59 protein-coding genes (1 of these 59 cut by a window edge) are annotated in these 56014 nt (G+C 67.9%); 38 read left to right on the forward strand and 21 right to left on the reverse strand.

The features are described from left to right. Window positions 1-73: 73 nt before the first annotated feature. The 3 genes from A5650_RS06315 to A5650_RS06325 are packed head-to-tail and all read right to left on the reverse strand — an operon-like array spanning window position 74 to window position 2825. On the reverse strand, window positions 74-823 hold the full coding sequence (locus A5650_RS06315) for an SIMPL domain-containing protein (RefSeq protein WP_067287709.1): 750 nt from the start codon (window positions 821-823) through the stop codon (window positions 74-76). A 16-nt stretch (window positions 824-839) separates the two neighbouring features. Beyond that, a complete protein-coding gene (locus A5650_RS06320) occupies window positions 840-1859 on the reverse strand; it encodes a zinc-binding dehydrogenase (RefSeq protein ID WP_067287712.1) in 1020 nt (339 codons plus the stop codon). After that, on the reverse strand, window positions 1860-2825 hold the full coding sequence (locus A5650_RS06325; protein ID WP_156744029.1) for an alpha/beta fold hydrolase: 966 nt from the start codon (window positions 2823-2825) through the stop codon (window positions 1860-1862). A 216-nt stretch (window positions 2826-3041) separates the two neighbouring features. Here A5650_RS06325 and ftsH point away from each other — a divergent pair, with 216 nt between their 5' ends. From ftsH to A5650_RS06410, 17 genes are all read left to right on the forward strand, one after another. Beyond that, complete coding sequence (ftsH, locus tag A5650_RS06330) at window positions 3042-5348, forward strand: ATP-dependent zinc metalloprotease FtsH (RefSeq protein WP_067287715.1); 2307 nt, start codon at window positions 3042-3044, stop codon at window positions 5346-5348. Between the two features lie 28 nt (window positions 5349-5376). Next, a complete protein-coding gene (gene folE, locus A5650_RS06335) occupies window positions 5377-5985 on the forward strand; it encodes a GTP cyclohydrolase I FolE (protein ID WP_067091723.1) in 609 nt (202 codons plus the stop codon). A 20-nt stretch (window positions 5986-6005) separates the two neighbouring features. After that, window positions 6006-6803: a dihydropteroate synthase gene (gene folP / locus A5650_RS06340; protein ID WP_067288437.1), complete on the forward strand. Its 798-nt coding sequence runs from the start codon at window positions 6006-6008 to the stop codon at window positions 6801-6803. Then, entirely contained in the window at window positions 6796-7173 is a 378-nt protein-coding gene (gene folB, locus A5650_RS06345; protein WP_067287717.1) for a dihydroneopterin aldolase, read from the forward strand. Before folP ends, folB begins: the two co-directional genes overlap by 8 nt. Then, window positions 7170-7682 carry a 2-amino-4-hydroxy-6-hydroxymethyldihydropteridine diphosphokinase gene (folK, locus tag A5650_RS06350; RefSeq protein ID WP_067287720.1) on the forward strand — a complete coding sequence of 171 codons (513 nt, stop codon included), beginning with the start codon at window positions 7170-7172 and terminating at the stop codon, window positions 7680-7682. The genes folB and folK overlap by 4 nt, the downstream gene beginning before the upstream one ends. After that, window positions 7682-8158: a DUF3180 domain-containing protein gene (locus tag A5650_RS06355; RefSeq protein WP_067287722.1), complete on the forward strand. Its 477-nt coding sequence runs from the start codon at window positions 7682-7684 to the stop codon at window positions 8156-8158. The genes folK and A5650_RS06355 overlap by 1 nt, the downstream gene beginning before the upstream one ends. 77 nt (window positions 8159-8235) lie before the next feature. Next, window positions 8236-9513 (forward strand): DUF6779 domain-containing protein, encoded by a 1278-nt coding sequence (locus A5650_RS06360; protein WP_067287725.1) that lies wholly within the window; start codon window positions 8236-8238, stop codon window positions 9511-9513. Between the two features lie 77 nt (window positions 9514-9590). Continuing rightward, the gene (locus A5650_RS06365; protein WP_067287727.1) at window positions 9591-10556 is read left to right on the forward strand and encodes a Rossmann-like and DUF2520 domain-containing protein; all 966 of its coding nucleotides are present in this window, start codon (window positions 9591-9593) and stop codon (window positions 10554-10556) included. Beyond that, window positions 10553-11485 (forward strand): pantoate--beta-alanine ligase, encoded by a 933-nt coding sequence (gene panC, locus A5650_RS06370; protein WP_067287730.1) that lies wholly within the window; start codon window positions 10553-10555, stop codon window positions 11483-11485. The genes A5650_RS06365 and panC overlap by 4 nt, the downstream gene beginning before the upstream one ends. Further along, the gene (gene panD / locus A5650_RS06375) at window positions 11485-11892 is read left to right on the forward strand and encodes an aspartate 1-decarboxylase (protein ID WP_067287732.1); all 408 of its coding nucleotides are present in this window, start codon (window positions 11485-11487) and stop codon (window positions 11890-11892) included. The genes panC and panD overlap by 1 nt, the downstream gene beginning before the upstream one ends. A gap of 4 nt (window positions 11893-11896) precedes the next feature. Next, window positions 11897-12718, forward strand: coding sequence for a type III pantothenate kinase (locus A5650_RS06380; protein ID WP_067287735.1), 822 nt, complete (start codon window positions 11897-11899; stop codon window positions 12716-12718). Window positions 12719-12776: 58 nt separating this feature from the next. Continuing rightward, window positions 12777-14315 carry a lysine--tRNA ligase gene (gene lysS, locus A5650_RS06385; protein WP_067287737.1) on the forward strand — a complete coding sequence of 513 codons (1539 nt, stop codon included), beginning with the start codon at window positions 12777-12779 and terminating at the stop codon, window positions 14313-14315. Window positions 14316-14432: 117 nt separating this feature from the next. Next, window positions 14433-14774: a histone-like nucleoid-structuring protein Lsr2 gene (lsr2, locus tag A5650_RS06390; RefSeq protein WP_067287739.1), complete on the forward strand. Its 342-nt coding sequence runs from the start codon at window positions 14433-14435 to the stop codon at window positions 14772-14774. Window positions 14775-15048: 274 nt separating this feature from the next. After that, window positions 15049-17592 (forward strand): ATP-dependent protease ATP-binding subunit ClpC, encoded by a 2544-nt coding sequence (gene clpC1 / locus A5650_RS06395; protein WP_067287742.1) that lies wholly within the window; start codon window positions 15049-15051, stop codon window positions 17590-17592. Between the two features lie 223 nt (window positions 17593-17815). Further along, a complete protein-coding gene (locus A5650_RS06400; protein WP_067085127.1) occupies window positions 17816-18031 on the forward strand; it encodes a CbtB domain-containing protein in 216 nt (71 codons plus the stop codon). A 22-nt stretch (window positions 18032-18053) separates the two neighbouring features. Beyond that, a complete protein-coding gene (locus A5650_RS06405) occupies window positions 18054-18851 on the forward strand; it encodes a CbtA family protein (protein ID WP_067287744.1) in 798 nt (265 codons plus the stop codon). Beyond that, entirely contained in the window at window positions 18848-19399 is a 552-nt protein-coding gene (locus A5650_RS06410; protein ID WP_067287746.1) for a histidine phosphatase family protein, read from the forward strand. The genes A5650_RS06405 and A5650_RS06410 overlap by 4 nt, the downstream gene beginning before the upstream one ends. On the opposite strand, the gene A5650_RS06415 is transcribed toward A5650_RS06410, so the two are convergent. Continuing rightward, window positions 19400-20761 (reverse strand): serine hydrolase, encoded by a 1362-nt coding sequence (locus A5650_RS06415; RefSeq protein ID WP_231992553.1) that lies wholly within the window; start codon window positions 20759-20761, stop codon window positions 19400-19402. Continuing rightward, window positions 20748-21071, reverse strand: coding sequence for a mycobilin-forming heme oxygenase MhuD (mhuD, locus tag A5650_RS06420; protein ID WP_067288442.1), 324 nt, complete (start codon window positions 21069-21071; stop codon window positions 20748-20750). Before mhuD ends, A5650_RS06415 begins: the two co-directional genes overlap by 14 nt. Before the next feature lie 54 nt (window positions 21072-21125). On the opposite strand from mhuD, the gene A5650_RS06425 reads away from it, so the two are divergent. Then, window positions 21126-21911 carry an alpha/beta fold hydrolase gene (locus tag A5650_RS06425; protein WP_067287749.1) on the forward strand — a complete coding sequence of 262 codons (786 nt, stop codon included), beginning with the start codon at window positions 21126-21128 and terminating at the stop codon, window positions 21909-21911. Here A5650_RS06425 and A5650_RS06430 read toward each other — a convergent pair. Next, window positions 21885-22139 (reverse strand): hypothetical protein, encoded by a 255-nt coding sequence (locus tag A5650_RS06430; RefSeq protein ID WP_067287751.1) that lies wholly within the window; start codon window positions 22137-22139, stop codon window positions 21885-21887. The genes A5650_RS06425 and A5650_RS06430 overlap by 27 nt on opposite strands. 71 nt (window positions 22140-22210) lie before the next feature. On the opposite strand from A5650_RS06430, the gene A5650_RS06435 reads away from it, so the two are divergent. Then, a complete protein-coding gene (locus A5650_RS06435; protein ID WP_067287753.1) occupies window positions 22211-23200 on the forward strand; it encodes a GlxA family transcriptional regulator in 990 nt (329 codons plus the stop codon). Between the two features lie 11 nt (window positions 23201-23211). Here A5650_RS06435 and A5650_RS06440 read toward each other — a convergent pair whose 3' ends face one another. Continuing rightward, on the reverse strand, window positions 23212-24087 hold the full coding sequence (locus A5650_RS06440) for an iron-sulfur binding domain-containing protein (RefSeq protein ID WP_067287755.1): 876 nt from the start codon (window positions 24085-24087) through the stop codon (window positions 23212-23214). Between A5650_RS06440 and A5650_RS06445 the strand changes: the two genes are divergently transcribed. Both A5650_RS06445 and A5650_RS06450 read left to right on the forward strand, forming a co-directional pair. After that, window positions 24086-24706 (forward strand): carbonic anhydrase, encoded by a 621-nt coding sequence (locus tag A5650_RS06445; RefSeq protein ID WP_067287758.1) that lies wholly within the window; start codon window positions 24086-24088, stop codon window positions 24704-24706. The two genes, A5650_RS06440 and A5650_RS06445, sit on opposite strands and share 2 nt — an antisense overlap. Window positions 24707-24765: 59 nt before the next feature. Then, entirely contained in the window at window positions 24766-25527 is a 762-nt protein-coding gene (locus A5650_RS06450) for a hypothetical protein (protein WP_067287760.1), read from the forward strand. Between the two features lie 14 nt (window positions 25528-25541). Here A5650_RS06450 and disA read toward each other — a convergent pair whose 3' ends face one another. From disA to A5650_RS06465, 3 genes are all read right to left on the reverse strand, one after another. Then, window positions 25542-26660, reverse strand: a complete 1119-nt coding sequence (disA, locus tag A5650_RS06455) for a DNA integrity scanning diadenylate cyclase DisA (RefSeq protein WP_067287762.1) — start codon at window positions 26658-26660, stop codon at window positions 25542-25544. Window positions 26661-26691: 31 nt separating this feature from the next. After that, a complete protein-coding gene (gene radA, locus A5650_RS06460) occupies window positions 26692-28083 on the reverse strand; it encodes a DNA repair protein RadA (RefSeq protein WP_067287765.1) in 1392 nt (463 codons plus the stop codon). A gap of 66 nt (window positions 28084-28149) precedes the next feature. Further along, the gene (locus A5650_RS06465; protein ID WP_067287768.1) at window positions 28150-28719 is read right to left on the reverse strand and encodes a copper chaperone PCu(A)C domain-containing protein; all 570 of its coding nucleotides are present in this window, start codon (window positions 28717-28719) and stop codon (window positions 28150-28152) included. Between the two features lie 328 nt (window positions 28720-29047). Here A5650_RS06465 and carD point away from each other — a divergent pair, with 328 nt between their 5' ends. Genes carD through rlmB form a run of 4 tightly spaced genes read left to right on the forward strand, consistent with a single transcriptional unit; the run spans window position 29048 to window position 32418 of the window. Further along, window positions 29048-29536 (forward strand): RNA polymerase-binding transcription factor CarD, encoded by a 489-nt coding sequence (gene carD / locus A5650_RS06470; protein ID WP_003888533.1) that lies wholly within the window; start codon window positions 29048-29050, stop codon window positions 29534-29536. A 5-nt stretch (window positions 29537-29541) separates the two neighbouring features. Next, window positions 29542-30021, forward strand: coding sequence for a 2-C-methyl-D-erythritol 2,4-cyclodiphosphate synthase (ispF, locus tag A5650_RS06475; protein WP_067287770.1), 480 nt, complete (start codon window positions 29542-29544; stop codon window positions 30019-30021). 51 nt (window positions 30022-30072) lie between these two features. Then, window positions 30073-31473, forward strand: a complete 1401-nt coding sequence (gene cysS, locus A5650_RS06480) for a cysteine--tRNA ligase (RefSeq protein ID WP_067287772.1) — start codon at window positions 30073-30075, stop codon at window positions 31471-31473. Continuing rightward, window positions 31474-32418 carry a 23S rRNA (guanosine(2251)-2'-O)-methyltransferase RlmB gene (rlmB, locus tag A5650_RS06485; protein WP_067287773.1) on the forward strand — a complete coding sequence of 315 codons (945 nt, stop codon included), beginning with the start codon at window positions 31474-31476 and terminating at the stop codon, window positions 32416-32418. Here the strand turns inward: rlmB and A5650_RS06490 are convergent. Both A5650_RS06490 and A5650_RS06495 read right to left on the reverse strand, forming a co-directional pair. Further along, window positions 32415-33653: an SLC13 family permease gene (locus A5650_RS06490; protein WP_067287774.1), complete on the reverse strand. Its 1239-nt coding sequence runs from the start codon at window positions 33651-33653 to the stop codon at window positions 32415-32417. The genes rlmB and A5650_RS06490 overlap by 4 nt on opposite strands. Then, window positions 33644-34564 carry an MBL fold metallo-hydrolase gene (locus A5650_RS06495; RefSeq protein WP_067287776.1) on the reverse strand — a complete coding sequence of 307 codons (921 nt, stop codon included), beginning with the start codon at window positions 34562-34564 and terminating at the stop codon, window positions 33644-33646. The genes A5650_RS06490 and A5650_RS06495 overlap by 10 nt, the downstream gene beginning before the upstream one ends. 59 nt (window positions 34565-34623) lie before the next feature. Between A5650_RS06495 and A5650_RS06500 the strand changes: the two genes are divergently transcribed. After that, window positions 34624-35277 (forward strand): (2Fe-2S)-binding protein, encoded by a 654-nt coding sequence (locus tag A5650_RS06500; protein WP_067287784.1) that lies wholly within the window; start codon window positions 34624-34626, stop codon window positions 35275-35277. Here A5650_RS06500 and A5650_RS06505 read toward each other — a convergent pair. Together A5650_RS06505 and bluB are read right to left on the reverse strand one after the other, a co-directional pair. Further along, complete coding sequence (locus A5650_RS06505; protein ID WP_067287792.1) at window positions 35270-36028, reverse strand: LamB/YcsF family protein; 759 nt, start codon at window positions 36026-36028, stop codon at window positions 35270-35272. The two genes, A5650_RS06500 and A5650_RS06505, sit on opposite strands and share 8 nt — an antisense overlap. Continuing rightward, complete coding sequence (bluB, locus tag A5650_RS06510; protein WP_067287794.1) at window positions 36025-36696, reverse strand: 5,6-dimethylbenzimidazole synthase; 672 nt, start codon at window positions 36694-36696, stop codon at window positions 36025-36027. The genes A5650_RS06505 and bluB overlap by 4 nt, the downstream gene beginning before the upstream one ends. Before the next feature lie 66 nt (window positions 36697-36762). Here bluB and A5650_RS06515 point away from each other — a divergent pair, with 66 nt between their 5' ends. From A5650_RS06515 to A5650_RS06530, 4 genes are read left to right on the forward strand one after another with little or no spacing between them, the layout of a single operon-like run. Then, the gene (locus tag A5650_RS06515) at window positions 36763-37716 is read left to right on the forward strand and encodes a metal ABC transporter solute-binding protein, Zn/Mn family (protein ID WP_067287796.1); all 954 of its coding nucleotides are present in this window, start codon (window positions 36763-36765) and stop codon (window positions 37714-37716) included. Further along, complete coding sequence (locus A5650_RS06520; protein WP_231992554.1) at window positions 37703-38494, forward strand: metal ABC transporter ATP-binding protein; 792 nt, start codon at window positions 37703-37705, stop codon at window positions 38492-38494. Before A5650_RS06515 ends, A5650_RS06520 begins: the two co-directional genes overlap by 14 nt. Further along, on the forward strand, window positions 38494-39360 hold the full coding sequence (locus A5650_RS06525; protein ID WP_067287801.1) for a metal ABC transporter permease: 867 nt from the start codon (window positions 38494-38496) through the stop codon (window positions 39358-39360). Before A5650_RS06520 ends, A5650_RS06525 begins: the two co-directional genes overlap by 1 nt. A gap of 32 nt (window positions 39361-39392) precedes the next feature. Next, a complete protein-coding gene (locus tag A5650_RS06530; protein ID WP_067287803.1) occupies window positions 39393-40493 on the forward strand; it encodes an Rv3575c family transcriptional regulator in 1101 nt (366 codons plus the stop codon). A 4-nt stretch (window positions 40494-40497) separates the two neighbouring features. On the opposite strand, the gene otsB is transcribed toward A5650_RS06530, so the two are convergent. Both otsB and kstR read right to left on the reverse strand, forming a co-directional pair. Further along, entirely contained in the window at window positions 40498-41250 is a 753-nt protein-coding gene (gene otsB, locus A5650_RS06535) for a trehalose-phosphatase (protein ID WP_067287806.1), read from the reverse strand. 2 nt (window positions 41251-41252) lie between these two features. Beyond that, window positions 41253-41858, reverse strand: coding sequence for a cholesterol catabolism transcriptional regulator KstR (kstR, locus tag A5650_RS06540; protein ID WP_197415570.1), 606 nt, complete (start codon window positions 41856-41858; stop codon window positions 41253-41255). Between the two features lie 273 nt (window positions 41859-42131). On the opposite strand from kstR, the gene A5650_RS06545 reads away from it, so the two are divergent. After that, window positions 42132-44276 (forward strand): acyl-CoA dehydrogenase family protein, encoded by a 2145-nt coding sequence (locus tag A5650_RS06545; RefSeq protein ID WP_067287810.1) that lies wholly within the window; start codon window positions 42132-42134, stop codon window positions 44274-44276. On the opposite strand, the gene A5650_RS06550 is transcribed toward A5650_RS06545, so the two are convergent. Both A5650_RS06550 and A5650_RS06555 read right to left on the reverse strand, forming a co-directional pair. Beyond that, on the reverse strand, window positions 44273-44818 hold the full coding sequence (locus A5650_RS06550; protein WP_231992555.1) for a hypothetical protein: 546 nt from the start codon (window positions 44816-44818) through the stop codon (window positions 44273-44275). The genes A5650_RS06545 and A5650_RS06550 overlap by 4 nt on opposite strands. A gap of 39 nt (window positions 44819-44857) precedes the next feature. After that, window positions 44858-45916 carry a ferredoxin--NADP reductase gene (locus A5650_RS06555; RefSeq protein ID WP_067288447.1) on the reverse strand — a complete coding sequence of 353 codons (1059 nt, stop codon included), beginning with the start codon at window positions 45914-45916 and terminating at the stop codon, window positions 44858-44860. Between the two features lie 237 nt (window positions 45917-46153). On the opposite strand from A5650_RS06555, the gene hsaA reads away from it, so the two are divergent. From hsaA to hsaB, 4 genes are read left to right on the forward strand one after another with little or no spacing between them, the layout of a single operon-like run. Then, complete coding sequence (gene hsaA, locus A5650_RS06560) at window positions 46154-47338, forward strand: 3-hydroxy-9,10-secoandrosta-1,3,5(10)-triene-9,17-dione monooxygenase oxygenase subunit (protein ID WP_067287813.1); 1185 nt, start codon at window positions 46154-46156, stop codon at window positions 47336-47338. A gap of 13 nt (window positions 47339-47351) precedes the next feature. Next, window positions 47352-48266: a 4,5:9,10-diseco-3-hydroxy-5,9,17-trioxoandrosta-1(10),2-diene-4-oate hydrolase gene (gene hsaD, locus A5650_RS06565; protein WP_067287815.1), complete on the forward strand. Its 915-nt coding sequence runs from the start codon at window positions 47352-47354 to the stop codon at window positions 48264-48266. Next, window positions 48263-49162, forward strand: coding sequence for an iron-dependent extradiol dioxygenase HsaC (hsaC, locus tag A5650_RS06570; RefSeq protein ID WP_067084467.1), 900 nt, complete (start codon window positions 48263-48265; stop codon window positions 49160-49162). The genes hsaD and hsaC overlap by 4 nt, the downstream gene beginning before the upstream one ends. Window positions 49163-49181: 19 nt before the next feature. Continuing rightward, window positions 49182-49748, forward strand: a complete 567-nt coding sequence (hsaB, locus tag A5650_RS06575) for a 3-hydroxy-9,10-secoandrosta-1,3,5(10)-triene-9,17-dione monooxygenase reductase subunit (RefSeq protein WP_067287818.1) — start codon at window positions 49182-49184, stop codon at window positions 49746-49748. A gap of 24 nt (window positions 49749-49772) precedes the next feature. On the opposite strand, the gene A5650_RS06580 is transcribed toward hsaB, so the two are convergent. Then, window positions 49773-50552 (reverse strand): alpha/beta fold hydrolase, encoded by a 780-nt coding sequence (locus tag A5650_RS06580; protein WP_067287820.1) that lies wholly within the window; start codon window positions 50550-50552, stop codon window positions 49773-49775. Between the two features lie 10 nt (window positions 50553-50562). Further along, window positions 50563-51531: a LysR family transcriptional regulator gene (locus A5650_RS06585; protein ID WP_067287822.1), complete on the reverse strand. Its 969-nt coding sequence runs from the start codon at window positions 51529-51531 to the stop codon at window positions 50563-50565. Window positions 51532-51601: 70 nt separating this feature from the next. Here A5650_RS06585 and A5650_RS06590 point away from each other — a divergent pair, with 70 nt between their 5' ends. The 3 genes from A5650_RS06590 to A5650_RS06600 are packed head-to-tail and all read left to right on the forward strand — an operon-like array spanning window position 51602 to window position 55604. Further along, window positions 51602-52966, forward strand: a complete 1365-nt coding sequence (locus A5650_RS06590; RefSeq protein WP_067287824.1) for an MFS transporter — start codon at window positions 51602-51604, stop codon at window positions 52964-52966. Then, window positions 52963-53709 (forward strand): 3-hydroxybutyrate dehydrogenase, encoded by a 747-nt coding sequence (locus tag A5650_RS06595; protein ID WP_067287826.1) that lies wholly within the window; start codon window positions 52963-52965, stop codon window positions 53707-53709. Before A5650_RS06590 ends, A5650_RS06595 begins: the two co-directional genes overlap by 4 nt. After that, window positions 53706-55604: an acetoacetate--CoA ligase gene (locus tag A5650_RS06600; RefSeq protein ID WP_067288453.1), complete on the forward strand. Its 1899-nt coding sequence runs from the start codon at window positions 53706-53708 to the stop codon at window positions 55602-55604. The genes A5650_RS06595 and A5650_RS06600 overlap by 4 nt, the downstream gene beginning before the upstream one ends. Here A5650_RS06600 and A5650_RS06605 read toward each other — a convergent pair. Continuing rightward, window positions 55585-56014: the final stretch of an HNH endonuclease gene (locus A5650_RS06605; RefSeq protein WP_067288450.1), read on the reverse strand. Its footprint extends 851 nt past the window's final position; only the last 430 of its 1281 coding nucleotides appear in the window; its start codon lies beyond the right edge, outside the window; the stop codon is at window positions 55585-55587. The genes A5650_RS06600 and A5650_RS06605 overlap by 20 nt on opposite strands.

Consider the following 56014-nt stretch of genomic DNA (forward strand, 5'->3'; position numbering starts at 1 on the left):
ACCAATCCAGCACCCCACCCACGGGTGTCGAACCACTACGGCCGCCCACCCTCTTGACTCGACCTACAGCCAGCTAGCTCAACTCGTAGACCACGGTCACGTTGAAGCCGACGGCCTGCTGGCCCGGCTCGATGGGCACCGCCGCCATCTCCGCGGCGGGGCCGCGCGGGCTGGGGTAGGGCGTCGGCGGGTTGGACGCCGGCACCTCGGATATCGAGATCACCTTGCCGAGGTCGAGTTCGGCCAACAGTGCGTACTGTTCGGCGCGGCTCTTGGCATCGTTGAAGGCGCGGGCGCGCGCCTCGCGCACCAGCTGCGAGTCGTCCTCGATGGCGAGCGTGACGTTGTTGATCCGGGTGGCGTTGCCGCCTCGGCTGGCGATGATCCCGAACACCTGCGGCGCCGTATTCAGCTCGCGCACCTTGATGTCGATCGTGTTCGTCGCCCGGTAGCCGTTGACGGTCGAGCTGTCGCTGCCTGCGTACTGCGGCTGCACGCTCACCTGGGAGGTATTGATGTCCTTGCGGTCGACGCCCGAATCGACGAGTGCATCGATGACGCCGCGCTGCAACTGGCTCGTCTGGTTGAGCGCGCCTGCGGCATCGGCGGAAACGACCTCCATCGCCGCTTCGATGGTCAGCGTGTCGGGGGTCCCGAGCACCTCACCGGAGCCGACGACCGTGACCTGACGCGCTGCGCCGTCGTCGTTGTTGGTCAGGGCGGGGGCGGCCTTCGCGTCACAACCCGACAGGAGCGCGATGAGACCCACCGCCGCGGCCGCGAGGATTCGGGAGGGCGTCGTCGCCCGGGCAGCGATTGGCATGGCTGGCACCCTACCGTCAGGGCGTCACCACGATCTTGCAGTGCGCGTCGGGGTAGGCGAGCTCGTCGAACGCGGCGGCGACGCCGTCGAGTCCCACCTCGCCGGTGATCAGCGGCGAGACGTCGATGAGCCCGTCGGCGATGGCGCGCAACGACTCCGTGAATTCGTTGTGGTCATACGAGTTGACGAACTGCACGCTGATCTCCTTGGCGATACCGAACAGCGGCATGACGGTGTCGGGCTGCATGCAGACCCCGGCCACCACCAGGCGGCTGCCCAGCGGCGCCCGACGCATCGCGTCGTTGATGATGCCGGGCACGCCGACGGCCTCGAAGACCACCGCGGGCGTCGTGCTGTCGAACGGTGAGCCCTGTGCAGGGTCCAGCGTCACGTGTGCGCCCATGGTCGCGGCGAGTTCACGGCGCCGCACCGAAAAGTCGGCCGCCGCAACGTCTTCGATGCCCTTCAGTCGCAGCGCGGCGATGATCGCGATACCGATCGGGCCGCAGCCGATCACCAGGGCGGGCTCGCCGGGCGCGATGCCGGATTTGTTGACCGCGTGCAGCCCGACGGCCATCGGTTCGGTGAGCGCGGCGTGACGGGGGTCGACGCCCTCGGGCACCCTCAGCAGCAACGGCACCGACAGCAGCATCCGCTCGGCGTAGCCGCCCAGCACCGTGTTGCTGGACATGATCGGCTCGAAACCCTTGGGCGACAGCAAGACCGGCAACGACGTCACGAGCGTTCCCGGCGGCGGCGCATCGGTGCCGGGGCCGGCCTCGAGTACCTCCGCGCTGAACTCGTGGCCCATGAACACGTCGTCGCCGACGTCGACGGGCAACCCGCCCTGCACCGGCATCCCGGTGATCTCACGGGTGAGCCGAACCATCTCGGCGCCGTGCTTGGCGAAATGCAGGTCCGAGCCGCAGATTCCGCAGGCGTTGACCGAGACCAGCACCTGCCCCTCCTGCGGGACAGGTTCGGAGACGTCGTCGCGGACCACCATCCGTCCGTCGCGCAGTACGGCGGCGCGCATTCACCACTCCAATCGGGTCAGGAACTCCAGCAGCGCGGCGTTGACCTCGGCGGGCCGCTCCTGCGGCAGCCAGTGCCCGCCGCCGTCGATCATCACCTCGCGGTAATCGCCGGACACCACCTCACCCGCGCGATGCCGCGGCGTGTACGCCATCGTCGGGTCCTCTGTGCCGCCGACGAACAGCGCCGGCACGTCGATCGTCGGGGCCGGCGTGCTCGCGGTGAGCTCCCAGTTGCGGTCGAAGCAGCGGTACCAGTTCAGCGCGGGGGTGAAGCCGGTGCGGGTGAACTCGTCTACGTAGTGGTCGAACTCGGCCTGGCTGATCCAGTCGGGCAACCTGCCGGGGTCCGGGATGCGGTCGAGGAGCCCGGCCGGGCCGGGCGCGGTCATCCGGGCGCTGACCAGCCCGCCGCCCGACGAAGCGGTCGACGCGAAGAGCTTGCCCATGGTGGTGGCGGGGTCGCGGTTGAGTTCTTCGTCGGCCGGTCCGGGCTCCTGGTAGTAGAGGATGTAGAAGAACTTCTCGCCGAAGATCCGCCGGAATGCCTGCGTCGTGGTCACCCGCGAGCGGGGCACCGGCGGCGCGCAGACGCCCACCACTCCGGCGAACCGGTCCGGATGCAGCAGCGGCGCACCCCAGGCCACCACACCGCCGAAGTCGTGCCCGACGATCACCGCGCGCTCCGCACCCGCGTCGTCGATCAGCCCGACGATGTCGGTGGTCAACTCGGCGACGGTGTAGGCGTCAACATCCACCGGAGCCGAGGAGCGGCCGTATCCGCGCTGATCAGGAGCCAGCACGTGGTAACCGGCCTCGGCGAGCGCCGGCATCTGATGACGCCAGGAGAACCCGAGTTCGGGGAAGCCGTGGGCCAGTACCACCAGAGGCGCACCGGGTTCGCCGGCCTCCAGGACCCGCAGACGGACCCCGTTGGTGACGACGAACCGCTCAGAGGAGGTCAGCACGCCCTCATCCTCGATGCCGACAGTGCCATTGTGAACACGAATCGCCGGATCACCGTGCGCTCGGCGGAGAACCGTCGGGAACCTTGGTTCGTTGGTCTAGCGGTAGCCTGAACTATTCCAACTGTGAGCATGTTGGATGCGGCGCCAATGGCAGATGTGGTCGCGGACGGCCGGGAACAACGGCCGGCCACGCGGCCGAACGACGACGGATAGTTGATGAATCGGAAAAACGTCATCCGCACGCTGACCGTGATCGCGGTCGTGCTGTTGCTGGGCTGGTCCTTCTACTACTTCAGCGATGACACCCGCGGCTACAAACCGGTCGACACTTCGGTGGCGATCGCGCAGATCAAGGACGACAACGTCAAGAGCGCGCAGATCGACGACCGCGAACAGCAGCTGCGCCTCGAGCTCAAGAGCGGCAACAGCGACACCGAGAACAGCGACAAGATCATCACCAAGTACCCGACCGGGTACGGCGCGACGCTCTTCGACTCCCTGCAGGCCAAGGGCGCGACCACGAACACCGTGGTCAACCAGGGCAGCATGCTCGGGTCGCTGCTGATCTACCTGCTTCCGCTCTTGCTGCTGGTCGGCCTGTTCGTGATGTTCTCGCGCATGCAGACCGGCGGCCGGATGGGCTTCGGTTTCGGCAAGTCGCGGGCCAAGCAGCTGACCAAGGACATGCCGAAGACCACCTTCGCCGATGTCGCCGGTGTCGACGAGGCCGTCGAAGAGCTCTACGAGATCAAGGACTTCCTGCAGAACCCGTCGCGGTACCAGGCGCTCGGCGCCAAGATCCCCAAGGGCGTGCTGCTGTTCGGCCCGCCTGGCACCGGTAAGACGCTGCTGGCCCGCGCCGTCGCCGGCGAGGCCGGGGTGCCGTTCTTCACGATCTCGGGCTCCGACTTCGTCGAGATGTTCGTCGGCGTCGGCGCTTCCCGCGTGCGCGACCTGTTCGAGCAGGCCAAGCAGAACAGCCCGTGCATCATCTTCGTCGACGAGATCGACGCCGTCGGCCGCCAGCGCGGCGCCGGCCTCGGCGGCGGCCACGACGAACGCGAGCAGACGCTCAACCAGCTGCTCGTCGAGATGGACGGCTTCGGCGACCGCCAGGGCGTCATCCTGATCGCCGCGACCAACCGGCCCGACATCCTCGACCCGGCGCTGCTGCGTCCCGGCCGCTTCGACCGCCAGATCCCGGTCTCCAACCCCGATCTGGCCGGCCGCCGCGCCGTGCTCAAGGTGCACTCGGCGGGCAAGCCGATCGCTCCCGATGCCGACCTCGACGGCCTGGCCAAGCGCACGGTCGGCATGTCCGGCGCCGATCTGGCCAACGTCATCAACGAGGCCGCGCTGCTGACCGCCCGCGAGAACGGCACCGTGATCACCGGCCCCGCCCTCGAAGAGGCCGTCGACCGCGTCGTCGGCGGGCCGCGCCGCAAGAGCCGCATCATCAGCGAGCAGGAGAAGAAGATCACCGCCTACCACGAGGGCGGTCACACGCTCGCGGCGTGGGCGATGCCGGACATCGACCCGATCTACAAGGTGACGATCCTGGCACGCGGCCGTACCGGTGGCCATGCGATGGCCGTCCCCGAGGACGACAAGGGCCTGATGACCCGCTCGGAGATGATCGCGCGGCTGGTGTTCGCGATGGGCGGACGGGCGGCCGAGGAGCTGGTGTTCCGCGAGCCGACCACCGGCGCCGTCTCCGACATCGAACAGGCCACCAAGATCGCCAGAGCGATGGTCACCGAGTACGGCATGAGCTCGAAACTCGGGGCGGTGCGCTATGGCACCGAGCACGGCGACCCGTTCCTGGGCCGCACGATGGGCACCCAGGCCGACTACAGCCACGAGGTCGCCCGCGACATCGACGACGAAATCCGCAAGCTCATCGAGGCCGCTCACACCGAGGCGTGGGAGATCCTGACCGAGTACCGCGACGTGCTCGACACCCTCGCCGGCGAGCTGCTGGAGAAGGAGACGCTGCACCGCCGCGAGCTCGAGGAGATCTTCGGCGACGTGAAGAAGCGCCCGCGGCTGACCATGTTCGACGACTTCGGCGGCCGCGTCCCGTCCGACAAACCGCCGATCAAGACGCCCGGCGAGCTGGCGATGGAGCGCGGCGAGGAATGGCCGAAGCCGGTGCCCGAGCCCGCATTCAAGGCCGCGATCGCGGCGGCCACCAAGGCCGCCGAGGCCAAGCTGGCCGAGAGCGGCGCCAACGGCACGAATGGCAGCGGCAACGGATCGTCCGGTGCCGCACCGACGCAACCGGACTACGGCGCCCCCGCCGGATGGCACGCTCCGGGCTGGCCACCGCCCCCGCAGCATCAGCAGCAGCAGCCGGTCCAGCAGCCGCAGGGTTACTGGTATCCGCCGCCGCACCAGGGTTGGCAACAGCCCGCGCCGTATCCGCCGTATCAGCCGTACCCGCAGCAGGGGCCGCCGCAGCAGGGCGGGCCGCCCCCACCGAACGAGGACCAGGGTCAGGACAACAGCCGGCCCAACGGCTGACAGGCCGGCCGGCTCACAGGAGGCTCCATTGGCGCAGTCGCAGCACAACTCTGTCACCTTCACCCCTGCGACCTTCGACCAGCAACGCGCTGAGGCGGCGGTCCGCGAACTCCTGCTCGCGGTGGGCGAGGACCCCGACCGGCACGGCCTGGAGTCCACCCCGGCGCGGGTGGCGCGCGCCTACAAGGAGTTGTTCGCGGGGCTTTACATCGACCCGGATTCGGTGCTGGACACCACCTTTGACGAGCAGCACGACGAACTGGTGCTCGTCAAGCAGATCCCGATGTACTCGACCTGCGAGCACCACCTCGTCTCGTTCCACGGCGTCGCGCACGTCGGTTACATCCCCGGCCAGGACGGTCGCGTCACCGGGCTGTCCAAGATCGCGAGGCTGGTCGACCTCTACGCCAAGCGACCACAGGTGCAGGAGCGGCTCACCGGTCAGATCGCCGACGCGATGATGCGCAAACTCGATCCCCGGGGGGTGATCGTCGTGGTCGAGGCCGAGCACCTGTGCATGGCGATGCGCGGGGTGCGAAAGCCCGGCGCGGTGACGACCACATCGGCCGTGCGTGGGCAGTTCAAGGTCGACGCGGCATCGAGGGCCGAGGCGCTGGACCTGATCCTGCGCAAGTGAACTCGACACGGGTGCGCGTCATGGGGGTCGTGAACGTCACCGACGACTCCTTCTCAGACGGAGGGCTCTTCCTCGAGCGTGACCGCGCCGTCGAGCACGGACTTGGCCTGGCTGCCGAGGGTGCCGCAATCGTCGACGTCGGCGGCGAGTCCACCCGCCCCGGCGCGACGCGCATCGACCCGCAGATCGAGAAATCGCGGGTGTGTCCCGTCATCAGAGAGCTTGCCGCCCATGGCATCACGGTCAGCATCGACACCATGCACGCCGAGGTCGCGCGGGCGGCGCTGGAGAGCGGCGCCCAGATCGTCAACGACGTCTCCGGCGGGCGCGCCGACCCGGACATGGCGCCGTTGCTCGCCGACGCGAAAGTGCCCTGGGTGCTGATGCATTGGCGGTCGGTCGGCGCGGACAAGCCCCACGCGGTACCTGCGTACCGCAACGTCGTCGAGGAGGTCCGCACCGAACTGCTCGCCAGTGTGGACGCGGCGGTGGCCGCCGGTGTCGACGCCAGCATGCTCGTCATCGATCCCGGGTTGGGCTTCGCCAAGACGGGCGAGCACAATTGGGCTCTGCTGCGTGCGCTTCCCGAGTTCGTCGCCACGGGCATTCCGGTGCTGGTCGGCGCGTCGCGCAAACGCTTTCTCGGAACGCTGCTCGCCGACGCCGACGGACAACCGCGGCCGCCGGACGGCAGAGAGACCGCGACGGCGGTGATCTCGGTGTTGGCCGGCCTGCACGGCGCGTGGGGTGTGCGGGTACACGACGTGCGCGCCTCGGTCGACGCGCTCAAGGTGCTGGAGGCCTGGACACATGACTGATCGAATCGAGCTGCGCGGCTTGAAGATTCGAGGGCATCACGGTGTCTACGAACACGAGCGTCGCGACGGCCAGGACTTCATTGTCGACATCACGGTATGGATCGATCTCGCGGCCGCCGCGGCGAGTGACGACCTCGCCGACACGCTGGACTACGGTGCGCTGGCGCAACGGGCGGCCGATATCGTCGCGGGCCCGCCACGGAACCTGATCGAGGCGGTGGCCGGTGAGATCGCCGACGATGTGATGGCCGACGAGCGCGTGCACGCCGTCGAGGTCGTCGTGCACAAACCGTCGGCGCCGATCCCGCTGGCCTTCTCCGACGTCGCGGTGGTGGCGCGCCGTTCACGACGCGGGCGGGGCAGCCCTTGACCACCGCGGTCCTGTCCATCGGGTCGAACCTCGGCGACCGACTGGCCATGCTGCGCGCGGTCGTCGACGGCCTCGGTGCGACGCTGTATGCGGCATCGCCGGTCTACGAGACCGCGCCGTGGGGCGGCGTCGAGCAGGGGCCCTTCCTGAACGCCGTGCTCGTCGCGGACGATCCCGGCCTCGACGCGCACGGATGGCTGCGGCGGGCCCACGACTTCGAGCGATCCGCCGAGCGGGTGCGTGCGCAGCGGTGGGGCCCGCGCACGCTGGACGTCGACATCGTCACCTGCCGCGACGACGGCGGCGACCTGGTCTCGCAGGACCCAGACCTGACCCTGCCGCATCCGCGGGCGCATCAGCGCGCGTTCGTGCTGGTGCCCTGGCTGGCCGTCGAGCCGGACGCGGTGCTGCCGGTCGGCGGGGACACCCGGCGGGTCGACGAGCTGCTCGCGGATCTCGAGCCTGCCGAACGCGACGGCGTCCACCGCACCGAGCTGGTGTTGCGCTGATGGGACCGACCAGAACGCGCGACCTCGTGGCCGCGGCGGTGCTCACCGCGTTGGTGGGCTATTTGCTCGTTCTCGTGCTGTACAGATGGTTCCCGCCGATCACGACGTGGACGGGCGTCTCGCTACTGGGTGTCGCGATCGCCGAAGCGGGGTGGGCGTTCCACGTCCGCGCCAAGATCAACGACGGTGAGATCGGCGTGGGATCCGGGCGGCTCAACCCCATCGCGGTGGCCAGGTCCGTGGTGATCGCCAAGGCTTCGGCATGGGTGGGCGCGCTGGTGTTCGGTTGGTGGGCGGCGGTGCTCGTCTACATTCTGCCGCGCCGCTCGACACTGCGGGTCGCCGCCGAGGACACCGCGGGCGCCGCCGTCGCCGCGGGCTGCGCACTGGCTCTGCTCGTTGCTGCGCTGTGGTTGCAGCATTGCTGCAAGTCTCCGGGCGAGCCGCCGGAGAACCCCGATGGGGCAACGGATTAACGAAGTTGCGGCGACGCGCGGCCGAATCGCCGACGAGGCGACACGCGGAGTGACCTGTGACGGGTACAGTCGCCCCCATGACCGATCCGACCCGCAGCGCACGCTATCGGCGTGCCGGCCGCAGGCCGGGTTGGATGCTGCTGACTGCGTTGCTGGTGTTGGCGATCGCGGCAAGCTCCGCACTGGTGTTCACCAATCGGGTGGAGCTCCTGAAGCTGGCGGTCATCCTGGCGTTGTGGGCGGCTGTGGTCGCGGCGTTCGTCTCGGTCATCTACCGACGGCAGAGCGACGTCGACCAGGCCAAGGTGCGTGACCTCAAGCTCGTCTACGACCTCCAGCTGGACCGTGAGATCTCGGCCCGGCGCGAATACGAGCTGTCGTTGGAGACGCAACTGCGCCGCGAGCTGGAGTCCGAGGTGCGGGCCCAGACCGCCGACGAGATGGCAACCCTGCGTGCCGAGTTGGCCGCCCTACGCGCCAATCTCGAGATCCTCTTCGACGCGGACCTGTCGCACCGGCCGGCGATCGAGCCCGAGCGCACGACGGTGCGCGCCTACAGCGACTGGGCGCGGGACTCGGAGACGACGGGGCGCGTCAGCAGCAGCCGCATCGACGACTACCGGCCGGACATCGACGAGCGGACCGAAGAGAGCCCGATCATCGACGTGCCCGCCGAACCTCAACCGCCGGAGTTCGATTGGCAGCAACGACCGGTGCCGGACACGGGTGGCGCACACCGCCGCGCATCCGACACCGATTGGGCACGCCGACCGGCCGAGGAACCGGCCGGGTGGTCGCCGCCACCACCTCCTGCCGCACCGCCTACAACTCCTGCCGCACCCCCGCCGCCCCCGCGCCCCGAGCCCGTCGCGCAGCCGCCCGCCGAACCGGTGGCGCCACCACCACCGACGCCCGCCCCCGAGCCGGCGCGGGCGAGCGACTGGCAACCCGCGCCCGCCGACGGTCAGTGGCTGCCGCCCGGCGCCCCGGGAAGCAACTGGGTCTCGAACATCAACGCGGTGACCACCGAGGACGTCGGCAGGCGCCGGGCCCCAGACCCCGCAGACGAGGTGGCCCCGCCGCCGGTCCCCGAGCCCACCGGTGCTCCCCAGCCAGCCGAACCGCGGGGGGGCAGGCATTCGGCAGCTTCCGAGGGCGGAGATCCGAGCCGCCCCGCCCCGCACCCCCCGCCCGCCGAACCGGAACCCTCGCCCGAACCGTCGCCCGCTCCCGACCGACGCAGGCACCGCAGCGCCGACGACACCGACACCGCCGGGCAGTCCGTCGCCGAACTGCTGGCCCGGCTGCAGGCGAGCCCCACACCGGGCGGGCGTCGCCGACGCCGCGAGGAGTGAGTTAACCTCGTAGGGACCGTCCGGTACCCGCATCGCAGGACCGGAACGACAACGCATCAACTCTCAGCGAGGTTCTCATGGGGACCCCACCCGGCGGATTCCGGCCGGCGCGGCTCACTGTCGGCATCATTTCCGCAGGTCGCGTCGGTTCTGCGCTGGGCGTCGCCCTCGAGCGTGCCGAACATGTCGTGGTGGGCTGCAGCGCCATCTCCCGCGCGTCACGCGACCGCGCCCAGCGCCGGCTGCCCGACACCGCGGTGCTTCCGGTCGACGAGGTGGCCGGCCGAGCCGAACTGCTCCTCCTCGCAGTCCCGGACGCCGAACTGGCGGGCCTGGTGTCCGGTCTGGCCGCGACCGGCTCGGTGCGGCCGGGCACGATCGTCGCGCACACCTCAGGCGCCAACGGCATCGGTGTGCTGGCACCGTTGTCCGAGCAAGGCTGCATACCGCTGGCTATCCACCCCGCGATGACCTTCACCGGCACAGACGAGGACATCGAGCGGCTGCCCGACACCTGCTTCGGCGTGACCGCCGCCGACGAAGTGGGCTACGCGATCGCCCAGTCGCTGGTACTCGAGATCGGCGGGGAGCCGTTCCGGGTCCGAGAGGACGCGCGCCCGCTGTATCACGCGGCGCTGGCGCACGCGAGCAACCACGTGGTGACCGTTCTGCTCGACGCGGTGGAGGCGCTGCGCTCGGCGTTGTGGGGACAGGAGCTCCTCGGCCAGGAGCTGGTCGGCGACGCGCCGGGTGGCCTCGCCGAGCGGGTCATCGGCCCGCTGGCGCGCGCGTCGCTGGAAAACGCGCTGCAACGCGGCCAGGCGGCGCTGACCGGACCGGTGGCACGCGGGGACGCCGCGGCCGTCGCACGTCATCTGGAGGCCCTGACGGAGGTGAATCCCGAATTGGCACAGGCATATCGGGCGAACTCGCTGCGCACGGCACTGCGTGCGCACGCCCCGGGCGAGGTGGTCGCCGTGCTCGCACCGGATTCGCGCACCGACGGCGGCGGGCCGACGCGCCAGCTGGGGAGCGGGCGATGACCGCGCGCAAGCCGCAGTTCACGGCGGGCGAGCTGAACGTCTACGCGAAGCCCGCCGACGTCTCCGCGGTCACCCGGGCGCTGCGCGCCACCGGCCGCCGGGTGGTGCTGGTCCCGACGATGGGCGCGCTACACGAGGGTCACCTCACGCTCATCCGCTCCGCCAAGCGGGTTCAGGGAGCCGTCGTGGTGGTGTCGATCTTCGTCAATCCGCTGCAGTTCGGCGCGGGGGAGGACCTCGACGCGTATCCGCGCACGCTCGACGACGATCTTGCCGCCCTGCGCGCCCGGGGCGTCGAGATCGCGTTCACCCCGACCGCCGACGACATGTATCCAGACGGCACTCGCACGTCGGTGCACCCCGGACCGCTCGGCGCGGAGCTCGAGGGTGCCTCTCGCCCAACACATTTCGAGGGTGTTCTGACTGTCGTGCTGAAGCTGCTCAACATCGTGCACCCTGACAGCGCGTTCTTCGGGGAGAAGGACTACCAGCAGCTGGCGCTGATCCGTCAGATGGTCACCGACCTCAACATCGACACCAAGATCGTCGGCGTGCCGATCATGCGGGAGGCCGACGGGCTGGCGATGTCGTCGCGCAACCGCTACCTGGACGCGGAGCAGCGCGAACATGCGGGTGCGCTGTCGGCGGCGCTGCTGGCGGGCATGTACGCCGCGGGCGAAGGGGCCGCGGCGGCGCTGGACGCCGCGCGTGCGGTGCTCGACGAAGTGCCCACAATCGAGGTCGACTACCTGCAGGTGCGGGACCCGATGCTGGGCCCCGCACCCGAATTGGGGCCGGCGCGCATGTTGGTGGCAGGCCGGCTGGGCCGCACCAGGCTGCTGGACAACATCGCCATAGATATCGGAGTACCGTCCGGGCCCGGCCCGGACGTCGCGTTCGACGAGCACGAACTTCCTTGGAGGAACTGATGTTACGGACAATGCTGAAGTCGAAGATCCACCGCGCCACGGTCACCAAGGCCGATCTGCACTACGTGGGTTCGGTGACCATCGACGCCGACCTGATGGAGGCGGCCGACCTACTCGAGGGTGAGCAGGTCACAATCGTCGACATCGACAACGGCGCACGGTTGGTGACGTACGCGATCACCGGTGAACGCGGCAGCGGCGTCATCGGGATCAACGGCGCGGCAGCGCATCTCGTGCACCCCGGCGACCTGGTGATCCTGATCGCCTACGGCACCATGGAGGATGCCGAAGCCCGTACCTACCAGCCGCGGATCGTGTTCGTCGACGCCGACAACAAGCAGATCGACCTCGGGCACGATCCGGCCTTCGTACCGGCCGACGCGGCCGAGTTGATGTCTCCACGGTGAGCACGTGTTACTAGCCATCGACGTCCGTAACACCCACACCGTCGTGGGTCTGGTCTCGGGGACCGGAGATCACGCGAAAGTCGTTCAGCACTGGCGCATCCGAACCGAGTCGGAGGTGACGGCCGACGAACTCGCGTTGACCATCGACGGCCTGATAGGCGACGACGCCGAGCGTCTGACCGGCGCCGCGGGCCTGTCAACCGTCCCGTCGGTCCTGCACGAGGTCCGCGTGATGCTCGAACAGTACTGGCCGTCGGTTCCGCACGTTCTCATCGAACCCGGTGTGCGGACCGGCATCCCGCTGCTCGTCGACAACCCGAAGGAGGTCGGCGCCGACCGGATCGTCAACTGCCTGGCCGCGTTCCACAAGTACGGAACGGCCGCCATCGTCGTGGACTTCGGATCGTCGATCTGCGTTGACGTCGTCTCGGCGAAGGGTGAGTTCCTCGGCGGGGCCATCGCGCCCGGTGTGCAGGTGTCGTCGGACGCGGCTGCCGCACGGTCGGCGGCGCTGCGCCGGGTCGAGCTGACCCGGCCGCGGTCGGTCGTCGGCAAGAACACGGTCGAGTGCATGCAGGCCGGCGCGGTCTTCGGGTTCGCGGCGCTGGTGGACGGGTTGGTGACCCGCATCCGCGACGACGTCGACGGCTTCGACGGCGACGACGTCACCGTGGTCGCCACCGGGCACGGCGCCCCGTTGGTCCTCCCGGATCTGCACACGGTGCAGCACTACGACCGGCATCTCACCCTTGACGGGCTGCGGCTGGTGTTCGAGCGCAACCGCGACAGCAACCGCGGCCGGCTCAAGAAGGGCATCTCGGTCTAGCTGGCTGCGTTCGGCGCACCGACGGCGCCCGAATCCGCGTCATTTAGGCTGGCACGACGTGACCGAACCCCACCCGCCCCGCACCACACCGGCCGCGGACGCGACATCCGAAGCCGACATTCCGGAGCAGTACCGGATTCGTCAGGCCAAGCGTGAGCGCCTGCTCGCCGAGGGGCGTGAACCCTATCCGGTGGAGATCGCACGCACACATTCACTCGCCGAGATTCGTGCGGCCTATCCGGACCTGCCCGCCGACACCGAGACGGGTCAGATCGTGGGGGTGGCCGGGCGGGTGATGTTCGCCAGGAACTCCGGGAAGCTCTGCTTTGCCACCTTGCAGGAGGGTGACGGCACCCAGCTGCAGGCGATGATCAGCCTGAACAAGGTCGGGCAGGAATCTCTGGACGAGTGGAAGGCCGATGTCGACCTCGGCGACATCGTCTTCGTGCGCGGTGAGGTGATCAGTTCCCGTCGCGGAGAGCTCTCCGTGCTCGCCGACTCCTGGCAAATGGCTTCCAAAGCCCTACGACCGCTGCCGGTCGCCCACAAGGAGATGAGCGAAGAGGCGCGGGTGAGGCAGCGCTATGTCGATCTCATCGTGCGCCCCGAGGCCAGGACCATTGCCCGTCAGCGGGTGGCGGTGGTCCGCGCGGTGCGGTCGGCACTGGAAAGGCGCGGATTTCTCGAAGTGGAAACGCCGATGCTGCAGACGCTGGCCGGCGGCGCGGCGGCGCGACCGTTCGTGACGCACTCCAATGCCCTAGATGCGGATCTATATCTGCGTATCGCCCCGGAACTGTTTCTCAAGCGCGCGCTGGTCGGCGGATTCGAGCGGGTCTTCGAGTTGAATCGCGTGTTCAGAAACGAAGGTGCGGATTCAACACATTCTCCGGAATTCGCGATGCTCGAGACTTATCAGGCTTACGGTACGTACGACGATTCCGCCGTCGTCACCAGAGAACTTATTCAAGAAGTCGCCGACGAAGCTATCGGAACACGGGTGGTGCCATTGCCCGATGGCACCGAGTACGACCTCGACGGCGAATGGCAGTCCGTGGAAATGTATCCGTCACTGTCGGAGGCTCTGGGGGAGGAGATCACACCTCAAACGCCCGCCGAGAAGTTGTGGGCCATCGCAGATCGCCTCGGCGTCGAGATCCCGCGCGATCGGGGCTACGGCCACGGAAAACTGGTCGAGGAACTCTGGGAGCACACGGTCGGGAACACGTTGTGGGCGCCCACGTTCGTCCGCGACTTTCCGGTAGAGACGACGCCGCTGACGCGCCCGCACCGCAGCATTGAGGGCGTAACCGAGAAATGGGATCTGTACATCAGACGATTTGAACTCGCCACCGGATATTCCGAGCTGATAGACCCGGTAATCCAGCGCGAGAGGTTCGAAGCCCAGGCGAAGGCCGCGGCCGCCGGCGACGACGAGGCGATGGTTCTCGACGAAGATTTCCTGGCGGCCCTCGAGTATGCGATGCCGCCGTCCACAGGCACCGGAATGGGTATCGACAGATTGCTGATGGCCCTGACGGGCTTGTCGATTAGGGAGACTGTTTTGTTCCCGATTGTTCGTCGCCACGGCAACTGAACCGCGCCTATACTCGGTGCTGATAGATCTTGTTGTATAGCCCACACAAATATGGCACATTGGTGCCGAGTTGGATACTTTACTGCGGTCCTGTGATCGCTTAGAAGGGCGTGCTAAATGGCGAAGAAAGTAACCGTTACCTTGGTCGACGATTTCGACGGCGAAGGTGCGGCCGACGAGACTGTTGAATTCGGCCTCGACGGTGTGTCCTACGAGATCGACCTTTCTTCGAAAAACGCGGCAAAGCTGCGCAATGACCTGAAGCAGTGGGTCGAGGCCGGTCGCAGGGTCGGCGGTCGCCGGCGCGGGCGCGCCGCAGGCTCCGGCCGTGGGCGAGCAGCGATCGACCGCGAGCAAAGCGCCGCGATCCGCGAATGGGCGCGCCGCAACGGCCACAATGTATCCACTCGCGGGCGCATTCCCGCCGATGTGATCGACGCCTTCCACGCCGCCACATAGCGGCGGTCGACACTGGCCGACCGCCGCGCGTTCGCTAGCCGCGAAGCCGCTGCGGCCGGATCAGGAAACGAATCAGCCCATCGATGCGTTGCTCTCCCATAGCGGCGGGTATTCGACCCCGTGCGCGTCGATGCCTCGGGTGTCCGCTTAGAGCGGACCGGCGGGCGGGACGTGGCGCGTAGATGCCCACTAGAGTGGATGGCGGTGCGGTGCGTTACTCGAGACCGTTGGGCACGCATGGCACCGACCTATTGAGGAGAGCAGGTAACCACCGATGTTTGAGAGATTCACCGACCGTGCCCGCAGGGTCGTCGTCCTGGCTCAGGAAGAGGCCCGGATGCTCAACCACAACTACATCGGCACCGAGCACATCCTGTTGGGACTCATTCACGAGGGTGAAGGCGTAGCGGCCAAGTCGCTGGAGTCGCTGGGCATCTCGCTCGAGGGCGTACGCAGCCAGGTCGAGGAGATCATCGGCCAGGGCCAGCAGGCGCCGTCGGGCCACATCCCGTTCACCCCGCGCGCCAAGAAGGTGCTGGAGCTCAGCCTCCGCGAGGCGCTGCAACTCGGTCACAACTACATCGGCACCGAGCACATCCTGCTCGGCCTCATCCGTGAGGGCGAGGGCGTCGCCGCCCAGGTGCTGGTCAAGCTGGGCGCCGAGCTGACCCGCGTGCGCCAGCAGGTCATCCAGCTGCTGTCGGGCTATCAGGGCAAGGAGACCGCGGAGGCCGGCACCGGCGGCCGCGGTGGTGAGGCCGGCAATCCGTCGACCTCGCTGGTGCTCGACCAGTTCGGCCGCAACCTGACCGCGGCCGCGATGGAGGGCAAGCTCGACCCGGTCATCGGCCGCGAAAAGGAAATCGAGCGGGTGATGCAGGTGCTGAGCCGGCGCACCAAGAACAACCCGGTGCTGATCGGCGAGCCCGGTGTCGGCAAGACCGCCGTCGTCGAGGGCCTCGCGCAGGCCATCGTGCACGGCGAGGTCCCGGAGACGCTCAAGGACAAGCAGCTCTACACCCTCGACCTCGGCTCGCTGGTGGCGGGCAGCCGGTATCGCGGTGACTTCGAAGAGCGGCTGAAGAAGGTGCTCAAGGAGATCAACACCCGCGGCGACATCATCCTGTTCATCGACGAGCTGCACACGCTCGTGGGTGCGGGTGCCGCCGAGGGCGCGATCGACGCCGCGTCGATCTTGAAGCCGAAGCTGGCTCGCGGCGAGTTGCAGACCATCGGCGCGACCACACTCGACGAGTACCGCAAGTACATCGAGAAGGACGCCGCCCTCGAGCGCCGGTTCCAGCCGGTCCAGGTCGGCGAGCCCACCGTCGAGCACACCATCGAGATCCTGAAGGGGCTGCGCGACCGGTACGAGGCGCACCACCGCGTCTCGATCACCGATTCGGCGATGGTCGCGGCGGCCACCCTGGCCGACCGCTACATCAACGACCGGTTCCTGCCGGACAAGGCGATCGACCTGATCGACGAGGCCGGCGCCCGGATGCGGATCCGGCGCATGACCGCACCGCCAGACCTGCGCGAGTTCGACGAGAAGATCGCCGACGCCCGCCGGGAGAAGGAGTCCGCGATCGACGCGCAGGACTTCGAGAAGGCGGCAAGCCTGCGCGATAAGGAGAAGCAACTCGTCGCACAGCGCGCCGAACGCGAGAAGCAGTGGCGCTCAGGTGATCTCGACGTCGTGGCCGAGGTCGACGACGAACAGATCGCCGAGGTGCTCGGCAACTGGACCGGCATCCCCGTGTTCAAGCTGACCGAGGAGGAGACGACTCGGCTGCTGCGCATGGAGGAGGAGCTGCACAAGCGGATCATCGGCCAGGAGGACGCCGTCAAGGCCGTCTCGAAGGCGATCCGGCGTACCCGCGCCGGCCTGAAGGATCCGAAGCGACCGTCCGGTTCGTTCATCTTCGCCGGCCCGTCCGGTGTCGGTAAGACGGAGCTGTCCAAGGCGCTGGCCAACTTCCTGTTCGGCGACGACGACGCGCTCATCCAGATCGACATGGGCGAGTTCCACGACCGCTTTACCGCCTCGCGGCTGTTCGGTGCCCCTCCGGGCTACGTCGGCTACGAGGAGGGCGGCCAGCTCACCGAGAAGGTGCGGCGCAAGCCGTTCTCGGTCGTGCTGTTCGACGAGATCGAGAAGGCGCACCAGGAGATCTACAACAGCCTGTTGCAGGTTCTCGAGGACGGCCGCCTGACCGACGGTCAGGGACGCACGGTCGACTTCAAGAACACCGTGCTGATCTTCACGTCGAACCTGGGCACGTCCGACATCTCCAAGGCGGTCGGGCTGGGCTTCTCCCCGGGTGGCGGTGAGAACAACTACGAGCGGATGAAGCAGAAGGTTAACGACGAGCTGAAGAAGCACTTCAGGCCGGAGTTCCTCAACCGCATCGACGACATCATCGTCTTCCACCAGCTGACCCGCGACGAGATCATCCGGATGGTCGATTTGATGATCGGCCGGGTGTCCAACCAGCTGAAGGCCAAGGATATGACGTTGGAGCTGACGGACAAGGCGAAGGCGCTGCTGGCCAAGCGCGGTTTCGACCCCGTGCTCGGCGCGCGGCCGCTGCGGCGCACCATCCAGCGTGAGATCGAGGACCAGCTGTCGGAGAAGATCCTGTTCGAGGAGATCGGTCCCGGACAGCTCGTCACGGTCGACGTCGACAATTGGGACGGCGAAAGCGCCGGGGAGGACGCGGTGTTCACGTTCAAGGGCACCAAGAAACCGGCACCGGTGGCCGAACCGGATCTGGCTCAGGCCGGTGCGGCGGGCGCGGCAGGCGCGGCCGAATAGCGCCGGCATCACGTTCACGAGAACGGGCGGTACCCAATCGGGTACCGCCCGTTTTCCGTCTCGCCCAGCCACCGCTGGACCGAGTGGATAGGATGTGCGATGTTATCGGCGGGCGGAGGAATCTGGTGAGAATCCAGAACGGTCGCGCCACTGTGTCAAGTCAGACCCGACGCTCGCCGTCGCCTGTTGAATCGGGACGCGAAATCCCGGAAAGGACACCGACATGACCTCACCCGAGGCCCGTAAGAGCCTTGCGCCCGCGCTGGACTTTTCCGCAGCCAAGGCGGTGATGTGGTTGGCGTTGACCGCGTTCTTCGCCCTCCTCGCCCTCTACTTCGTCGGGCTGGATCAGGGTGCGACATCGGTGTTCGGCAACAGCACGGTCGTGCACGAGTTCGTTCACGACGCACGCCATCTGCTCGGCTTCCCCTGCCACTGATCCGCGGGGGACCGGCAACACAATGGAAAAGCAGATCATCGGGCGCGGCCTTGTGGCCGGCGCCCTGGCTGGAGTATTCGCGTTCGTCTTTGCCCGCATCTTCGTCGAACCGGTCATCGAGCGGGCGATCGGTTACGAGGAGAGCGTCGGAGCCGCGCACGAGGCGATGGAGGGCGCCGCACACGCCGGTCACCACCATGACGGTGTCGAGGGCTTCACCCGCGGCGTCCAGATGAACGTCGGCATGGGGTTCGGCGTGCTGGCATTCAGCATCGCGATCGCGGCGCTGTTCAGCGTGGTGTTCGCGGTGACCTACGGGCGCATCGGCAACGTCTCGGCGCGCCTGCTGTCGGTCTACGTGGCGGCGGGAATGTTGTTGAGCCTCTACGTCGTTCCCGCGCTGAAGTACCCGGCGAGCCCACCCGCGGTGAGCTTGGACGAGACGATCCGCCAGCGCACGCTGCTGTATCTGCTGCTGGTCGCGCTGTCGGCGGCCCTGCTGGTGGGGGCGGTGTATCTCGGCCGGCGGTTGGTCGAGCGCCTGGGAGCGTGGAACGCGACCTTGGTGGCCGCCGGGTCTTACATCACTGCGATCGCGGCCGTGATCCTGATCCTGCCGACCATCGATGAGACACCGGGCCCGCTGACCGACAGTGCGGGGAACATCGTCTACGAAGGCTTCCCGGCCGACGATCTTTACGAGTTCCGGCTGTTCTCGCTGGGAACGCAGCTCGTCATGTACGCAACGATCGCGCTGGTGTTCGGTGCGATGGTCTCGCGCCTGCTCGACGAGAAGCGGCGGGAGAGCATCGCTGCGTGAGTGAGGTCGTCCGGCTGACGTTCGTGTCGCACGCGCTGACCGATGCGATGTCGGCCGGACGATTCCCCACCGACGAGCCGTTGAACTCCGTCGGCCACGGGCAGGTCGACACGTCCATCGACCTCGGGGCCGTCGACGCGGCGGTGTGCGGTCCCGAGAAGCGCACCAGGCAGACCGCCGAACTCCTCGGCCTACAGGCCGATGTGGACGCACGGCTGGCCGATCTGGACTACGGCAGGTGGCGCGGTGACGTGCTGGGCGGGGTCCAGCCCGCCGACCTGGCGATCTGGTTGACCGATCCCGCGCAGGCGCCGCACGGCGGCGAGTCGGTGGTCGACCTGGTCGACCGGGTCCGCGACTGGATGGACTCGGTGGCCAATCGCCGCAGTCGACTCGTCGCGGTGACGCATCCGGCGGTGATCCGTGCCGCAATCTTGATCGCGCTCGACGCGCCGCCGAAGTCGTTCTGGCGCATCGATGTTGCGCCGGTGAGCCGAACGGTCATGCACTTCCGTGGCCACGCGTGGACGCTCAGGTCGAACCGCTGACTAGCGGATCGGCACCAGGTCGAACGCCTGCCGCACGATCGACAACAGCCATCCCGCGGCGGTGGGGCTGCGATACCGGGGCCAGTTCAACTGGAAACTGACCACCCACGGCTGGCCCGTGTGGTCCACGGCGTACCAGCTGAAAGTGAGGTCGCCGGGCAGGTTTCCGCCCTTGGCGCCGATGTAACCCCACTTCGACCGGTCGAGGTCGATGCCGGGGATCGCGGCGAGGATGTCCTTGACCGGCGCGGCTTCACCCACCGCGGCCTTCTGCAGCGCGATGTGCACGCGGCAGATGTCGCTTGCGCTGCCGTACCATTCGGCCCCGTATTTCGACGCCGGCGAGTGCGTCCGTTCCGGATCCGGTTCGTAGGGGCGGGAATTCGTCTGCCGGAGCAGTTGCGCGCGGCCTTGAGGGCCACCCTTCTCGACCGCCAGCCGCCACTGCTCGCGCAGGTCAGGCCGTCCCCATCCGACCGAGAAAAGCTCGTGCATGGTCGGGAACGGCGTCATGCTGCCCGGGTCGTGGTGGCCTGCCAAGACCAGTGCCCGCTCGACCCCTTGCGTGCCCACGCGTTCGATGAGGAGATCGGTTGCCATGTTGTCGCTGGCCGAGATCATCTGCTGCGCAGCGGTTCTCACCGAAACTCGGGACCCGGGAGGCAATTCTTCGAGGCCTGCGGATCCGACCGCCTTGGCCCGTTTCGTGATGGTCAGCGGATCGGTCCATTTCAGCGTGCCCGCTTTCACCGCCTCCGCGACGGCGAGCAGCACGTAGAGCTTGAAGATCGACGCCAACGGCAAGGACATCTCGGTGTTGGTGCCGGCAACCACATCGCATCTCGAGTCGTCCACCTGCGCCACCTGATACGAGTAGCGGGCCCCGGACTTCGTCAGCTCGGCGTCGACGTCCGACCAGTCGTCGATGTCGGGCGGCCGCAGGGACACGTCGAACCGGTCGACCATGCCCGCGTCGTTGGTGCGCAGATCGATCTCCTGAGCGACGCCGTACGACGTCAGCACCCCGACCTCGGCCTGTCCGGCGCGGATCTCCACGTCGGTCACGGTGAACGGACGGTCCCACCAGATCCGGTCGAGCTTCGCCGTGATCTCGTCGACCTTCTCGGGCACGGCCATCGTCCGGACTCCGACCGGGCCGATCGGCCAGTCGGAGTTGAGCATGTCCAGCGTCTGCTTCGCCCGCAGCCCCTGGGGCGTGTTGATCTCGATGGGCGTGCCGTAAGCGGCGTCGGCAGCCGGCGGCTCCATCCTGGAGCAACCGGCGAGGCCGACGACCAGCGACGCGACGACCGTCAGCCCGAGCGCCCGGCGAGCGTTCAGCCTGGGCCTACTTGCCGGCACCCGCAACGTCGAGGACGACCTCGAACTCGAGCAGCGACGCACCGGTGGCCACCGGGTTGGCCTGCTGGCCTTTGTGGGCTTCGATGGCCGGGCCGGTCGCCCAGGCCTGGAAGGCCTCCTCGGACTCCCACTGCGTCACCACGAAGTAGCGGTTCTCACCCTTGATGGGCCGCAGCAGCTGAAAGCCGAGGAAGCCCGGCTGGTTGTCGACGGCATGCGCCCGGTGTGCGAACCGCTTCTCCAGTTCAGGACCGGCGTCGGGCGGGACCTCGATCGCGTTGATCTTCACCACGGGATTCTTGCTGGGCATGCGCATCAGGCTACCGAACGCACCGCGGCGCACCGGAGGCACGATGATGTCGGGATGCAGTCCGCAGGGGGCGGCGGAGCCCCACTCACACACCGCGGCGGCCGGGGCAGGCCGCTCGTCCTGGTGCACGGCCTGATGGGGCGGGGCAGCACGTGGTCGCGCCAGCTGCCGTGGCTGACCCGGCATGGCGAGGTCTACACGTACGACGCGCCGTGGCACCGCGGCCGCGACGCCGACGACGCCCGGCCCATCAGCACCGAGCGGTTCGTCGAGGACCTGGGCGACGCGGTGGCGACGCTCGGGCAGCCCGCGGTCATGATCGGACACTCGATGGGCGGACTGCATTCGTGGTGCCTGGCCGCGACGCGACCAGACCTCGTTGAGGCGTTGGTGGTCGAGGACATGGCGCCGGACTTCCGCGGCCGCACCACCGGGCCGTGGGAACCGTGGCTTCATGCGCTTCCTGTCGAATTCGATTCCGCCGAGCGCGTTTACGACGAGTTCGGCCCGGTAGCGGGTCAGTACTTTCTCGAGGCGTTCGACCGCACGGAAGTCGGCTGGCGGCTGCATGGGCTGCCGGAAGTCTGGATCGAGATCGCCGCCGAATGGGGCACCCGGAACTACTGGCGCGAGTGGGAGGCCGTCGGAGTGCCTGCGCTGCTGCTCGAGGCGGGCAATTCGGTCACCCCGCCGGGACAGATGGCCCGAATGGCCGAGGCCCGGCCGAACACCACCTATCTGCGGGTGCCCGATGCCGGCCACCTCATCCACGACGACGCACCACAGGCCTATCGGGGGGCGGTCGAGGCGTTCCTAACGACGCTCCCCGACCGCACCTGAGGACGGCCAGGTGGGCTGCCGCTCGAAGCGGGTGCGAACCGCATCGAGGTCGTGCTCGATGCGCCACATGTCGCGGTCGCTGTCGAACACGCGACCGGCCATCGGCGCGGCCATGCGGAACTGGTCACGGTGCAGCCGGAGGTCCCCGAGCCGGTGTGCGGACCAGGCCAGGGCGGATGCCACCAACAGCGGAGAAGCCAGGATCAGGAGTAGCAGCACAGTGGTCATGGCAGTAATCATTCGCGGAACAAAATCCGGCCAACAGTGGCAGTAATGACACGATGAGATAAAATGCTGCCATGTCTATCAAGAGCGTATCGACGCTCGTCCTGGACGATCTGGCGATCTTCGAGTTCGGCGTGATCTGCGAGGTCTTCGGCATCGACCGCTCCGGCGACGGCGTGCCCAACTTCGACTTCAAGGTCTGCGGTCCGGTCCCGGGTAAGCCACTTCGGACATCGGTCGGCGCGACCCTGACGCCCGACCACGGCCTCGACGACCTCATCGGCGCCGACCTGGTCGCGATCCCGGCGATCGGCGGATCGGAGTATCTGCCCGAGGCGCTGGCCGCGGTGCGTGCCGCCGCCGAGTCGGGGTCGATCATCCTCACGGTGTGCTCCGGCGCGTTCGTCGCGGGCGCCGCGGGCCTCCTCGACGGCAGGCCGTGCACGACGCATTGGATGCACGCCGACGAACTCGCTCGTAAGTATCCGACGGCGAAGGTCGACCGCAACGTGCTGTTCGTCGACGACGGAAACCTGATCACCAGCGCGGGTACCGCGGCGGGCATCGACGCGTGCCTGCACCTGGTGCGACGCGAACTCGGTAGCGAGGTGACGAACAAAATCGCGCGACGCATGGTCGTGCCACCCCAACGGGACGGCGGTCAGCGCCAGTACATCGACCAGCCGATCCCGACGCGTTGTTCGGAACGCTTTGCGCCGCATCTCGATTGGATCCTCACCAACCTCGACAAGCCGCACACCGTGGCGACGCTCGCCGCCCGCGCGCATATGTCGGCGCGCACCTTCGCGCGCCGGTTCGTCGAGGAGACCGGTCGCACGCCCATGCAGTGGGTGACCGATCAGCGTGTGCTCTACGCCCGCACGCTGCTGGAGGAGACCGACCTCGACGTCGACCGGATCGCCGAGCGCAGCGGCTTCGGCACGGCGACGCTGTTACGGCATCACTTCCGCAGGGTCATCGGAGTGACACCCTCGGACTACAGGCGCCGGTTCTCGTGCAGCGCAGAGGAATCCGAGCCCGGCTCCGAGATGGCATCGGCCTGAACGTTTTGCGCTCAGCCGCCTTCACCGGCCAGCGCGAACCGGCCGTCGGCGGTCTGCTCGATGAGTCCGTCGACAAGAAGCGAGTCCAGCGCACGGTCACGTTGTGCCGTGTCCGTCAACCACGCGATGTCCAGCTGCGCTCTCGTGACGGGGGATTCGTTGTCGCGCAGCACGTCCAGCAGCCTGCCGCGGACCTGTCGGTCGGTGCCCGCATAACGCTGGACACGCCGTGCCGGCGAGTCCGACGCGGGGAATCCCCGCGACCGCCACGCGCACGTGCTCAGCGGGCACAGCCCGCAGCGCGGGGCGCGTGCGGTGCACACCGTCGCCCCCAACTCCATCAGCGCGATCGAAAATGTCGGCGCCAGTTCGTCTTCGGGAAGCAGTGCCTCGACATCGGCGAGGTCACGCGGCGACGAAGAGGCTGCGGCGTCGGCCCTCCCGTGCACCACGCGGGCGACCACCCGCCGGACATTCGTGTCTACCACCGGAACACGATCGCGGTAGGCGAAGCAGGCGATGGCTCGCGCGGTGTAGGCGCCGACCCCCGGCAGGGTCAGCAGCGTCTCGACGTCGGAGGGGACAACGTCGTCGTAGCGCTCGGCGATCACCGTCGCGCACTCGTGTAACCGCTTGGCACGGCGTGGATAGCCGAGCTTGCCCCAGGCCCGCAGGACGTCTGCGGCACTGGCCGCCGCGGTCGCCGACGGCGTGGGCCAGCGTTGAACCCACGCCCGCCAGACCGGCTCGACCCGCGCAACCGGCGTCTGCTGCAGCATGAATTCGCTGACCAGTATCTGCCACGGCGTGACCTCCGGCCGACGCCACGGAAGATCTCGCTGCTCGCGCGCATACCAATCGACCAACTGGGGCACAATGTCCGTCATGCCGAACACCAGCCCAGTGACCGCGTGGAAAGCACTCAAAGAGGGTAACGAGCGCTTCGTCGCCGGTAAGCCCGTGCATCCCAGCCAGGGTGTCGAACACCGCGCCAGCCTTGCCGGCTCCCAGAGGCCGACCGCGGTGGTGTTCGGCTGCGGCGACAGCCGCGTGGCAGCCGAGATCATCTTCGACCAGGGGCTCGGCGACATGTTCGTGGTCCGTACCGCGGGGCATGTGATCGATTCGGCGGTGCTGGGGTCCATCGAGTACGCGGTCGCGGTGCTCAACGTGCCGTTGGTCGTGGTGCTCGGCCACGACAGCTGTGGTGCGGTGAAGGCGACGTTGAGCGCGCTCGACGAGGGTCAGGTGCCTGGCGGCTACGTGCGCGACATCGTCGAACGCGTGATGCCGTCGATCCTTCTGGGCCGCCGAGACGGCCTGTCCCGCGTCGACGAGTTCGAGGCCCGCCATGTCAGCGAGACCGGCGCTCAACTGCTGGCCCGTTCGACAACCGTGTCGGAACGGGTGGCGTCCGGGGACCTGGCGATCGTCGGCGTCACCTATCACCTCGCCGACGGTCAGGTGGTTTTGCGGGACCATCTCGGGGATATCGGCGAAGGCTGAGGTGCGACACGCCGGGCGACCTCGACCGATAAGGCATGACCTGGCCTTACCGTGAAGTTGTGCTGGATCTGGAACCGCATGGCCCGCTACCGACGCAGATTTACTGGCGTCGCAGGGCACTAGCGCTGGGCATAGCGGTCCTCGTGATCGGCGTGATTGCGGCCATCGTGGTCGTGGTCGTGAAGAACACCGGGGGCACCGACACGAAGGGCGCCGAGGCGCCCGCCCCGACGGCGGCAGGCGCCCCGACGCCGCTGCCGGGGGAGAACCCCGAGGTGAAGACGCCCGTGCAGCCGCCGGCGCAGAACGCACCGGCTCCCACGCCGACGCCCACGGCCGCCGTCGCACCGCCCCCTGTCCTCAACGAGGGCGACGACTGCCCCGACTCGACGCTGGCGGTCAAGGGCATCACGAACCAACCGCAGTACGTCGTCGGCGAGCAGCCGAAGTTCACGATGGTCGTCACGAACATCGGGCTCGTCGGCTGCAAGCGCGACGTCGGCGCCGCGGTGCTGGCCGCCTACGTCTACTCGCTGGACAACGCCCGGCTGTGGTCCAACCTCGACTGTGCGCCCTCAAACGAGACGCTGGTCAAGACGTTCCAGCCGGGTGAGCAGGTGACGACCGAGGTCACCTGGACGGGTATGGGTTCTGCGCCCGGCTGCCCGCTGCCGCGTCAGCCGATCGGTCCGGGCACCTACAACCTGGTCGTGCAGCTCGGCAATCTCAGGTCGGCCACGGTGCCGTTCATCCTCGCCGCGCCGCAGTCCCCGGACCATGGCGGTGGCCAGGCCCCGCCGCCGGGGCCCGTGCCGAACTGAGGTTCGGCGCGGCCCTAGGCCAGCCGGTCGGCGATCGTCGACTCGGCCAGTTGGGACAGACCCTCCCTGATGTGACGCGCCCACATCGAGCCGATGCCCTCGACCGACTGCAGGTCGCCCGCGCTGGCCGCCAGCAGGCCCTGTAGCGAGCCGAACGAACGCACCAGCAGGTCGACGTGCGCGAACTGCAGGCGCGGGATGCCGGCCATCGCCCGATAACCCCGCGAGCTCATCGCCGAATCCTGCGCCTCGATCGTCGACGGATAGCCGAAGACGCGCGCCAGCGTGGTGAAGTCCAGTAGCTCGCTGTCGGAGAGCCCGTCGAGTTCCTCGAGCGTGGCGCTCACTTGCGCGGCCGACGGCGGGTCGGGGTTCGCGTGGTAGTCGCGCACGATGAGCTCGCGAGCGGTCTCGTTGTCACCGACGAGCTCGTCGAGCTGGAGCTTGAGCTGGCGGCCATCGGTGCCGAGTTCGACCACATAGGAATCGATTTCGAGGCTGATCCGGCGCACCATCTCGAGCCGCTGCACGACGGTCATGACGTCGCGCAGCGTGACGAAGTCCTCGATCTCGGCCGTCGACAGCTGCCTGCTGACCTCGTCCAGGCGGGTCTTGTAGCGCTCGAGCGTGTCGATCGTCTGGTTCGCACGCGACAGGATGGTCGCCGAATCGGGGATGACATGTCGCTCGCCTGCGACGTACACCGTCACGATGCTCATCGAGTGGCTGACCGAGATCACCGGGTAGCCGGTCTGGATCGCCGCGCGTTCGGCGGAGCGGTGCCGGGTTCCAGACTCCTCGGTCGGGATCGACGGATCGGGCACCAGCTGGACGTTGGCGCGCAGGATGTGGGCGCCGTCGCTGGAGAGCACCACGGCGCCGTCCATCTTCGACAGCTCGCGCAGGCGCGTCGGCGCATATCGGACGTCGAGGGAGAAGCCGCCGTCGCAGATGGCCTCGACGCTCTCGTCGTAGCCGATGACGATCAGTGCGCCGGTCCGGCCGCGCAGGATGCGTTCCAGGCCGTCACGCAGCGCGGTCCCCGGCGCCAACCGGGCGATCGTCTCGCGCATGGTGGGCCGCGCCAACGGCACCACGGTCCGCCCCGATCGTCCACCCGACTTCACGGCCATCGCCCCTCCCTAGGATCGGCCGTCATTGGTTCTATCTTTGCTGATCTTTGCTGATGTCGCGCAAAACCCGCAATGCCGAGCCGATGTCGTGGGCCGTGATCGCCCGCAAGCCGGCCGGTACCGACGTCACGCCGGGCGGCACCACCGCCGAGGTGAAGCCGAGCCGGGCCGCCTCGGCCAGCCGGCGGTCCATCCCGGTGACGCGGCGCAGATCGCCGGCCAGGCCCACTTCGCCGATGGCGACTGCGGCGGCCGGCATCGGCAGGTTCATCTTCGACGATGCGATGGCGACCGCGACCGCGAGATCCGCCGACGGATCGGTCAGCCGCATCCCGCCCACTGTCGACAGGTAGATGTCGTGCGCTCCGACCGACATGCCTGCATGCCTGTCGAGCACCGCGGTGATCATCGCGGCGCGCGACGAGTCGATTCCGCTCACTGCCCGGCGTGCGTTTCCGTTCGCAGGCGCCCCGATGAGTGCCTGCACCTCGCCGATCAACGGACGCTTGCCGTCGAGGGTGACCGTGATCGCCGTGCCCGCAACGGGTTCGGGCCGCTGGTCGCGGAACAGGCCGGACGGGTCGGCCACTCCCTCGATCCCGTTGTCGTGCAACAGGAAACAGCCCACCTCGTCCGCCGCGCCGAACCGGTTCTTGATACCGCGGACCATTCGCAGCGACGACGCGCGGTCACCTTCGAAGTGCAGCACGACGTCGACGAGGTGCTCGAGCGAGCGCGGGCCTGCGATCGCGCCGTCCTTGGTGACGTGACCGACGAGGATCATCGCGGCGCCGGATGTCTTGGCGGCCATGGTCAGTGCGGTGGTGATCGCCCGCACCTGGGTGACGCCGCCGGTGACGCCGTCGGCCTCGGTGGTCGACATGGTCTGGACGGAGTCGACCACCACCAGGCTCGGCTGCACTGCGTCGATGTGTCCGAGCGCGGTGGCCAGGTCCGACTCCGCGGCCAGATACACCTCGTCATGCGTGCAGCGGGTACGTTCCGCCCGCATCCGGATCTGCCCCGCGGACTCCTCGCCCGAGAGGTACAGCGCGCGTTTACCGGAGGAGGCCCATCGGTGCGCGACCTCCAGCAGAAGCGTCGACTTGCCGACGCCCGGGTCGCCGGCGAGCAGCGTGACCGATCCGGGAACCAGTCCGCCGCCGAGCACCCGGTCCAGTTCCGCGACGCCGGTGTGGAAGTGGCGGGTGCGGCCCGGGTCGATCGAGCTGATCGGTACGGCCGCGGAGGACGGGGCGACCGAGCGTTGCGTGCCGGAACCGGCCACTGCGGACAGGACGGCTACCTCGTCGACGGTGCCCCAGGTGCCGCACTCCGGGCAACGGCCCACCCATTTGAGCGTGATGTGGTGGCACTCCGAGCATCGGTACTGCGAGCGCGCCTTGGCGCCACCTTTGGCCACGCTGTGACGGTAGCCGTCAGCGCCGACAGAAACTCAGTGCCAAGCCTTCGTGTCGCCGGTTTGGGCTCAGTGACCGCCGCCGCTGTGGCTGCCCGCTTCTACCGCTCCGCCGCGCCGCGGCGACTCACCGGCCGAGATCGGCACCCGCACGGTGGTTTCGCCGGCCTTCTCGAACTTGAACGTGAAGTCGTACGTCAGGCCGTTGGTGATCGGCTTGGACAGAGCCACTTTCGCCTCGGCGGCCTCGGCGGCCTCGACGCTCTCAAGCGGGGTGATCTGCCCGTCCGGGGCGCCGACGGTGAGCATGCCGCCCGCCGGCACGGTGGTGTCGCCGGTCAGCGACACGGTGCCGACGTCGGACGTGATGGACTCCAGCTTGTCGGCCTGATCGGGCGAGTTGTTGGCCGCCACGAAGATCAGCTCGACGTCTTTGCCCGGCCGGACGAAGTCGGTCACCTGTTCGGCGCGTATGTGCGCATTGCGCAACGCGATCTCGCCGACGTTCGCGCTCGTGCCGTTGACCGCCGGCTCCTGTGTGGCCATCTGCGAGACCTGCCCGGAACCGCAGCCGACGAGCCCCCCGCCGACGACAAAGGCGGCGGCCAGCCCGCAGGCGGCCAGTTTGAAGCGGTCCACTCTTGCCTCCTGCTCGGCCGTCGAGGCGACCGATCCGATCGGTCGCGGGATTCGACTATGCAGAGTAGTAGGTGCGTGCTGGCGGCGGTAGCTGAGGTCCGGCGAGCCGCCAGGAACGCCCCGGCAGCTACCGCGGAAGTGCCACCACCCCTTGAGTAACGGCCCACGCCAGCTACCCCGTCGGCATCTCCCGGGTACCCGAGCCATGCACGTATTCGCTGACGTGTCAACCCCCAGTGTTCACCCGAGGTGCCCCTGACCTGCACCGTTGGTCCACCCCCGTCTGGGCACCGTGCTAACATTGGAGTGTGAAAGGGGCTCGAAACTGATGATTTTCAAGGTCGGAGACACCGTTGTTTATCCCCACCACGGTGCTGCGTTAATCGAGGCGATCGAAACCCGGACCATCAAAGGCGAGCAGAAGGAATACCTCGTCTTGAAGGTCGCCCAGGGTGACCTCACGGTTCGAGTGCCCGCCGAGAACGCAGAGTATGTCGGGGTGCGCGACGTCGTCGGACAGGAGGGCCTGGACAAGGTTTTCCAAGTGCTCCGCGCCCCCCATACCGAGGAACCGACCAACTGGTCGCGGCGGTACAAGGCCAATCTCGAAAAGCTGGCCTCGGGTGACGTGAACAAGGTCGCCGAGGTTGTCCGCGACTTGTGGCGACGCGATCAAGAGCGTGGCCTGTCGGCGGGTGAGAAGCGGATGCTGGCCAAGGCGCGGCAGATTCTGGTGGGCGAGCTCGCTCTCGCCGAGAACACCGATGACGAGAAGGCCGCGACCATCCTCGACGAGGCACTGGCCGCCGCTTCCTGAAGCCGATGACGAGCCTGCCCAGGGTCGGGCTCGGCACCGACGTACACCCCATCCAGGCGGGACGGCCCTGCTGGCTGCTGTGTCTGCGCTTCGACGGGGTCGACGGATGCGCTGGCCACTCCGATGGTGATGTGGCGGCGCACGCGCTGTGCGATGCGCTGCTCTCCGCGGCCGGTCTCGGAGATCTCGGCGAGGTCTTCGGAACCGATCGCGACGAGTGGCGCGACGCCAGCGGTGCGGACATGCTCCGGCATGTCTGCGGGCTCGTTTCAGGGCGGGGCTTCCGGGTTGTCAACGCCGCCGTCCAGGTGATCGGCAACCGGCCGAAGGTCGGTCCGCGCCGCGGCGAGGCCCAGAAGATCCTCACCGAGTTGCTCGACGCTCCCGTGTCGGTCAGCGCGACGACCACCGATGGCCTTGGTCTGACCGGTCGCGGCGAGGGTCTCGCGGCGATCGCGACCGCGTTGGTGGTCGAGCGCGATTAGGCCTGTAAGCTGGCGCTTCGTGAATGGGGCGAAGAATCGGACGGTCGGAGCGTGACCGATCTGCGACTGCACGACACCATGACCGGTGCTGTGCGCGATTTCGTTCCCGTGCGCCCGGGTCACGCCTCGGTTTATCTCTGCGGCGCCACCGTTCAGGGTCTGCCGCACATCGGTCATGTGCGCAGCGGAGTCGCATTCGACGTGCTTCGCCGCTGGCTGATGGCCAAGGGCTACGACGTCGCGTTCATCCGCAACGTCACCGACATCGACGACAAGATCCTCGACAAGGCCGCCGACGCCGGCAGGCCCTGGTGGGAGTGGGCCGCCACCTACGAACGCGCCTTCTCCGCCGCGTATGACGCGCTCGGGGTCCTCCCGCCGTCGGCCGAGCCGCGCGCGACCGGACACATCACCCAGATGGTCGAGCTGATCGAGCGGCTGATCGAGCGGGGCAGCGCCTACGTGGGTAACGGTGACGTCTACTTCGACGTTCTCAGCCTGCCGGCTTACGGGAAGCTGTCCGGCCACAAGATCGACGACGTGCATCAGGGCGAAGGTGCCGCCAAGGGCAAGCGCGACGAGCGCGACTTCACCCTGTGGAAGGGCGCCAAACCCGGCGAACCTTCGTGGCCGACGCCGTGGGGCCGCGGACGGCCGGGCTGGCACACCGAATGCGTCGCAATGTGCGAGGCGTATCTCGGCGCTGAGTTCGACATCCACGCCGGTGGAATGGATCTGGTGTTCCCGCATCACGAGAACGAGATCGCTCAGGCCGAGGCGGCCGGCGACACGTTCGCACGGTACTGGCTGCACAACGGCTGGGTGACCATGGGCGGCGAGAAGATGAGCAAGTCGCTGGGCAATGTGCTCGCGATTCCCGCTGTGCTGCAACGTGTCCGGGCGGCGGAGTTGCGGTACTACCTCGGCAGTGCGCACTACCGATCGATGCTGGAGTTCTCCGAGACGGCGCTGCAGGACGCCGCGAAGGCCTATACCGGCATCGAGGACTTCCTACATCGCGTCCGCCACCGCGTCGGCGCCGTCGTGCCCGGCGAGTGGACGCCGAAATTCGCCGCGGCCCTTGATGACGATCTCTCGGTGCCGATCGCGCTGGCCGAGGTGCACGCCGCCAGGGCCGAGGGTAACCGCGCGCTGGACGCCGGCGACCACGAAACCGCCTTGACCCAGGCGATGTCGATCCGCGCGATGATGGGGATCCTCGGCGCCGATCCGCTCGACGAGCGTTGGGAGTCCAAGGACGAGACCTCGGCGGCGCTGGCCGCCGTCGACGTGCTGGTGCGGGCGGAGGTCGAGCGGCGCGAGGATGCGCGTGCGCGACGCGACTGGGCCGAGGCCGACGCGATCCGGGACCGCCTGAAGGAGGCCGGAATCGAGGTCACCGACACCGCCGACGGTCCGCAGTGGACGCTGCTCGACGGGCACACCAAATAGATGGCCGGCAATTCGAAGCGCAGGGGCGCGGTCCGCAAACCGGGCACCAAGAAGGGGCCGACGGTCGGCTCGGGCGGTGTGCGCCGCCGCGGGCTCGAGGGCCGCGGCGCCACCCCTCCCGCGCACATGCGTCCCAACCACCCGGCGGCCAAGCGCGCGGCGAAGGCCGCCAAATCGCAGGCGCGCCGGCAGACCAAGAAGACCGACGACACCGAGATCGTTCTCGGACGCAATCCCGTCCTGGAATGCCTGCGCGCGCAAGTGCCCGCGACGGCGCTCTACGTCGCGCTGGGGGCAGAGGCCGACGAGCGGCTGACCGAGTCGGTGCAGATCGCCGCCGACGCGGGCATCTCGATTCTCGAGGTGCCGCGCCACGACCTCGACCGCATCGCCGCCAACGGGCTGCATCAGGGTGTGGCGCTGCAGATTCCGCCCTATCAGTACGCCCACCCGGACGACCTGCTCTCGGCGGTGACCGCGGACGGCTCCTCGGCCCTACTGGTCGCGCTGGACAACATCTCCGATCCCCGCAACCTCGGTGCGATCGTGCGCTCGGTCGCCGCGTTCGGAGGCCACGGCGTCCTCATCCCGCAGCGCCGGTCGGCCTCGGTGACAGCGGTCGCGTGGCGCACCAGCGCGGGCGCAGCGGCGCGGCTGCCGGTGGCCAGGGCCACGAACCTGACTCGCACGCTGAAGAGTTGGGCCGACGCGGGCCTGCAGATCGTCGGGTTGGACGCCTACGGGGACACCACGGTCGACGAGCTGGACGGCTCCGGACCGATGGTTGTGGTGGTCGGCTCCGAGGGCAAGGGACTTTCCCGGCTGGTCCGCGAGACCTGCGACGCGGTGGTGTCCATTCCGATGGCGGGGCCGACCGAGTCGTTGAACGCGTCGGTGGCCGCGGGCGTCGTGCTCGCCGAGATCGCCCGCCAGCGCAGGAGCTAGAGCCCGGACACCCGCAGTCCCAGCCACAGGCCGGTAACCGCCACAACCAATGTGGCCGGAACCGTGCACAGCCCGACCCGACTGAATTCGGTTGCGTTTGTTGTCATCTCGCGGCGCACGACACTGCGCCACAGCAGGTTGGCCAGCGAACCGACGTAGGTCAGGTTCGGCCCGACGTTCACCCCGATCAGCACCGCCAACACCGCGCCCGGCCCGGTCGCCGACACCAGCGGCAGCAGCACCAGAACCGCTGGCAGGTTGTTCACAATGTTCGACAGCACCGCCGCGACGGCAGCGATGCCCAGTAGGGCGAGCAGGCTCTGACCGTCGGGCAGCAGGCCACGCATCGCGGTGTCGAGACCGTTGACCATCACGGCGTCGACCACCACGCCCAGGCACAGCACGAACACCAGGAACGGCACGTCCGCGGCGGCGGCGAGACGGGTCACGGTCGTATGGCCTCGCGCCAGGCTCCGCCCGCCGAGCACCAGCACTCCGCCCAGCGCCGCCCAGGCCGGCGAGAATCCGAGCATCGATGCGACAACGAAACCGCCCAGGGTCAACCCCAACACGACAAGCGGGAACACCGGTACGTGCACGGTCTCCTGCATCACCGGCTCAGGCGTGACCGACAGATCATGACGGAAAAGCCAACGCAGCAGCGCGAATTCGACGACGATCGCGGCCAGCCACGGCAGCGCCATGAGCCCCGCGAAGCCGAGGAACGAGACACCCGCCGCGGTGAACGCCAGAAGGTTGGTCAGATTCGATACCGGTAACAGCAGCGACGCGCTGTTGGCCAGGTGCGCTGTCGCATAGGCGTGTGGCCTGGCCGGCACCGACAGGATTCGGGCCGTCGCCAGCACCACCGGTGTCAGCAGAACCACGGTCGCATCCAGGCTCAAGATCGCGGTCGTCGCCGAAGCGATCACGAACACCCCTGTGAGTAAACGACTCTGGCTGCCGTCGGCGGCACGCGCCATCGCCGCGCCCGCTGCGCGGAACACCCCTTCGTCCGCGCACAGCCGCGCCAGCACCAGCACCATCGCCAGAAAGCCGACCACAGGCAACAGTCGCCCAACCTCATCCGCCGCCTCACGCGGCGACACCACGTCGGCCGCGATCAGCAGCATCGCCACCGGCACGGCGACGACCGCCTCCGGCCACCTGTGCGGGCGGGCCACCGCGAAGACCAGCACCACCGCCAGCGCAGCCGCGGACGCAATCAGCTCCATGGGTCGGCGGGTTGCCACAGCGTGGGCAGGTGCAGAGCGACACCGTCGTCGCCGGCCAGCCGCGACAGCACCCGCATCGAAACGTCGAGATCGTCTGCGGCGTAGGGGAGCGCGCGCAGCGGCTCGTGGAGCGGACGGAAGAAGTCATCCCAGTGGATGAGCACCACGCGGCGAGCTCCGACGGTGCGCACGGTCTCGCGCCAGTAGTCCTCCAGGTAGCGCTCCGGTTGCAATCCGAGCTGGCCGACCCCGAGGTACACGACGTCGGCTTGCTGGCCGGCCAGCGCGCCGGGGGCGAATCCCGCGCTGCCGACGATCAGCAGACTTTCACCCGACGGCCGGTGATGCACCAGCGTCGACCACGCCTCACCGCACCGGTATGCCGACACCTTGACCGGCGGCACGACCGGGCTGGTGATCACACCCGGAAACCGGTCGGGCGGACAGTGATTCCCCTCGAAGAGCGTGACGTCGTAGGAACCGAGCGCGACGGGCACGCCAGGGCGGGCGACCACCAGGCGGTCCTCCGGCAGGCGATGGCCGCGGCCGACCTGGGCGGCCGACCGCCCGCCGACGATGCGCGCGCCCGTGCGTTCAGCCACCACCGCGCTGTCCATCGCGTGGTCGTAATGAGTGTGCACGGGCAGGACGGCTTGCAGCCGGTCGATTCGGAGGCGGGCGAGGCACCCGTCGATGCGCGGCTCCGATGGCGACAGCCGCCGCAGCCCGACCTGGCGCAGGCTGGGCCGGGAGAAGAAGCCATCGGTCAAGATCGCCGATTCGCCGTCGTCGATGTGCAGTGTGGTGACGCCCGCCCAGGTGACCGTGACCGGGGCGCCGGCTGTCGCCGGCGGTGCGTCGAAGTAGCGCTCGTAATCCGTCAGATCCGGGCGGCCGAGCTTGAGACGCATGGCGCCAAGCTTAGGTGCGGCCGCGGCGGGGCAGTTCTGCTCCGATACTTTGTGACCCGGTGAGGATCGACGGCGAGCTGGACGACATCGCCCGCTACGGCGGGTTCTTCGCCATCTCCCACGGATCCGCCGGCCCCGGTTGGCGGCCGGTCAGCGATTGTTACGCCGACGGCTATCAGGACCTCATCGACACGACGGCGGCCCGCTACCGCACACGAGACAGGCGCGTCGCCGCGTCTATGGTCCAGATGAGCCACGCGTCGCGGTTGTGGTCGCCGGTGCTCGCCTGCGCCCTCGCGCACGGCGTGGTGCCCGAACTCGTAGGACTGCAACGGGCAAACGGCAGTGCGGAGCTGAGATTGGCTGTGCCGGCGGGTATCCGGGTGACAGGGGATCTCCCGGCTGCGCTGTACCGCACCGTGGTGCAGGACCACCTCGAGGTGTTGGCCGAAGGGCTGCGGGTCAAGGTCGCGACCGGACTGCTGTACGGCAACATCGCGTCGGCGTTGGTGGCCGCGACCCGAGCGCTTTACTCGGTGCGGCCCGAACTTCGCGATGAGGCGACGCGCCTGGCGCGGGAGTTGCTGCAGACCGGCAGGCTGGCCGGGACCGGGAGTGTCAAGCACAACTTGGCTTTTCGCCGCAACAGCTGCTGCCTCTACTACCGGATCGCCGACGGCGCGAAATGCGCGGACTGCGCGCTGCTCACGTGAACGGGTTGATGTCGACGCCCTCGTGCTGCAGCCGGTCCCGCACCACCGTGGCGATCTGCACGGCCCCCGGCGAATCACCGTGCACACAGATCGAATCGACGGTGATCGGGATGGTCGAGCCGTCGACCGCGTCGACCCGGCCCGACAACACCATCGACGCGATCCGGTCGGCGATCACGTCGGTGTCGTGCAGGACGGCGCCGCGCTGGCGACGGTCCACCAGCCGGCCGTCCGGCCGATACGCCCGGTCGGCGAACGCCTCCGGCACGATGCGCAGTCCGAGTTCTTCGGCCTCGCGGAAGAATGCCGATCCCGCCAGCCCGAGCACGGGAAGGCCGGGATCGACGGCGTGCACGGCTTCGGCGACGGCGCGGGCCTGATCGGTGTTGGTCACGATCGCGAAGTACAGCGCCCCATGGGGTTTGACGTATCTGACGTCGGTCCCGGCCGCGTGGGCCACCGCCTGGAGCGCGCCGATCTGGTAGATGACGTCGGCCTTGAGATCCTCTGGCGTCGCGTCGATGAACCGCCTTCCGAAGCCGGCGAGGTCGCGATAGCTCACCTGCGCTCCGATCCTCACGTCACGTTCGGCGGCGGCCCGACACGTCCGCAACAGCAGCGCCGGGTCGCCTGCGTGGAAGCCGCACGCTACGTTGGCGCTCGTCACGATGTCGAGCATGGCCTCGTCGTCACCCAGGCGCCACACCCCGAAACCCTCGCCGAGGTCGGCATTCACATCGATGGTTCTCACGACGGCAGCCCCGCTGAAGTGGTATCGGGCCAACGGTTTTCGGCGACGAATTCGGTGAGTGGCCGACCGATCGTCCATTCGTCGATCTCCAGCTGGGGGCGATCCGGGAAGTCGGGCACCGGGCCGAGGCACAGAATCGCAACGGGCTCGGCCCCGTCCGGCATGTGCAGCAATTCCGCGAGCCTTCCGGGTTCGAATATCGACACCCACCCCATGCCCAGGCCCTCGGCACGCGCGGCGAGCCAGAGGTTCTGTATCGCGCAGGAGACCGACGCCAGGTCCATGTGCGGGAGTGTGCGGCGTCCGAACACATGCTGCTGGCGACCGTCGCCGAGTGCGACGACGAGAAGTTCGGCGCAGTCGGATATTCCTTCGACCTTGAGCGCCAGGAATTCCTCGCCGCGTGGCCCCAACGCCTCGGCGGTGCGCACGCGTTCGTCGTCGACGAGATCGCGGATGCGTCGCCGCAACTCACCGTCGGTGATCCGAATGAACCGCCAAGGTTGCATCAGCCCGACGCTCGGCGCTGCGTGTGCGGCCTGCAGCAGCCGGGCGAGCACGTCCTCGGGCACCACCGCGCCGGACACGAACCGGCGCATGTCGCGGCGCTCGGCGATCACCCGGTACACCGCGCGGCGTTCCTCGACGTCGAACGCGTGCTGGTTCACGCGGCCAGCTTAGGCGTCCGGGGTCGGCCGAACGCGGTGGCGGCACGGTCGAGTCAGCAGGCATTAATGGAAACGGTTATCGTTATCGCTGTGAAGCCACCCCGGATCGCCCGCACGATCGTCGCCGGTCTGGTGCTTGTCGCGCCCATCGGCGTCGCGGCATGCGCCGGCGATGAGGATCGGTCCCAGGAGACCAGCGGCGATCCGTGTCCCGTGCGGCCGGTCGACGTCGTCGTCAGCGTGGACCAGTGGGGCGGCATCGTCTCCCAGCTGGGCGGCGCCTGCGCGAACGTCGACACCGTGCTGGCCGGCTCGTCGGTCGACCCCCACGACTTCGAACCCGCACCCTCGGATGCCGCCAAGTTCGAGGGCGTTCAACTGGTGGTCCTCAACGGGGGGCACTACGACGAGTGGGCGGCCAAGCTCGCCGCCAGCACCGCGCCGGATGCGCCGGTCGTGTCGGCGCTCGGTGCCGAGCGGGGGGGTGACGTGAACCCGCATGCCTGGTACGACCCGGCAGCGGTGACCGCGCTCGCGGACGCGGTCACCGCGCGACTGCGTCAACTGGCACCGGAGGCGGCGGGGTACTTCGACGACCGTCGTGACGTGCTCGCGAGAAACCTCGAGCCGTACCATGAGCTCATCGATTCCCTGAAGGCCAAAGCGTCCGGCAAGAGCTACGCGGCGACCGAGACCTCGTTCGACGACATGGGCGCGGCGCTCGGTCTGGCCGACCGCACCCCGCGCGGCTATCAGATCGCATCCTCCAACGATTCCGAACCGTCGCCCGCCGACCTCGACACGTTCCTTCGACTGCTGGCCGATCGTGGCGTGGACGTCCTGATCTACAACGTGCAGACTGAAGGCGCTGTGCCGCAACAGCTTCGGGCGGCAGCTGATCAATCGGGGGTCCCGGTGGTCGAGATCACCGAAACCCTGCCGCCGGATGCCGATTCGTTCGAGAGCTGGCAGGTGAACCAGTTGGTCGCGCTCGGCGAGGCCCTCGGTGTCGGAACCTGACGTGTCACCCGGCGCCGAACAGGCGGCGCTGACTTTCGAAGACGTCAGCGCGGCCCGCGGCGGCCGGTTGATCTGGTCGGAGGCGACGTTCGAGGTGCCCGCCGGCGGCATCGTCGCGGTCATCGGATCCAACGGCGCCGGCAAGACGACGTTGCTGCAGATCGTGCTCGGGCTCGTTCCACCGGCATCCGGACATGTCCGCGTCTTCGGCGAGCCGGCCGGTGCGCTGAACAAGTCGATCGGTTACGTGCCGCAGAACTACGCGTCGGCCTCGGGTGAGGCGATCCGTGCGCGCGATGCGGTGATGCTTGGCCTCATCGGACACCGGTGGGGCTTTCGTTGGCCGAGCCGCGAGGACAACGAGCGCGTGGACCGGGTGCTCACCGCCGTCGACGCGACGGCGGTGGCGGACAAGCGGCTGTCACAACTGTCCGGTGGTCAGCGCCAGCGGGTCGCGCTGGCCGAGGCGCTGGTCTCCAAACCGCGCATGCTGATTCTCGACGAGCCACTCGCCGCGCTCGATCTGCGCAGCCAGCGCGAGATCGTCGCCGTGCTCGACCGGATCAGGAAGGAGTTCGGGGTGACGATCCTCGTCGTCGCGCACGACCTCAACCCGCTACTGGGCGTACTGACCAGCGCCATCTATCTGCTCGACGGGCACGCGCACTTCGACGCCTTCGACGGTGTCGTCGACGAGGAACTGCTGAGCCACCTCTACGGCACCCGGGTCGAAGTCGTGCACACACCGCAGGGCGAGCTGTACATGCGGAGGACGTGATGAACACGAGCATCGTCGCGCTTGGCTACCAGGAGAACTGGTTTCAGATCATGACGTCCGCATTCATGCGCAACGCCTTGATCGGCGGCACGATCGTCGCGCTCGCAGCCGGGCTCATCGGCTACTTCGTCGTCGTGCGCAATACGGCGTTCGCCGCGCACGCGCTCGCCCACATCGGGCTGCCGGGGGCGACCGGCGCGGTGCTGGTCGGCGTCCCCGTCGGGGTCGGGCTGGGGGTGTTCTGCATCGGCGGGGCCCTGGTGATCGGTGCGCTGGGCCGCCGGGCGGCCGACCGCGAAGTGGCCACGGGAACCGTCCTGGCGATGGCGACCGGACTCGGGCTGTTCTTCAATTCGATGGCGACCAAGAGTTCGAGCACGATGACCAACGTGCTGTTCGGCAACCTCCTCGCGATCTCCCGCCAGCAGATCACGATGTTCGCGGTGCTGCTCGCGGTGCTGGCGCTCTGCATCGCGGTGATCTATCGGCCGCTGCTGTTCACCTCGGTCAACGCGCAGGTGGCCGACGCGAAGGGAGTGCCGGTGCGCGCCCTGTCGGTGGCGTTCATGGCGCTGCTCGGGCTGGCGGTGACGATGGCGGTGCAGGCGGTCGGAACGCTGCTGCTGTTCGCGCTGGTGGTCACCCCGGCGGCCGCGGCGATCATGCTGACCCCGCGACCAGGTAGCGCGATCGCCTTGTCCACCGGGTTCAGCCTGGCCGCGGTGTGGGCGGGTCTCGGGCTGTCGGCGATGTTCAACGCGCCGCCCAGCTTCGTCATCGTCACGGTCGCGTGCAGCGTCTGGGCCGTGGTGTGGGCCGGGCAGCGAGGCCTGAGGCAAACCGCCGATCGGGTGCTGGTCACCTAGGCTTCAGGCGCGGTCGGCTACCCTCACGGAGCATGCCGAGGAGTCCCACGCCGCGACGGCGTGCCACGCTGGCTTCTCTGGCCGCCGAGCTGAAGGTCTCGCGCACCACGATCTCCAATGCCTACAACCGCCCGGACCAGTTGTCGGCGGAACTTCGCGAGCAGGTTCTCGCCACCGCCAAGCGGCTGGGCTACCCCGGGCCGGACCCGGTGGCGCGCTCATTGCGGACCCGCAGGGCCGGCGCGGTCGGACTGATGATCACCGAACCGCTCAACTACTCGTTCAGCGATCCGGCCGCGCTGGACTTCGTCGCGGGCCTGGCCGAATCGTGTGAAGAGGCCGGGCAGGGGCTGCTGCTCGTGGCGATCGGACCCAAGCGCAGCGTCAGCGACGGCACCGGGGCGATCCTCGCCGCCGGGGTCGACGGTTTCGCGGTCTACTCGGCCTCCGACGACGATCCGTATCTGGCGATCGTCCAGCAGCGGCACCTCCCGATGGTGGTGGTCGACCAGCCCAAGGACGTGCCGGGTGCCTCGCGGGTGTGCATCGACGACCGCGGTGCCATGCGCCGGCTCGCCGAACACGTTGTGCAACTGGGCCATCGGGAGATCGGCGTGCTGACGATGAGGCTGGGGCGCGAGCGGCCGGAGGGTGGGCCCGGGCCGACGGTCGCCGATCCCGAACGGCTGCAGACCCCGCACTTTCACGTGCAACGCGAACGCATCGCAGGGGTGCGCGATGCGATGAGCGCGGCCGGGCTCGACCCGGAATCGCTGACCGTGGTGGAGAGCTACGAGCACCTGCCCACCTCGGGCGGGGAGGCCGCCGAGGTCGCCTTGGCCGCCAACCCCCGGCTGACCGCTTTGATGTGCACGGCGGACGTGCTGGCGCTCTCGGCGATGGATTACTTACGGGCACACGGCATTTACGTGCCCGGGCAGATGACGGTCACCGGCTTCGACGGAGTGCCCGAGGCGTTGCGGCGCGGCCTGGCCACCGTCATTCAACCGAGCATCGAGAAGGGACGGCGGGCGGGACGGCTGCTGCACCATCCGCCGCGATCGGGTTTGCCGGTGGTAGAAGTACTCGACACCGAGGTGGTCCGGGGCCGCACGGCGGGTCCGCCCGCCTAGATCGTCAGCCGCCGGGATTGCAACGCGCGTCGAAGAGGTACTTCAACGCCGTCGCAACGTCTTCCGGTGTTTCGACCCGGTAGGTCGCCAGTGTCTCTCCGGGGCCGACCTTCACGCCGACGTCGTCGCCGCTGAGCCGCCGGAAGGCCTTCTCATCGGTGACGTCATCGCCGAAAAACACCACGGCCGTGGCGTTTTCCTGTGATCGCAGGATGTCGATCGCCTCACCCTTGTCCGTCTGGATCACCGCGAACTCCAACACCGCCTTGCCCTCGGTGAGCTGCGCGTCCCAATTCGTCGACGCGTCGCGCGCCTCGGTGAGCGCGGCCTCGCCGTCACCGGCTGAGGCGTTGCGCACGTGCAGGGCGACACTGGCCGGTTTGGTCTCGACGGTCACACCCGGCTTGCCGTTCGCGATCTCGTCGAGTTCGGCGGTGATCCGTTGCAGCTGAGCGTCGTCGACCTCATGGGCGAAGCCGGAGTCGAACTCGGCGCCGTGGCTGCCGACCAAGTGCACCGACAGCGGCATTCCCGACAACTCGCGAAGCACGTCGAGCGCACGCCCGGAGATCAGTGCGGAGGCGGTGTCCGGGAGATCGGCGAGCGCGATTAGTGCGTCGGCAGCCTCGGCGAGTGGCCGCGCGTCGGCCGGGTTGCTGACGATCGGCGCCAGCGTGCCATCGAAATCAGAGGTGATCAGCAGCCGTGGCGTCGCGGCGGCCGCGGTGAGCGCGCGCTGCAGATCCGCAGGAAGCACGCCTAGATCTTAGGATGCTCTCCATCGCCGATGAGCAGCCGCACCGCGAGGTCCAGCCGCTTACTGACGTCGGTCGCCGAAGCGCGTCGGGTGAGCCAGGCGAGCAGGTTCGACAACCACACGTCGGAGATGACGCGCGCGATGTGGTACTGGTCCTCGGTCGGCTCACCGTCACTCATAGCGCGGGCGAACATCGAGTCCATCAGCTTGCCGACGTGATCGACCTCGCCGGCCGCCGACGCGTCGGCGAACACGAACGCGCGCGTCATTGCCTCGGTCAGCAGTGGATTGCGCTGCATCGCCCGGTTGAGCTTGCCCACCATGATGTTCAGCCGCTGATAGGGCGTGCCACCCGACAGCGACGCCCGGTCGGTCTTAGCGTCGATGCGTTCGAACTCGCGTCCCAGTGCGGAAACCAGCAGATGAACCTTGGACGGGAAGTACCGGTAGAGAGTGCCGACCGCGACGTCGGCCCGTTCGGCCACGGCGCGCATCTGGACCGCTTCGTAGCCGCCCTTGGAGGCGATGGCCAGGGTGGCGTCCAGGATGCGCTTGCGGCGCTCGCGCTGGGCTTCCGATCCGAGCTCAGATTCGGACAGGACCGCCACGTTCATCACCTGACGCGGTCGGGACTCCGACCCCGAGCCAGGGTTGGCAGCTGCTGACTGAGACGGGCCGGACATGCGGCGGGCTTCTCCTTCGTGACGCGTTCTCGCTGGAAACGATACGCATGCCGATGCACTATTTCTCACCTCGACGCCCGCGTTGGCACCGACGTGTCCTGCTGTAATGGCGGTCGACTTGACGGTCGGTCGCTGGCACTATTAGAACACGTTCTAGTGAGGAGCACCGCCTTCTCACCCAATAGCTAGGAGTGGACGGTGTCACTCGCATCCCCCGGGACCATCGCCGACGACCAGTCAGCCGTACGGGAGCTGGTCCGTGACTGGGCAAGCGCTTCCGGCGTCATCGCCGCGGCCCGCGACGTCGAGCAGGGGCAGACCGACGCCTGGCGTCGCCCCTACAGCGGGCTTGCCGAACTCGGAATTTTCGGGGTGGCGTTGCCCGAGGAACACGGCGGCGCGGACGGCACGGTCGGCGACCTGTGCGCGATGGTGGACGAGGCGGCCGCGGCACTGGTGCCGGGTCCGGTCGCCACTACCGCGCTGGCCACGCTGGTGCTCGAGTCGTCCGAGATTCTCCAGGCCCTGGCCTCGGGGGAGCGCGTCGCCGGGGTGGCGCTGACGGCCGACGTCCGGTTCGCCGACGGCCGCGCCTCGGGCACCGCCGCGTATGTGCTCGGTGCCGACGCGGCGGGGGTGCTGCTGCTGCCGGCGGGCGACGGATTCGTCGTCGTCGATGCCGGCGCGGGCGGTGTCTCCGTCGAACCGCTCAAGGCCACCGACTTCTCGCGGCCGCTGGCGCGCGTGGTGCTCGAGAACGCACCCGCCGAGGCGGTCGGTGTGCCCGCACAGCGGGTGATCGACATAGCGGCGACCGTGATGGCCGCCGAGGCGGCAGGCTTGGCGCGCTGGGCCCTGCAGACCGCAACCGAGTACGCGAAGGTGCGCGAGCAGTTCGGCAAGCCGATCGGCAGCTTCCAGGCCATTAAGCACATGTGCGCCGAGATGCTGCTGAGGTCGGAACAGGCGTCGGTGGCCGCAACCGATGCGGCACGCGCCGTCGCCGAGGGCGACGAGAACCAGCTGTCGATCGCCGCGGCGGTGGCCGCCGCCGTCGGGATCGACGCCGCCAAAGCCAACGCCAAGGACTGCATCCAAGTGTTGGGCGGCATCGGGATCACCTGGGAACACGACGCGCACCTGTACCTGCGCCGCGCCTACGGCATCGCGCATTTCCTTTCAGGTGCGCCACACTGGCTGCGCCGGGTGGCGGCGCTGACGCAACAGGGTGTGCGCCGCGACTTGCAGATCGACCTCGAGTCGGTCGCCGATCTGCGTCCCGAAATCGCTTCGGCGGTCGCGGAAATCGCCGCGCTGCCGGTCGAGAAGCAGCAGGCCGCCCTGGCCGACGCTGGCCTGCAGGCGCCGCACTGGCCCAAGCCGTACGGCCGCGGCGCCGGCCCCGCCGAGCAGCTGCTCATCGACCAGGAGCTGGCGGCGGCCGGCGTGGCACGGCCCGACCTGGTGATCGGATGGTGGGCCGCCCCAACGATTCTCGAGCACGGCACCCCCGAGCAGATCGAACGGTTCGTACCCGCGACGCTGCGGGGTGAACTGCTGTGGTGTCAGCTGTTCTCGGAGCCGGGTGCCGGGTCGGACCTGGCGGCCCTGCGTACCAAGGCGGTTCGCGTGGAGGGCGAGACCGCGAGCGGCGCAATCAAACCGGGCTGGAAGTTGACCGGCCAGAAGGTGTGGACCTCGGCGGCGCACAAGGCGGCATGGGGTGTGTGCCTGGCGCGCACGGATCCGGATGCGCCGAAGCACAAGGGGATCACGTACTTCCTCGTCGACATGTCCTCACCGGGCATCGACATCCGTCCGTTGCGCGAGATCACCGGGGACAACCTGTTCAACGAGGTGTTCTTCGACGAGGTCTTCGTGCCCGACGAGATGGTCGTCGGCCAGGTCAACGACGGGTGGCGGTTGGCCCGCACCACGCTCGCGAACGAGCGCGTCGCGATGGCGCACGGCACCGCGCTCGGCAACCCGATGGAGGAGCTGCTCAAGCAGGTCGCCACGCTGGACTTCGACGTGGCAGGACAGGACCGTCTGGGCTCGTTGATCGTGGCGGCCCAGGTCGGCTCGCTGCTGGATCAGAAGATCGCCGAACTGGCTGTGGGAGGCCAGGATCCGGGCCCGCAGGCGAGCGCGCGCAAGCTGATCGGTGTGCGCTACCGGCAGGCGCTCGCCGAGCTGCGGATGGAGCTCTCCGAAGGTGGCGGCGTGGTCGAGAATTCGACGGTGTTCGACTTCCTCAACACCCGGTGCCTGACCATCGCCGGCGGCACCGAGCAAATCCTGCTCACCCTTGCGGGCGAACGGCTTCTCGGCCTGCCGCGCTAGCTGAACGCGGCCTGCGCGCAGGCGTCCGGCGAGGTGATGTTGACCCCGCCGTAGACCACCTGGATGTGCGAGCACACGATCAGCGGCACGTCGGTCCGGGGTCCGCCCGTGCGTTGATCGACCGGCCATGCGTTGCCGTGGAACCGGAACTTCTCGGGCGGTCCGCCACCGAAGTAGATCGTCGTGAACTCCACGTCGGTCAGCGATTTGAACGACCGGGTGTTCGGCGCATCGAAGGTGAAGTTGATGTACACGCCGCGGTCCATGGTGCGCAGCGTGGTGGTCTGGCGCGCCCACAGGTCGCCGGGGAAGCCGAGAATGTCCGGGCCGCGGCGCAGATTGGCGTTGGCGTCGAACAAGCACATGGCTTGGGCCGCGATGCAGTTCGCGCTCACGTGCATCTCGAGGTTGGTGGCGGGGTCGACCGGAATCGACGAGTCCGCGGTGTCGACGGCCGCGACCGCCGGTGTGGGTGCCATGAGCGTCAGCGCCAGCAGCACCGCCGAGATCGCCGCAGCGACGCCGGTCAACCGGTTCGTCACATTGCTCCCTTCCACGTGCGGCGAATGCTAGCCCGCGCGCTATTCGTCGTAGGTGACTTCGACCGAATCCGACCGGGGCAGGGCCTGGCAGCCCAGGATCAGGCCCTCGTCGAGGTCGGACTGTTCGAGGACGTCGTTGACGTCCATCTCGACCTCGCCGCTCTTCTTCAGCACCGCGCACGCGCCGCAGTGCCCCTCCCGGCAGGAGAACGGTGCGTCCAGGCCCTTGTCCAGCAGCACGTCGAGCAGTTTGGCGTTGCGGGGCCACCGCACCTCGTGGGTCTCGCCGTCGAGCGTGACGATCGCGGTGGCAGGCCCTTCCTCGCTGTCGTCTTCCTCGATCACCACGGCGGCGAACGGGTCGGAGTCCAGCGATTTGAACACCTCGATGTGCACGCGCTCGGCCGGGAACCCCGCACCCTTGACGGCCTCCTCAGCGGCGGCCATGAACGGGCCGGGTCCGCAGATGTAGGCATCGTGCGCCGCGTACGGGGCGGCCAGCGCGGCCAGCGCCGAAGCGCTCGGCAGACCCTGCACGGTCTCCAGCCAGTGCACGACGACCAGCCGTTCGGGGTACTTCGCGCTCAGCTCGCGCAGCGCCGGGCCGAAGATCACCGATTTCTCGTCGCGGTTGGCGTAGACCAGCACCACCTTGCCGCTGCCCTCGGCGAGTGCCGACTTGCAGATCGACATCATCGGCGTGATGCCGGAACCCGCGGCCAGCAGCAGGAAATCGGTGTCGAGCGTCTTGGGCACGAAGGTGCCCGAGGGTGCGAGCACGTGAATCTTCATGCCGGCGTGCGCGTGGTCGCACAGCCAATTCGACGCGTACCCGTCGGCGGTGCGCTTGACGGTGACGGTCAGCCGATCGTCGGTGAACGGAGAACTGCACAGCGAGTAGCAGCGCGCTACCGAACCCGTCCGGTCGCTGGGGACCCGCAGTGTCAGGAACTGCCCGGGTGCGTAGCGCAACCGTTCGGCGGGGATATCGGCGCCGGAGGGCACGCTGAACACCAGCGAGCGCGCGTCATCGGTCTCGGTGATGACATCGGCAAGTTCCAGCTCGAGCACATGGCTGCCGAGCGGCTCGTCGGTCACTTTCGCGTCCACCTCTCACGTCCGGCACTTCTGCCGACCCCGGGCAATAACTAGAACAGGTTACAGAAATGCATGTGTGCAGGTCCAGGTCCTACAGGTATGCCCTACTCGACACGAATCGTAACGTGTTCTAATCTGACGGCTAAGCGATTCGCGCTTCGCGTGAGTGCTCATCGCAGTTGTGGGCTCTTCGCGCGAGCGCTCATCGCAGTCCGTCCTATACCGGGAGGCACATCAGTGACGTCCATTGAACAGCGTGACGTGCAGTCGGTCCTAGCCGGGATCGAGGACCTACTGCCGCTGATCGCGAAACGTGCGCAGGCAACCGAGGACCTGCGTCGCCTCCCCGACGACACGGTGAACGAACTCAACGAGGTCGGCTTCTTCACGCTCCTTCAGCCCGAACAGTGGGGCGGCCTGCAGTGCGATCCGACGCTTTTCTACGAGGCGGTGCGCCGGCTCGCCAGCGCCTGCGGTTCGACCGGCTGGGTGAGCTCGATCATCGGCGTGCACAACTGGCACCTCGCGCTGTTCGACCAGAAGGCGCAGGAAGAGGTGTGGGGCGACGACCCGGCCGTGCGGATCTCCTCGTCGTACGCGCCGATGGGTGCGGGCACCGTCGTTGACGGCGGCTACATCGTCAACGGCTCGTGGAACTGGTCGTCCGGATGTGACCACGCCACTTGGACTTTCGTGGGTGGTCCGGTGATCAAGGACGGCAAGCCGGTGGACTTCGGCAGCTTCCTGATCCCGCGTTCCGAGTACGAGATCGACGACGTGTGGCATGTGGTCGGTCTCAAGGGCACCGGGAGCAACACACTCAAGGTCAAGGACGTGTTCGTGCCGCGGCACCGCTTCCTGTCCTACAAAGCGATGAATGACCGCACGGCCGGCGGGTTGCAGACCAACACCGCGCCGGTCTACAAGATGCCCTGGGGCACAGTGCATCCCACCACTATCTCCGCGCCCATCGTCGGTATGGCATACGGCGCCTACGACGCCCACGTCGAGCACCAGGGCAAGCGCGTGCGTGCGGCATTCGCAGGGGAGAAGGCCAAGGACGATCCGTTCGCCAAGATCCGGATCGCCGAAGCCGCCAGCGACATCGACGCGGCGTGGCGCCAGCTGATCGGCAATGTCGGCGACGAGTACGCACTGCTGAAGGCGGGCCAGGACATCCCGTTCGAACTGCGCGCCCGCGCCCGCCGCGACCAGGTTCGCGCGACCGGCCGCGCTATCGCGTCGATCGACCGGCTGTTCGAGGCGTCCGGTGCCACCGCGCTGAGCAATGACGCACCGGTGCAACGGTTCTGGCGCGATGCCCACGCCGGGCGCGTGCACGCGGCCAACGATCCCGAACGGGCCTACCTGATCTTCGGTAACAACGAGTTCGGACTGCCGCCTCAAGACACGATGGTTTAACGGGAAACGCCTGATGACCTCATACATCCAGGAGACCGAGCAGCAGGTCGAGGTCACCTTCGAATCGACGTCTCGGTACGCGCAGGTGCGCGCTGGTGAACGAGATATGCGGCTGCACTACCACGAAGCCGGCGTCGGCCACTCCGAGACCGTGGTGCTGTTACACGGCGGCGGTCCGGGCGCGTCGAGCTGGTCGAACTTCTCGAAGAACATCGCGGTGCTCGCCCGGCACTTCCGCGTCATCGCCGTGGACCAGCCCGGGTACGGGCATTCCGACAAGCACACCGAACACGAGCAGTACAACCGGTACAGCGCGACCGCGCTGCTCGCGCTGTTCGACCATCTCGGCATCGAACGTGCTGCGCTGGTCGGTAACTCACTCGGCGGCGGGACCGCGGTGCGGTTCGCGCTCGACAACCCCAAGCGGGCCGGCCGGCTGGTGCTGATGGGGCCCGGCGGGCTGTCGGTGAACCTGTTCGCGCCCGACCCCACCGAGGGCGTCAAGCTGCTGGGCAAGTTCACCGGGGAGCCGACGCGCGAGAACTTGGAGAAGTTCTTGCGCATCATGGTCTTCGACCAGAACCTGATCACGCCGGAGCTGATCGACGAGCGCTTCGCGATCGCCAGCCAGCCCGAGTCGTTGGCGGCGGCCAAGGCGATGGGAAAGTCGTTCGCGGGCGCAGACTTCGAGCTCGGCATGATGTGGCGCGAGGTGTACAAGCTGCGTCAGCCGGTGCTGCTGATCTGGGGCCGCGAGGACCGCGTGAACCCGCTCGACGGCGCGCTGGTGGCGCTCAAGCAGATCCCGCGGGTGCAGCTGCACGTCTTCGGGCAGTGCGGGCACTGGGCTCAGCTGGAGAAGTTCGACGAGTTCAACAAACTCACTGTTGACTTCTTGTCAGACCTTCCTCGGAAAGGCTCTCGATGACCATCAAATCGCTTGGCTACCTTCGCATCGAAGCCACGGACGTCTCGGCGTGGCGTGAGTACGGCCTCAAGGTTCTCGGGATGGTCGAGGGTTCCGGCCAAACGGAGGGTGCGCTCTATCTGCGGATGGACGAGTTCCCCGCCCGCCTCGTGATCCTGCCGGGTGAACACGACCGGCTGCTGCAGTCCGGGTGGGAGACCGCCAACGCCGCGCAGCTGCAAGATATCCGGAACCGGCTCGACATCGAAGGGGTGCCATATAAGGAGGCCTCGGCCGCCGAACTCGCCGAACGCCGCGTCGACGAGATGATCCGCTTCGACGATCCCTCGGGCAATACGCTCGAGGTGTTCCACGGCGTCGCGCTCGAGCACCGTCGCGTGGTCAGCCCTTACGGCCACAAGTTCGTCACCGAGCAGCAGGGCCTCGGGCACGTGGTGCTGACCACCCGCGACGACGCCGAGTCGCTGCACTTCTACCGTGACGTGCTGGGGTTCTATCTGCGCGATTCGATGCGTCTGCCACCGCAACTCGTCGGCAGGCCCGCCGACGGCGCACCCGCATGGCTTCGTTTCTTCGGGGTCAACCCCCGCCACCACAGCCTCGCGTTCATGCCGGGCGAGACGCCCAGCGGCATCGTGCACCTGATGGTCGAGGTGGAGAACTCCGATGACGTCGGGCTGTGCCTGGACCGTGCGCTGCGCCGCAAGGTGCCGATGTCGGCGACGCTGGGCCGCCACGTCAACGACAAGATGCTGTCGTTCTACATGAAGACACCCGGCGGCTTCGACGTCGAATTCGGTTGCGAGGGCCTGCAGGTCGACAACGACGACTGGGTCGCGCGGGAGAGTACCGCGGTCAGCCTGTGGGGCCACGACTTCAGCGTCGGCTTCAAGTGACGGTGAAGATCACTCGATAATGGCGGCCGAACCGATCGATCCGCGCACCTTCCGCAGTGTGCTCGGACAGTTCTGCACCGGCATCACGGTGATCACGACGATGCACGACGGTGCGCCCATCGGGTTCGCATGCCAGTCGTTCGCCGCGCTGTCGCTGGATCCGCCTCTGGTGTTGTTCTGTCCGACGAAAGTGTCGCGGTCGTGGCAGGCGATCGAGGCCAGCGGGAACTTCTGTGTGAACGTGCTGCACGAGAAACAGAAGGATGTCTCGGCCCGGTTCGGCTCGAAGGAACCCGACAAGTTCGCCGGAATCGAGTGGTATCAATCGAAACTCGGCTCGCCGGTGATCGAAGGCACGCTCGCCCACATCGACTGTTCGGTGCACTCGGTGCACGACGGAGGCGACCATTACGTCGTGTTCGGTGCGGTGCATTCGCTCTCGGACGTGCCGCACAAGAAGCCGCGACCGCTGTTGTTCTATCGCGGGCAGTACACCGGTATCGAGCCGGATAAGAACACGCCCGCGCAGTGGCGTGACGACCTCGAGGCGTTCCTCACCGCGACCACCGACGACACCTGGCTCTAGCGATTTGTGTGCGTTCCGTTGCGCTCAGCGCTCGGAATCGCACACAAATCGCAGGAAGTCCACGATCGCGGCCGCGACCTCCCGGTGCACGGTCTCGTTGAGGATGTCGTGACGAGCGCCCTCGAACTCGGCGAAACGCAGCGCGTCGATCTGCTCGGCGTACGCCCGCACCGCACCCACCGGGGCGATGGGGTCGACCGAACCGTGCACGGCCAGGGTCGGCACGGCCAACTTCGGCAGCTCTGCGCCGAACCGGTCCCAGGCCCGGTCGAGTTCGCGTGTCAGCGCTGCGCCATCGGCGTCGACGAACGCCAGCGGATCGTTCTCCAGCTGGTCGAGATAGAACGGGTCGCCCGACAGCCAACGAGGGTCGAGGTCGAGTGAGGTGTCGTTGTCGAGCATCGCCGGGATCGGCACCAACGGGGCGCCGGAGATGACCCCGCCCGCATAGCGCTCGGGTTGGTCGAGCAGCCGGAACAGCGTCACGATCGAACCGAACGAATGACCTTGCGCAAACAGCGGCAGTCCGGGCGTCGCACTTTCGGCGAGCGAGATCACGGCATCGGCGAGCTCGGAGCTGTCCTCGATCGAACCGAAGTCCCCGCGGATGCCCGGACTCAGGCCGTGGCCGAACTGGTCGACCGCCCATAAGTCGATGCCCGCGGCATTGAGCGCGAAGCCGTAGCGGTGGTACAGACCGGTGTGCTCGCCGAAGCCGTGCAGGAAGATCACCGTCGCACGCGGTCGCTCCGACGCCCAGTGGCGGTAGTAGGCCCGGCCCTTCGGGTGATCGATGAACGGCATGCTGTCGACGTTATCGCTTGCCCAATAACACGTCGTGCTGGTCGTGCACCCGATCGCGGATCGCCTCGACGACGGCGGCCACCTCAGGGCGCCGCAGCGTTTCGCCGCGGGTGACCAGCCAGTACGTCAGCCGCACCGACACGTCAGCGGGCAGGACTCGCACGAGATCGTCATGGCGGTCGGCCATGAAGCAAGGCAGCAGGCCGAGGCCCGCGGCCGCGCGGGTGGCCTCGACATGGACGAAAACGTTTGTCGACGTAACGGATTCGCGCATGGCGGGCGCGAAGCTGGTCGCCGCATCGAGATCGTCGACCTGCAGCATCGAGTCGATGAAGTAGACCAGCGGATAGCGGTCGAGGTCGGCGACGGTCTCCGGCGTACCGTGCTCGGCGAGGTAGTCGCGCGATCCGTAGAGCCCGAGGCAGTAGTCGCCGAGCCTGATCGCCCTGGCCCTGTGCACCTTGGGTTCGCCGACGACGACCTCGACGTCCAGCCCGGACCTCTGCTGGGTTGCGCGGCGGGTGGCGGCGACGATTTCGACGGAAACCTTTGGATGCCGTCGTTGCACGTGTGCGGCCGCGGGTGCCGCGATGTAGGCGGAGAAGCCGTCGGTGGCCGAGATCCGGACAACGCCCTCGAGTGCCCGGTCGCCGGCGGTGTCGACGGCCAGCGAGCGCACGGCCGACTCGATGACCTCTGCGGCGGCCAAGGCGTCGCGGCCGAGGTCGGTGAGCTCCCATCCGCCGGCACCGCGAGCCAACACCCGTCCTCCCACCGACTCCTCGAGCGCGGCGATACGGCGGGAGATGGTGGTGTGGTTCAGCCCGAGCTCCTCCGCCGCGGCGTTGTACCGTCCGGAACGACCGACGGCCAGCAGGACGAGGAGGTCGTCGGCGCTCGGTCGCCGACGACCGGGCGGCTGAGGTACGGGAGACAGCACAACTGCATTTTTGCAGATACCTCCTGCAGCTTTCGCCATTGCTCGGTGCGGTATCTGCGTGAATACTCACAGGCGTCTTGTCTGCCGTCACAGCCCGAAGGAGTGTGCGATGGGTGTCACAGATGCCGACAACGCCGGCGCATCGGTCCCCACCGGCCTCAAACGCGTCGTCGTCGCCTCGATGGCAGGCACCGTCGTCGAGTGGTACGAGTTCTTCCTCTATGCCACTGCCGCAACACTGGTTTTCAACAAGGTGTTCTTCGCCGAAGGCACCAGCGAGGCCAGCGGGCTGATCGCGGCGCTGCTGACCTATGCCGTCGGGTTTGTGGCCCGCCCACTTGGCGGCGTCGTCTTCGGTCACTTCGGTGACAAGTACGGCCGCAAGAAGCTGCTGCAGTTCGCGATCCTGCTCGTGGGTGCCGTCACCTTCCTCATGGGCTGTCTGCCGACCTACGGGCAGATCGGCGTGTGGGCGCCGATCCTGCTGGTGGTTCTTCGGTTCATGCAGGGCTTCGCGGTGGGCGGCGAATGGGGCGGAGCGGTCCTACTCGTCGCCGAGCACAGCCCCGCCGACAAACGAGGATTCTGGGCCAGCTGGCCCCAGGCGGCGGTGCCGGTCGGCAACATGCTCGCGACCGTCGTGCTGCTGGTGTTGACCGGCGTGCTGCCCGAGGCCGCGTTCCTGTCCTGGGGGTGGCGGGTCGCGTTCTGGCTGTCCGCTGTGGTCGTGCTGATCGGTTACTACATCCGCACCAAGGTCACCGACGCCCCGATCTTTGTCGCGGCGCAGGAAGAGGTCGAGCGGGTCAAGGCCGTCTCGTACGGCGTGGTCGAGGTGCTGAAGCGTTATCCCCGTGGTGTTTTCACCGCGATGGGTCTGCGGTTCGCCGAGAACATCATGTACTACCTGGTGGTCACGTTCTCGATCGTCTACCTCAAAACGCACGTCGGGGCCGACACCAGCGACATCCTGTGGTGGCTGCTGGTCGCGCACGCCGTGCACTTCATCGTGATCCCGCAGGTCGGTCGGCTGTCGGACCGGTTCGGTCGGCGACCGGTGTACATCGTCGGCGCGATCGCCGGGGGGACGTGGGGCTTCTTCGCGTTCCCGATGATGAACAGCGGCTCCTACGGGTTGATCATGGCCGCGATCATCCTCGGTCTGGTCATCCACGCGCTGATGTACTCGCCGCAGCCGGCGATCATGGCCGAGATGTTCCCCACCCGCATGCGATATTCCGGTGTGTCCCTTGGCTATCAGGTGACATCGATCATCGCCGGATCGCTGGCACCCGCGATCGCCACCTGGCTTCTCGACAAGTTCGGCTCGGCGGTTCCGATCGCCCTCTACCTCGCGGGCGCCTCGCTGATCACCTTGGTCGCCGCGTTGTTCACCCGGGAGACCAAGGGCCTCGATCTCGCGACGCTCGATGCGGCCGACCGCGAGCAACTCGCCAAGGCCGGGGTCGTATGAGCGATCTCGACGGACGCACCGCCCTGGTGACGGGGGGTGCGAGCGGGATCGGCGCGGCCTGCGCACGGGCGCTGGCGCAGCGCGGGGCGACGGTCACGGTGGCAGATCTCGACGAGGACGGCGCCGAGAGGGTAGCCGCTGAGATCGGTGGAAAGCCTTGGGCGGTAGACCTTTCCGACGTATCCACGCTCGAGGACCTCGAGCTAGAGACGGACATTCTGGTCAACAACGCCGGAGTCCAACACGTCAGTCCGATCGCCGAGTTTCCGCCCGAGCGATTCCGCTTCATCCTGGCGTTGATGCTCGAGGCGCCGTTTCTGCTGATCCGCGCGGCGTTACCGCACATGTACGACCAGGAGTTCGGTCGCATCATCAACATCTCCTCGGTACACGGACTACGTGCCTCGGAGTTCAAGAGCGGCTACGTCACCGCGAAACACGGACTCGAGGGTTTGTCGAAGGTGACCGCACTGGAAGGTGGGCCGCACGGCGTCACGAGCAACTGCGTTGATCCGGGCTACGTGCGCACCCCGTTGGTGACCAAACAGATCGCCGATCAGGCCCGTACCCACGGCATCGGCGAGGATAAGGTGATTTCGGATATCTTGTTGAAGGAGAGCGTGATCAAGCGGCTTGTCGAACCCGAAGAAGTTGCCTCGCTGGTCACCTGGCTCGCCTCACCGGCTGCGGCAATGGTCACCGGAGCGTCGTACACGATGGACGGCGGGTGGAGCGCCCGATGACCGCCACGCCACAATGGACACCGACAGAAGCCGACGTCGCCGGGGCGAGGGTCACCGATTTCGCGCGGTTCGTGCGGCAGCGCGCCGGCCAGAACCTTCCCGACTACCAATCGCTGTGGCAGTGGTCGACCGATGACCTGGACGGGTTCTGGGCCGCGCTGTGGGACTACTTCGAACTCGGCGAGCGACCGGACAAGGTGCTCGCGTCCGCGGATATGTCGGGGGCGCAGTGGTTTCCGGGAGTCGAGCTCAACTACGTCGACCAAGTGATCCGCAACGCACGCTCGGATCGGCCCGCGATCCTCTACCTCCGCGAGGGCGGCGATGTCGTCGAGGTGTCGTGGGCGGAGTTGTTGGGGCGCACGGCGGCGTTCGCTCATACACTGCGCGATCTCGGGGTGAAGGCCGGCGACCGCGTGGTCGGTTACCTGCCGAACATTCCCGAGGCTGTCATCGCCTTTCTGGCGACCGCAAGCATCGGCGCCACCTGGAGTGCGTGCGGCCAAGACTATTCGGCCAAGGCCGCGCTGGATCGCCTCGGCCAGCTCGAATCGACCGTGCTGGTGACCACCGAAGGCTATACCTACGGAGGTAAGTTCCACGACAAGAGCGCGGACATCACCGAACTGCAGAAAGGGTTACCGACGCTTCGCGCGACGGTGATGACGCCCGACCTCGCGGACGCGAGCAGCGCGGACCTCACCACCACATCGGTCGACTTCGCCCACCCTCTGTGGATCCTGTTCTCGTCGGGCACCACGGGACTGCCCAAGGGCATCATGCACGGTCACGGCGGCGTCCTACTCGAACACCTCAAAGCGGTTGGCCTGCAGTCGGATATCGGCCGCGACGATATCTTCTTCTGGTACACGAGCCCCAGCTGGATGATGTGGAACTTCCAGGTGGCCGGGCTGTTGGTCGGATCGACGATCGTCTGCTACGACGGCAGCCCCAACGCGCCGCGCCCCGATGCACTCTGGGATATCGCTGCGCGTATCAAGGCCACGGTGCTCGGGACCAGTCCCGGTTATGTACTGGGATGCGCGAAGGCCGGGGCGGTGCCACGCAAGGAGCACGACCTTTCGGCGCTGCGTACGGTCGGTATCACCGGATCGTCGCTTCCGCCGTCGTCGTCATTGTGGTTGCGCGACAACGTCGGTGAGCATGTTCAGGTGTCCTCGATCAGCGGCGGCACCGACGTGGTGTCGGCCTTCATCGGCGGGGTGCGGACCGTTCCGGTGTGGCCCGGCGAATTGTCGGCGCCCTACCTCGGATGTGCCCTGGACTCATGGGACGAATCGGGTAAGCCGGTCCGCAATGAGGTCGGCGAACTGGTGGTGACAAAGCCGATGCCGTCTATGCCTGTCGGTTTCTGGAACGACGCCGACGGATCACGTTACCGCGCAGCATACTTCGAGATGTTTCCGGGCGTATGGCGGCATGGGGACTGGATCACGATCACCAATCACGGCAGCGTCATCGTGCACGGCCGGTCGGACTCGACCCTGAATCGGCACGGCATCCGGATGGGCAGCGCCGACATCTACCAAGCGGTCGAACGGCTGCCCGAGGTGGCCGAGGCGCTGATCATCGGCGTCGACCAGCCCGACGGTGGCTACTGGATGCCGCTGTTCGTCGTCCTGGCCGGCGATGCCGAACTGACCGACGAGGTGCGTGACCGCATCAAGAACACCATCCGCGAGGAGGTGTCGCCGCGGCATGTGCCTGACGAAATCATCGCCGCGCCAGGCGTTCCGCATACCCGCACTGGCAAGAAACTCGAGGTGCCGATCAAGAAGCTGTTCCAGGGGGCCGATGCCGCCAAGGTGGTTGAGCGCAGCGCAGTCGACGACCCGGACCTGTTGGACTGGTACGTCACGCAGCGTCGAACGTGATCAGGTCGACGCTGAGTCGGCCCTCGATCATGCTGACGGTTCGCACCGGCGGTCCGGGTAGCGGCGGTGCGGTGGATCGGTAGGTGGCCCCGGTGGGCGTCGTGAACTCAGCGCTGTGGACGCCGTCGAGTTCACTGGTCGTCACCGACCAACCCGACGCTTCTTTGGCGTAATTGCAGGCCTCGCATTCGCCGAGGCCGTTAACCGCGCTCGTGGGCCCAGCCCGATGCCGCGGCACCGCGTGGTCGCGATGGCGAATCGGCGCGTTGCAGTATGGGGTTCGGCACGTCTGGTCGCGGGCCCCGATGAACGCCGCCAACCCCTTCGGGAAAAGACGGGCTTGCGAATCCATCGCAACGAGTTGACCGCTGCGCGGATGTCGATACAGGCGGCGCAGCATCGCCTTGGCG

This window comes from Mycobacterium sp. 1164985.4, assembly GCF_001668575.1.
Taxonomy (GTDB): Bacteria; Actinomycetota; Actinomycetes; order Mycobacteriales; family Mycobacteriaceae; genus Mycobacterium.

Excerpts from the sequence above, each read along its gene's own strand:
- folB (WP_067287717.1), top strand. The coding sequence starts at position 6,796 with ATGACTGATCGAATCGAGCTGCGCGGCTTGAAGATTCGAGGGCATCAC.
- A5650_RS06435 (WP_067287753.1), top strand. The coding sequence starts at position 22,211 with ATGTCTATCAAGAGCGTATCGACGCTCGTCCTGGACGATCTGGCGATC.
- mhuD (WP_067288442.1), bottom strand. The coding sequence starts at position 21,071 with ATGCCCAGCAAGAATCCCGTGGTGAAGATCAACGCGATCGAGGTCCCG.
- ftsH (WP_067287715.1), top strand. The coding sequence starts at position 3,042 with ATGAATCGGAAAAACGTCATCCGCACGCTGACCGTGATCGCGGTCGTG.
- panD (WP_067287732.1), top strand. The coding sequence starts at position 11,485 with ATGTTACGGACAATGCTGAAGTCGAAGATCCACCGCGCCACGGTCACC.
- carD (WP_003888533.1), top strand. The coding sequence starts at position 29,048 with ATGATTTTCAAGGTCGGAGACACCGTTGTTTATCCCCACCACGGTGCT.
- A5650_RS06440 (WP_067287755.1), bottom strand. The coding sequence starts at position 24,087 with ATGACGGACATTGTGCCCCAGTTGGTCGATTGGTATGCGCGCGAGCAG.
- A5650_RS06365 (WP_067287727.1), top strand. The coding sequence starts at position 9,591 with ATGGGGACCCCACCCGGCGGATTCCGGCCGGCGCGGCTCACTGTCGGC.
- rlmB (WP_067287773.1), top strand. The coding sequence starts at position 31,474 with ATGGCCGGCAATTCGAAGCGCAGGGGCGCGGTCCGCAAACCGGGCACC.
- hsaD (WP_067287815.1), top strand. The coding sequence starts at position 47,352 with ATGACCTCATACATCCAGGAGACCGAGCAGCAGGTCGAGGTCACCTTC.
- A5650_RS06315 (WP_067287709.1), bottom strand. The coding sequence starts at position 823 with ATGCCAATCGCTGCCCGGGCGACGACGCCCTCCCGAATCCTCGCGGCC.
- A5650_RS06595 (WP_067287826.1), top strand. The coding sequence starts at position 52,963 with ATGAGCGATCTCGACGGACGCACCGCCCTGGTGACGGGGGGTGCGAGC.
- A5650_RS06585 (WP_067287822.1), bottom strand. The coding sequence starts at position 51,531 with ATGGCGAAAGCTGCAGGAGGTATCTGCAAAAATGCAGTTGTGCTGTCT.
- clpC1 (WP_067287742.1), top strand. The coding sequence starts at position 15,049 with ATGTTTGAGAGATTCACCGACCGTGCCCGCAGGGTCGTCGTCCTGGCT.
- panC (WP_067287730.1), top strand. The coding sequence starts at position 10,553 with ATGACCGCGCGCAAGCCGCAGTTCACGGCGGGCGAGCTGAACGTCTAC.
- A5650_RS06590 (WP_067287824.1), top strand. The coding sequence starts at position 51,602 with ATGGGTGTCACAGATGCCGACAACGCCGGCGCATCGGTCCCCACCGGC.
- A5650_RS06355 (WP_067287722.1), top strand. The coding sequence starts at position 7,682 with ATGGGACCGACCAGAACGCGCGACCTCGTGGCCGCGGCGGTGCTCACC.
- A5650_RS06525 (WP_067287801.1), top strand. The coding sequence starts at position 38,494 with ATGAACACGAGCATCGTCGCGCTTGGCTACCAGGAGAACTGGTTTCAG.
- A5650_RS06405 (WP_067287744.1), top strand. The coding sequence starts at position 18,054 with ATGGAAAAGCAGATCATCGGGCGCGGCCTTGTGGCCGGCGCCCTGGCT.
- A5650_RS06600 (WP_067288453.1), top strand. The coding sequence starts at position 53,706 with ATGACCGCCACGCCACAATGGACACCGACAGAAGCCGACGTCGCCGGG.
- A5650_RS06495 (WP_067287776.1), bottom strand. The coding sequence starts at position 34,564 with ATGCGTCTCAAGCTCGGCCGCCCGGATCTGACGGATTACGAGCGCTAC.
- A5650_RS06430 (WP_067287751.1), bottom strand. The coding sequence starts at position 22,139 with ATGACCACTGTGCTGCTACTCCTGATCCTGGCTTCTCCGCTGTTGGTG.
- hsaC (WP_067084467.1), top strand. The coding sequence starts at position 48,263 with ATGACCATCAAATCGCTTGGCTACCTTCGCATCGAAGCCACGGACGTC.
- A5650_RS06425 (WP_067287749.1), top strand. The coding sequence starts at position 21,126 with ATGCAGTCCGCAGGGGGCGGCGGAGCCCCACTCACACACCGCGGCGGC.
- lsr2 (WP_067287739.1), top strand. The coding sequence starts at position 14,433 with ATGGCGAAGAAAGTAACCGTTACCTTGGTCGACGATTTCGACGGCGAA.
- A5650_RS06320 (WP_067287712.1), bottom strand. The coding sequence starts at position 1,859 with ATGCGCGCCGCCGTACTGCGCGACGGACGGATGGTGGTCCGCGACGAC.
- A5650_RS06580 (WP_067287820.1), bottom strand. The coding sequence starts at position 50,552 with ATGCCGTTCATCGATCACCCGAAGGGCCGGGCCTACTACCGCCACTGG.
- A5650_RS06530 (WP_067287803.1), top strand. The coding sequence starts at position 39,393 with ATGCCGAGGAGTCCCACGCCGCGACGGCGTGCCACGCTGGCTTCTCTG.
- A5650_RS06490 (WP_067287774.1), bottom strand. The coding sequence starts at position 33,653 with ATGGAGCTGATTGCGTCCGCGGCTGCGCTGGCGGTGGTGCTGGTCTTC.
- A5650_RS06360 (WP_067287725.1), top strand. The coding sequence starts at position 8,236 with ATGACCGATCCGACCCGCAGCGCACGCTATCGGCGTGCCGGCCGCAGG.
- A5650_RS06515 (WP_067287796.1), top strand. The coding sequence starts at position 36,763 with ATGGAAACGGTTATCGTTATCGCTGTGAAGCCACCCCGGATCGCCCGC.
- hsaB (WP_067287818.1), top strand. The coding sequence starts at position 49,182 with ATGGCGGCCGAACCGATCGATCCGCGCACCTTCCGCAGTGTGCTCGGA.
- folP (WP_067288437.1), top strand. The coding sequence starts at position 6,006 with ATGGGGGTCGTGAACGTCACCGACGACTCCTTCTCAGACGGAGGGCTC.
- A5650_RS06445 (WP_067287758.1), top strand. The coding sequence starts at position 24,086 with ATGCCGAACACCAGCCCAGTGACCGCGTGGAAAGCACTCAAAGAGGGT.
- A5650_RS06400 (WP_067085127.1), top strand. The coding sequence starts at position 17,816 with ATGACCTCACCCGAGGCCCGTAAGAGCCTTGCGCCCGCGCTGGACTTT.
- ispF (WP_067287770.1), top strand. The coding sequence starts at position 29,542 with ATGACGAGCCTGCCCAGGGTCGGGCTCGGCACCGACGTACACCCCATC.
- disA (WP_067287762.1), bottom strand. The coding sequence starts at position 26,660 with ATGGCCGTGAAGTCGGGTGGACGATCGGGGCGGACCGTGGTGCCGTTG.